A 54,487-nucleotide genomic window follows, 5' to 3' on the forward strand; every position below is an offset into this window, starting at 1 on the left:
AACGTAGATACCGCAGGCAAAGCACGATCTTCTCTGGCTCTCTTCACCCACTTGCGAACGAGATTGGCGTTGACGCCGTGCTCCAGAGCTAGACGCGAAACCGAAACGCCGGGCTCTAAACACGCTGCGACAAGCTGATCTCGGGAGGCAGGGTCATATCGACGGCGGCCGTCGCGACCAACAAGCCGCACCTGCAGTTTAGGAGCATCTTCATCCATGATTTGGTGTCCACCTATTTTGGTGGACACTCATGCCTCAGAGCGCTGCGTCTCAAAAGGCGCACCGAAATTCGCGCTTACGAAGATTGACGGCTACTGGCCCAATCGGGCGCTGTCGATAGTAGCTTGCGGCCCCGAGGGGCCAACCCGCTAGGATGGTCTCCACATCGGCCACCAAGCGTGTATATCGCACCTAACAGAAGCCATTGAGTTTCAGGATTTTATGAGCGTCAATCGTCGCACGAAGCGCCTCCTCTGACGCGCGGTCTCCATTGTTTGCGTCGGGATGGTGCATCTTGAGCTTCTGCTTGTAACGGCTTCTAATTTCATCCGGCGTAGCGTCCGGTGAGAGACCGAGCGTTTCGAATGCTTTTGCTTCCAGCACCTTAAGCTTGCGGGATTGAATGGCCGCTTTTGCCGCTCTGCCATGCGACGCGTTTTTTCGGGCATTGATCGTCTTCGCGGTCCCGGAGCGAATGGAGGAGGGGAGGGGCGTTTCAGAAGCGTGATTGACTCTAACGCCCCGGGTAGGGCGGCTGCCACTTGCCGCTTCGCGCTGATAGCGGGCCGTGACAGGGTTCGACAGTTTCGTCACGTAATTGTAGCCTTCGCTATACTCTTTCGCGTGGCTACGGCAAAACAGCAGGTACAGCCCCTCAGCATCCGCTCCCACGGGCGCGCGATGCGTGCCTTGTTTGTCGCATCCGTCCCATTGACATTTTGGGCCACTTGTTTCGCGATGGTCGGCCGGTTTCTTTCGCGTCGGTCTCAGGCCGACAAATATCTTTGAATCAGACGTCATGGCGCCTTATACGACCCTGCTGCCGGACACGACAAGACGGCTCACCACCCAAGATACCGGACCCGCTATATCAGCGCACTTCCCTCAACAGCCTGCGCTCAGGCGTACACCGCGGATACACTCCAACCTTGCCCGCTTCGGCGGGCTTTTTAGGTGACTTGCTCGACGCGAGCGGAATTCGCAAAGCACATCGTGAATGCGCTGGATGAGGTATTATTTGAAGCTGTTTTGGAGGTATTTAAACGGTCAATCCCTGTCCAGCGTCATGAATACGCCCCCACAGCCAATAGAGCTGCGCCGAGCGCGATAATGGCTAGGCCTGGCCAGTTTTTGGATATTCCGAGGTACCTGAGACCCTGGCGCCGTGGCTCTAGCGTGTTGCCGCCTTGCGGCGTTCGATGCGGATCACTGGGTCTTCGACCAAGTGCCGACGAAAAGAGAATAAGAAGTCCGCCGATTATGAGAGCGGCACCGATCAGAATTGCCCACATGGATGGCCTCCGCGTCTAGAATGTGGGTTAAACCAAATTCGAACTTGATCGTTCCGCCCTAGATCTGCTGGTGGGTCGATCTAGCGGGCACCAGAACGGCGCCTTGGTGCTTTACCGAAACTGCGTAAGTTGGGCTGCCATGATCGCAAGTTTTTCATTTCCGTGTTCGTGTGCGATTTTCTGCAAAGCCTCGCTCTTGACGACTGGTACCATGCTCCTGGGCGAGTTGGTAATGTCGACCATTGCAGTCAGTCCATGGCGCCGCCCGCATGTGCCCGCCGGTGATCGGCTAAAGCAAGGGACTGGGACACCCGCTCTCTTCGCATCGGTTCAACTCCGCCGCTATCTCAAGGGCGTCGATTTCTTGGAGGCCTACTAAATCTCTTCCATTCGTGGCAGCGGGCAACCCGGTCATCGTGTCCAATATTCGCCATGTCCCTTCGGGTTCCTGTCCAACGGCATAGCGGCTTGTTCCGTCGGAGCGGCCAGCTCGTGCTGGCACGCTAGAATACATCTGCGGACCCCGCTGCCATGACCATCGGCACCGCGATTGCGGGCGCGATCAACCATAATCTCGCCCTTACCCACGAATTGATAGAAGCGGCCGAAACGTGGCCTTGGTCGGACGCGGTCTTCCTGCAGTCGGCATCTACGGACCTGTCCATGTCACTTCCTCCTTGAAATCCGAAGACGCCGCTGGCCGCTCTTCGAAACGTCGCCTAGTTCTTCCTTGACGTGATCAACGCGGTTGTTTTCGAACGCGCGCCCATTTTGTGAGCACGCGTGACTTCACCAACGCTTATGCGGTGCCTCCAAGCACTCAACGGCCGCGCGGGAAGCTTTGATCCTGCTTCAGGCCATCCATTTCCTGGGATTGCCTCATCTCGCGATCGGCCCCGATGTCGCTGTCGGAGACGTCGCGCTGGTGTTCGGTTGGAAGGACGTCGTCCCGAAGGTCCTCGGGTAATTCGCTTGCGAGATCGTAGGACCGGATCCGCGGCGATGTCGCGCGGCTGCTCCGGCGGTAGGATCCAACGCCCGGATTTGCTGCCGGGTCCACGGCGAAGGCGTCGTCCCGGGAGGCGTCAGCCTGCTGCTCGCGTTCAGCGTCGCCGATGGAGCGCTGCTGGTTTCCCGAATCCGGGAAAGATACGTTCGCCTGTCGGGCGGTCCAGCCATCCGCCTTCCAGAGATCCGCGCGCTCGTCCATGTCGATCGCACCGTGATCATCCAGAATGTCGTGGGCTGTGTCGTAGGTTGCGTCGTCGACGGATGCCGACACCAGGAAGCCGCCGCGGCGCAGCCCCTCGGCGTAGACATCGCGATCTTCGTCCGGCAAAAACCAGTCCGCAAGCGCACCGAAGAAACCGCTTCGATCAGCGCTGCCGACATTGGCTTTATCACCATCGGCTTCGTATCCCGGCATAAGCCGGGCATCAGTGACGCCAGCTTCCTTCAGGCGCTCGACAGCCGACTCCGCGTCGGCGCGAGAATCGAAAAAGGCCGTGAGATTGCTTTTCACAGCGCCGCTCGAAAAGGCGGGAGCGCTTTCGTTGTAAATGCCTGCCATTGTTTCCTCCATCCGTTGGTCTGCTCAGCGAACGGCCATGAAGGATCAATGTTCCGCAGCCACGAATAAAGTCCTTGGGGCCGTGGCGGGACCGAACTCTGGATCCCAGTAGCTGGCGGGGATTTCCGCAATCGGAGATCGACTATTTCGTGAAGACGGAAACCGGCAACCTTTCTCGCAGTAAGGGAGCCTAACCCGGAGCCTCTCAGGCATCGACTTGTAGCGTCTAAACGCCTCGGGCCCACACCCAACGGCGGCAATGGCGGGAAGCATCTTCGTATCATGGTCAGCGTCGCTGCCCTTCGCGATGCGAAGACGTACCGGACTTTCCTGAGACGGTCGGGAAGCTGTTCATACGAGGCATACCCTGTTAGCTGCGGAGCATGTCTGCTTCCATCACGACTTCGGGTCCGATCTGTTCGGACCCCTTCTTGTGAGCCGACGTCCGCTGACAATATATACTGAACGGCTGTCAGGCGCTGCGAGCCTGGTCTGAATGCCGGCCTTCCGCGAACTCCTCGATAACCTTCGCGCAGAAGGCCGGGAGATCGCCTGGCTTGCGGCTGGTGACCAGCCCCTTATCGGTAACAACTTCCCGATCCGCCCATATGCCGCCTGCATTCTCGATGTCTCTGCGGATCGAGGCATACGAGGTGACCTTCCGACCCTTCAGGACGTCGGCCTCGACCAACAGCCATGGACCATGGCAGATCACTCCCACGGGCTTTGCCTGCTCGAAGAACGAGGCCACGAAGGACACGATTTCCGGATTCGCTCTGAGCTTGTCGGCTCCAACGGTTCCGCCGGGAATGACGAGGCCGTCGAAGTCAGTTGCGGACACGTCCTTTACAGCTTTGTCGACAATATAGGTGCTGCCTGGATCGAGATCGCTATTGTTTGTCTTCGCTTCGCCAGCCTCGATGCCGATGACGGTAACGGTTGCACCCGCAGCCTCCACAGCCTCCTTGGGCTGCTTGAATTCCGGGTCCTCGGTTCCGCGCGGTGCGATCAGGATGGCGATCTTCTTGCCTTCAAGGGTCATCGGGTCTTCCTTTTACGTTAGTTGCCAGGAGAAATTACATTTTCAAAACCTCCTGGCGAAGTTGAAGTTCCGACGCTGCGGCAAGCAACAAGCAAGAGAAGCTGGAAACGGCCGCGCTGGCCTCCCGCGACAGCGTCGCCCGGCGGATTTGGAACATTGCTTTCGTTAGCGGAATGAGTTTCCTTATGCTCATGAGCAGTGTTCCTTCATTCGTTTCTGAACTTGTGCGCGCGGCAAATGCGGTGGAGCTTCTGACCAGTCGCGAAATCGAAGGCCTGCTCTTCCGGGCAATCGCCACCATCCGCGATCTGAGGGGTATCACCGGGATACCGGTCGTCGGCACCGGGCACGATGCGGTCATAGGGTTGACCTCACTGGCATTGTCTGCCGGCAAAGCGTCACACCATGAGATCCGGGAAGGCCTGCTCGCCGCAGCGGATATGGTCCGAACCCTTTGGATCGTGGTCGACAGCGGAACGGAAATAAGTCTGACGTTTTCGGATGGCAAACCGGATGCGACGAGTTCGGGAGTGAAATGAGAATACGGACTGCATCCCCTGAAGACGCCGCGCGGATGAGCCAGATGCTTCAAAAGCTCATTGCGGCCGGAAAGAGATCCGCTAGGGCGGACGTCGAGTTCGTCCAGCACCATTATATGGGCCATCCATCAGGTGTGCGCTGTTCACTGGCAGAAGATGCCGACAGGAAATCTACCTGGCTTTCAGTCGGTGATCCGTGCGAGCGACGGGAATGCCTGCGGCACCCCGATCGGCTGGGGCATCATGCGGCACGCATGTCTCCCCGAATGCGGCCAGGACCGGTGTCGGTCGTCACTTGTTCGAGATTACGCGACAGGCGGCGATCGAGGCAGGCCTGACGAAATCGAGGCTTTCAAAGGCGTTTCTGGCTTTAGTGATGTCCGACTTGCGTGGAGCGCGCGCGAACGCACGTGACAAGAGCGTATTGAAATGTCGTATCGTTAGCCACCTTGGGCCAACGGCTCGACATCATCATGGCGATCATCTCCTCGACGGTCTCCCCAAGACCATTTGTTTCTGATCGGGGAAGGCGATCCCGTTGGAATGTTTTTCCGGCCACGATGCGATACTCCGCGAATCGAGTCGCCACTCAATTGTCCCGCTGCTCTATCCCTATCCGAAACAGCCGTTCGCAAGGTGTTTTGCAGACTGGCGTGAGCGTCCGCTAACAGACCAAGCCTCTGGCGAAGGGAACCACTTCTCTCGTCGCTCATTGCCACCCCGAGATCGTGGCCGTGTCAATCGGACGTGACGGAGATGGCGAACACGGGGATTTTTCCGATTTCTTCCTGTGGCCAACGAAGTGGCAGTCGAGCGCCCCACCCGTCCGGCGCGATCTCGACCCCGGGAAGTGTCCACGACACGTCACTGCCATGCTCGCGGGGTTCGGTTCGCATCGAGGTGCACAAGGTCGAGGGATTTCGAAACGCGTGGGGTAATTGAGATGGACGATCGGATACCGAAAGAACGACAGTCAAGTTCGCAGCGGGCGCGGATAGAGGCTCGGGAGCAGACGACGCGAGTTGCCATGCAGATGCTCGAGGAGGAACGACGGCTGCGCGCACTGAAAACCGAGAGGCTTCGTCAGGCGAGACTTGAGGTGCAGATGAAGGGAAATTCTCCTAGCTAAAGCGAAACCGAGACGGATTCATCCGTCGAAGGCACGAGACGCCAAATCCCGCGAGCGACGAAAGTCCGTTGCCGGGCGAACCGGGGACGCGGTTCGCCCACAGCTCCTGAGTGACGCAGCTTCTCCAGGCCGTCTTCGGGAAGCGACCTTCGAGGTCCGCCGGCCGCTTCCCGGCTCCGAGCGTTCCGCCGCCTAGCGCTCAAGGAGTTCGACACGATACGCCGCATCGGGACATCGCGATATCGAGTGAATGAAACTCGGAGGACGAGTTGCAGTATGGCCGCACAAGAACGTTCGTGCGATCGGGTAAAAGCCGAGATAGTGCGGACGGTTAGGTTGTGGGCGGGCTGTGGATATCCTGTGTAGAAAGATTGATCATTTGAACCGGTGTTCCACTTCCGTTCATGCCGCGCCTGTCTCGCCGCCCCGACTCGGTCGACATTTGCATCAACCACTCTCCGGCCTGCGCCGCAAACGTCGCCGGGATGGTTCGGGCGCTCCCCGATGGGTCGGGGGCCCTTTTTCTTTTCGAACCTTACGTTCCGAAGGCGGAGCGCATCGACCACCAGCGCGAAGGCTAGGACACGCCGTCGTCGCAGTGGCGACCGGGCGCGCAAGGTCTCACGCAGCCCGGCATTCAACGTGTCCGCAAGCAATTTCTTATAGTCCTCCTCCTCGGACGAATTGAGGAACAAGGGAAAGAATGACGCGGCGAGACGTCCCAGTCGTTCATGGGGAACCCAAACTTTGCTGTTGTCTCGAAGAGTTGCGAAAAGCTCGCCCGTTGTCCCGTATTTCGACAAGAGCCAGAGCCTCGAATAGGGATTGGTATCATTGGTTTTTTTCGCGCAGCCGGAGAAACCGGAGCGGGCGATCCTCGCCAATCCGAAGGCGTCGCATTCGACGCTATCGCCCGATCGTATGGGCACAGCCGCATATGACGACCCGCTGGGCGTGATCCATAGTCCAGATCCAATTCATTGCATGATCGAGGACGACCGCGCTAGTATTCGCATTGATCACGAGCAGGACAGCGCCGACCGTGAAGTTGGCAGGAGGGTGACATGCCCGATGCTGTGCCTTTGGTCGACGCAAGATGATCTCAAGAAGATCTACGGCGATCCGGTGCCTATATGGCGCAACTGGGCGACGGACGGGAGCGGATTCGGCATTGATAGCGGCCATCATGTTGCCGAGGACAACCCGGAGGCGCTCGCAGCGGGGATCTCGGCGTTCCTGTAGCGCTGTTCAGTCGATCGGTACGATCGCCAGAAGCTTGCCGCTGTCGTCCATGATCTCGAAGAGTTTCCGGCCGGGTCCACTGACGTGCGAAGGTGTCCGTTGCATCTGGGCGCAGAGGAGGGCCTCGGCGATCGCGTCGCCGACGTCGGGCAGCACTATTCCGTCCCGATCCAGAAGAAGCTCCTCGCCCCTGCGGACGTTGAAATGGAAGCGCTGCGAGCCCGAAAGCGCGGGACTTTTCAGCATCGCCTAGCGACCGGTCCTGCGGAACGTCGCCGCCTTCAGTTCGACGGTCTCGTGTCGCACCTCCCTCAAAGTCGTTGCGACCAATCCTACGAACATGGATGCGATGAGGACTGTCAGGACGGTCAGAAGGGCGAACATATGATCTCTCCAGGTGCATCAGATGAATGAGCGCGTGAAGGAAAAGTTCCGTGAGCAGCGATAAGGAGCGCGGGGCTAGCCCTTGAGAAAGACCGCCAGCTCCCGTGACACCGCTTCCGAATCCTCCCGCTGCGGGAAATGCCCGACGTTCTGGAGGAGGATGCGCTCGAACGGACCGGTGAATTTCTCGTGGACGTTTTCCGACATCGCCGCAGGAGTGACTCCGTCCTCCTTGCCCTGGATGAAGATCGCCGGCAGCGACAAGGTCTTCGTCTCCTTTACCTTGTGCTCGAGCCAGACGCTGCGCGGATCGGGTTCGGCCTCTTCCCAGCGGACGCGGTAGCTGTGCAGGCTGACGGCCAACCAATCTGGGTTCTCGAAGGATTTCGCGACCGCCTCGAAGGTGGCCTCGTCGAACCAGCCGTCGGGCGCCCAGTTCTCCCACTGGATGCGGGCAAATCCTTTTCGGTCCTTGGCGATCGCCTCTGCGCCGCGTTTCGTCGCCATAAACCACTGGTACCAGTAGAGTTGCGACTGCCGGAATGACGGCGTTCGAAGGCCGCCCATGCGAGGCATTGACGAAAGCTGGACAATCCGCTCGACGCGGTCGGGCCAGCCGATCGCCAGGCATTCGGCGATGTGAGATCCCCAGTCGTGACCGACGACCGAGAACCGGTCGATGCCGAGCCCGTCCATCAAGGCGATCGCATCCATGGCGAGAACGCCACCATTCGCCGTCCTTAAGGCGTTGTCGTTGCGAAAGGTTGTCGGCCCAAACCCGCGCAGATACGGGACGACGAACCTAAGATGGCGATCGTTCATACGCTCGGTGACCGCAGTCCAGGTCGTGGCGTCGTCGGGCCATCCATGGAGAAGAAGAACCGGTTTTCCGTGCCGCGCTCCTGTCTCCATGAAACTGATATCGAGGTCCTCGGTTTGGACATGCGGCATTGCCTCGCTCCTTGTACTAGCTGGAGGTCACGGTCGACTTCAACGGATCTAGGCCTCGACGGCGATCGATCCAGCGCATGACCGGGGTCACCGTCGCGCCGTGCATGACGACCGACAAGAGAATGATGAGGAACACTGTCGCCCAGACTGTCTCCACGTTGTCGAACTTCGCCTTGCCTGACGCGTAGGCGAGATAGTAGATCGAACCAAGGCCCCTTATGCCGAAGATCGAAACGATCACCTTCTCCGCCCGCGGCAGGCGGCAGCCGACCAGGCTCGCCCAGGCGGCAAGCGGCCTGACGACGGCGAGCACGAGAACAGCGACCGCCGCAATGCGCCAATCGGCGTTGGACAGAAGCGAGCCTTCCGCCAGGATCGATCCGAAGCAAACCAGCAGCACCATCATCAGCAAGCGCTCGATCTGCTCCCCGAAGTCATGCAGCTCGCCATGGAATTCGCTTTTGCGCTCGACGCTGCGAAGCGTAAGAGCGGAGACAAAGACGGCAACGAACCCGTAACCGTGTACGAGTTCCGTCGCGCCATAGGCGATGCAGGTGAAGCCCAATGCCGCGAGTCCGTCGCCCGTTCTGGCAATACGGCCTCGCTCCGGCATCCGGAAGGTCAGATAGCCGAGAAGCCTGCCGACCAGCCATCCCATCGCGACGCCGGCGGCGAGCTTCCAGATGACGTCGAAGGCGAACCAGTGCGGGAGCCATCCGAACCCGCCGCTGGCTCCCTGACCCGCAATGGCGATCGCGGCCAACACGAAGGGAAAGCTGAGGCCGTCGTTAAGGCCAGCCTCAGATGTCAGCGAGAAGCGGATGGAATCCTCCTCGCCAGTCTGGGGCGGCCCTACCTGTATATCGGAGGCGAGAACGGGATCGGTGGGGGCGAGGGCGGCGCCCAGCAGAAGCGAAGATGCCACGCCAAGGCCAAGAACGGTCCAGCCCAGAATTGCGATCGCGGCAATCGAAAGCGGCATTGCGATGCCGAGAAGCCGCCAGGTCGCCTCCCACCGAAGCAGGCCCAGCGGCCGGTCAATCTTGAGGCCTGCACCCATGAGGGCCACAATGAGCACGAATTCTGTGAGGTGCTCAGCCCATGCGATGTTCTCGAGCGGGTTCATCGCGGGGAGAGGGGTAAATGGCGACCAAGCAAGCAGCACGCCGATCGCGACGCAGCAGATGGGAAGAGACAGCGGCAGTCTGCGCAAGGCCATGGGAAGCCAGACCGTCAGAAGGACGACGGCGCCAAAAATCAGTAGGGTGACGACATAAGTGTTCAACCCAAGCTTCCTTTTCTTACGAGGGCTTTCGCCCACGCTCCTCAATCATCACCATGGGATACTGCCCAATTCACTCTGCTACGGCTTCGATTTTCGGAGAGCCGAAAGCGTCATCGCGCCCCGATACGATCCGGACGGGGATGGCCTTCGAGGCCGGGTCTTGGATAGCTCGTCGTGGTGATCGATCGCATCGAGCACCTTGCACTCGGGGTGATACGGAGCGATGGTTCCGATCGGCAGGTCGCGGGCCCGGACTTAGAAACCTGCCAGTTCCTGATATTTGTCGTCTCGATGACGTCGGACAGAGCGACCGTTACGAGGATAGTGCAGTCGCCGCCAGCGATCGAGACGCTTTCGCCTCGGCCTCGTCGACGACCGTCTCCCAGGCTTGCACCGGCCGGCCTCGCTCGTCGAGATCGAAGGCGAATATGTTGATGGAAGAGAACGTGCCCGGCATCAGGCGGTACCGAGCTTCTGCCGGGCGAGCTGCTTTGCCAAATCGTGAGCGTCGTCCTTGCGCTCCTCTGGGAGGCCGAGACCACTCTGGGCGATCGAAGCGTCCTTCAGGCGCGTTGAGGCCTTCGGTGAATTTCGTCATACAATCCTCCTACTCGGACGTCGCCGGTCGCGGCGGGAGGCGGGCGTCGTCCTCGACATCGCTTATCCGAGCATTTCCGCTCTGTCTCGGGCGATCGCGCTTGTCGCCATCGCTTGCCGGCTTCGGCGAAATTTCGTCGTCCGCCTGGAGCTCGTCCGTGTTCACGTACCTGTTGCGGTCGGTCATCGTCTCACTCCCGGTTGGCCGTCTGCGGAGCGGGAATGCGATCCTTGGCATCGGCGCGTCCGGTCTTCGGATCGGCCTCTGTCAAGTTCTCTCCGGCTGTCCGGCTGTTGCCCATGTTGACGGGCGGCGCGCGGCGGTCGTCTACGTTGGTTTCGGGGAGTTCGTCGTCCTGCGTGTCTTTGTTCAAGGGCTTGGGAGGAAGCTTGTCGGAACTGGGGATCGAATTAGTCGTCATTGCGGTTCTCCTTCAAGAGAAAGAACTCCGGTAGCAACACCAAGTTCCTCTTTGGGATGGGGGAACTGGCACGGCGACGCAGGTGTCGGAACCGGGAGCTTCGCATTGGTTCTATCGATGGAATGGAGGATGTCTGATCAAAATCGTTCTGCTCACAACTTCGGTCGCCGTGCTCGTGATGGCCGTCGTCGGCGCTAATCTGCGGCCATCCCGCCACGAGGCTTACTATCCAAAGCCGTACGACATCACGCAAGGATAGGAGATGATTTGCAACTGGTCGGCGCTCCGCGGTTCGTTGCTCCGGCGACGCCATTTTTCGGTCTTGGGCGGCGCCGGACCTCGGCTGATCATGGTCGTTTTCACCTTCTTCAGCCTGACGTGCGCGAGGCCGGGACGGGTTGAGTGCTCGACTGCCGTTTCGTTGGCCGCAGCAGGAAACCGGAAAAACCGCTGCGTTCGCCATCCCCGTCGCTTCCGGTTGATACGGTCCGCGCTCTTTACCGGAATGTCCACGCGGTCCAATAGTTCCTCCCGGCTTACCGATCTTGCCGAGGACGTCTGGTCGCCCATCTATTGGGACTGTGACCAGGGGGATTGGGATGACGGACTGGCTTGGAAATGTCGGTGTGCATATGGATCTGCTCCGAAACCTGGCCGTCCTTGTCGTCGCCTACGTCCTGGCGCTTCCGATCGCCTGGGACCGAGAACGCAATGAACGAAGCGCCGGCCTCAGGACATTTCCTCTCGTCGCGATCGCCGCATGCGGCTTCATTCAAGCCGCCGAGACGGTTACCCACGAGAGCGCCGAAGCGACCGCCCGGATCGTGGAAGGCATAATCAACGGCGTCGGCTTCATCGGAGGCGGTGCGATCCTTGTCGGAAAGGCGAGCATTCGCGGCACGGCGACGGCTGCAAGCCTGTGGGCTACGGGCGCGATCGGCGCGGCGGTAGGCCTTGGAGCTTACGAGACCGCGGTCGTCCTTTCGATCGCGACGTTCGCGACGCTCCGCCTCATGATTCCCTTCAAGGCAGAAGGGAAGGACGAGCGCGAGACGTCTGGAGCCAGGCCGAATGAGGCAACGGACAATCCACCTCGATGAATCGCTCGGCCACGAGTTCGGTGAAGCTTTCGTCCATCGAGAAACTCACGGAAGGTCAGACGCCAGTGGAACGGCGCGCAACAATCTGAAATTTCGCGCGTTTAAAAGTCTCTGGGCACGGCGGAGGATCTCATGGCGAAACATGAACTCCGCCGACAACCGACGACCCCTTGCGGACGAGGTATCAAATGGCCGCTGACACTCTCACGCCCGAACTCTTCGAGGCCGCCTGGGTTGCTGGCGTCGCCGCCGTCGACGATGAACGCATCGACGCCTTGAGGCACCTTCTCGCCATATCCGCACCGACGATCGAGCGGTATCGATCCACCAAGGGAGACTTGCGTCGGGAGATGGACCAGCTTCTCGAGATCGGGCTCTCGAAACTTCAAAGAAGCGGTGAAACTACTCCGGAGTAGTGCCATACGTCGCTTGGCGATGAATTATCCGCCATGCGTGCCGCGCGCGTCAGCCATGACTTGCTAATATACGCTACAGTCGCCACTTCACCCTCGTTGCCTGGATCAAACAGAACACGAGCCGCCGCGATCTTACGACCGCGCAGGAGAAGCATCATGCATGGCATTTCGAAGACCCTGACCGAAATGAACGTCGTCGAGCGGTCGAACCTGCTCGATACCGTCGCCGACGCGTTGGAGGCGAGCGCTTCCGAAGTTGAAGACGATGGCGACCCGCGTGACGTCGCCAATCTCGTGTGCGTGGCCCGCACCATTCGCGGAATGGCCGACGACATGTCGGCGAGAGATCTGCATGCGGCGGAACTGCTTTTGGAGCAGGGGATCACGATGATCTACCAGCGCGAGAACCGAAGAGCTTCGCTGGTTCATTAGGCCATGCCGCGAACAAGTTCGGGAGCCGAGCGTTTCCATCCCAGGCAATCCTCGGAGGACGACATGCCTGCTCTGGACGAAAGCTTCGACGAATTCCTCAAACGTCGCGAGAGTGTCTCCCTCGACTACATCAACGGCAGCCCGGAAACGCTGATCGCCATCTCGACGTCGTATGACCCGGCAACCTTCTTTCCACCGTCCGGGGACCGTATCTCCGGCGCCGCCCAGGTGAACGCGGCGAACGAGAAGGGCGCCGCCTCCTTCAAGGATGGAAGCATCGGACACTTCGACGTTCTTCAGTCTTCGGAAAGCGGAGACCTCGCGTTCTGGACCGGCACGCAGCACGCCGAGGTTCACTTACAGGGCAAGGACGAGTTGGTGCCAATGTCGCTGCGCGTGACGGAGGTCTTCCGACGCGAAGACGGCGAATGGAAGCTCGTCCATCGGCACGCCGACATGCCGAAATCCCACACATAGCCGCGCTTCTGAAGACTGGCCGGATCAAGCCTCGTAATTAAGCTTCGGGTACCAGTCCGTACCGCGGCCTGCAGGCGTCATGTCCAGAATGTTCCAGAGCGGCGCGATGTCGACCGCCCCTCTTGGATCCTGGCCGGGGTCAGCCGCTTCGGCAGGCATCTCGCCATTGTAAAAGACGCGGACGTCTTTCCCATCCTTCTGGTAGACCGTGAACGCCGGATTTTCAGATCCGTCGTCGTTGAGCAAGCCCAGGTCAAGGGCGTAGTCGTCGCCGACGATCTGAACGAAATCAAGGTCGCGCCATCCGCGTTCGAGAGCGAACGCACGTTGCCGCTCTACCGGGCTGCGACCAATGATCTTGAACGCGACCCGTTGCTTGACGTCGGCACCGTTGCCGTTCGCTCCGCCAAGGAAGTTCGTGCACATGGGGCAGGGCCGTTCGCGCTGCGGGCCGAACATCCAGAAGTACGTCACAAGCGTATCGTGGCGACCGAACAGGTCTGCAAGGCCTATATCGTTGCCGTTTTCGTCCTTGAAGCGATAATTCTTCTGGACGACTGGGCCGGCAGGCAGGCGCCGGCGTTGCTCCGCGAGCCTGGTAAGATGTCGCCGGACTTCGATCTCCTCCGCCAACAAGGCCATCCTTGCTTCGGCGTAATCCGGAGTTTCGTTTGTGAATCGGCTCACGCGTTTCGCGGCCAGTTCTTTCGCGGGTTTCAAGTCGCCCATGTCCATGTGATTTCTCCCTGGATTCATTCCGACCGTCTCGCAGTCCCCAGCCACTCGGTTCATCCCGTGCTTATTGTCGGAAGCTGGCGGGCGCGTTTGACGGTTCTCCGCGCCCTCTTGAACTAGACGTGCGAGGAGACCCCTACTCGACAAGGGCTGAATGTTTTTTTGGTCTCCGCTCCGGTGGCCAAAAAACGCAACCTCCAACCGGCCGAAGTCTTGCTCCCCACGCCGTTCCAATCTCAAAAGCGACCTCGATCCTGGAGCCTTCGAGATGGACGACAACGTGGGAGTGATCATCCCGAAAGTCTGTGAGAGACGAGCCAATGATCTGCCGCAAGAGCGTCTGATCAGCCGCTTCACGCTCCCGAGAATCAACCCGATGAAGACGCTGCGCCGTGGAAAAATCGGGCCAACGCCTCCGCCGTTTGTGTGGGATACTCTTCAGGAAAGAAATGGCCGCCCGGCAAAGCATAACCGACGACGTTGTCTGCCATTTGTCGCCATAATGCCAAGGGTCCGCCTTCGTCAGCATACCAAGTGGCCAATGCGCCAGTTCCACTCCAAAGGGCGATGAGGGGACAGCGAATCCTGTGTCCGGCGATATGGTCTTGCATGTCATGCTCGCGATCGATGCTTGCTGCAGCCCGATATTCCTCGCAAATCGCGTGAACATGGTCTGCGTTGCAGAGCGCCTCACAATAGGCCTGTCTGATCTCTGCTGGGAATGCGGCAGCGGAAGATCCCCAGCCGGCGAGCGCGTCATCGATGACGGCCTCCGGTGCACTAGTGATCAGTCTTTCCGGCAAAGGCTCGGCTTGCGCAAGCAAAACCCACGGCCAGAACGCCAAGGCAAATCGGTCGTCAGCCCGATCCCAGACGGTCGAGGTAGGCACGATATCGAGCACGGCAAGCTTTCTTATCGCCGCAGAATAATCGAGGGCCATGCGGTAAGCGACACGGGCGCCGCGATCATGACCGGCGATCATGAACTCACTAAAGCCGAACTTTTCCATAACTTCGACCATCTCGGCCGCCATCGCTCGCTTGGAATAGGGCAGGTGATCTGGGGCGGACGGGGGACAAGCGCTGGCGCCGTATCCGCGCAGGTCGGCACACACGACAGTGAACTCGCAGGCAAGCAGCGGAGCGACGTCGCGCCACATTAGATGGGTCTCGGGGAAACCGTGCAGCAATAGAACCGGCGGGCCGCTCCCGGCGATGGTGGTGAATATCGATCCACCCGATAAGGAAACTCTTTGTGCGCGGCTCTTCTTCGACACGTTGCTTCTCCTTGCAAGGCGCTCGGGGCGCGCCGTGCAGCTCACCTGAAAGGGACCATTTGTCCGATGCGGCGATCTCGTTCATCTTGTCCACGCCAAACCATTATGCGGTGGCGACGAATTGGGCGGCGCCATCCGCTCCGCTGAAAATCATGCGAATACGCCGATCTACCTTGAGCTCGTCAAGCACTTCGCCGCCTTCTCGTACCGGGTGACAAGATATCAGCATACCAGATGGCTCCTTGGCGGTCGAAACCTGGTGGATCGGAAGCACTACCCAGATGCTCTGGTGGAGAAGGCGCCAATCAGCGACCACATCGAAAGCAGTCGAATGCTGCCCAGGGGTTCCGCGCTGGCTAAAATGCGACCATCGGCAGATAATGCCATGTCATCCGGGAATTGAAAGCGTCTGCCTGCTTTTCAATGCTGCCTTCCGGCGGAACCAGCAGAATTGACTGCCCATTGACAGATCCCGCCCGAAGATCACCGTATGTGCCAAAAAAATGCGATTTGGCCATTGTCGCGAAGCTCAAAAAGCTTGCTCGCGACGCAGTCGTCCCTCGTTACTGGCGTGAGTTTAAAGTGAAGGGGGAAGAGCCGTGCAAGCTGCACCGGTGAAAACGCAGCCTACTCATCGCCGTGCTGTTGTTCGGCTGCCGTTTTAAGCGCGGCCATCGGGATCCAGTCTTCCGATCCAGGGAAGCGGACATGCCAGTAGGCCCATCCGTTAAGATTTGGAGCTCTGCCTCTTCGATTCCGGGCCAGAGCACTTGCTGCCTGCGACAGAGTGTCGAACTGCCTGCCGTCTACCACAAGCTTTCCGTTCAAGAACCAGCCAAAGAAATTTTGTTGCCCCCTCATGTAGGACATTTTCGCGTCTGATCCGTGGGGGATGGTGACACCTTCGCCGGTCCAGGCCAATCCGTTTGCTTGAATTGCCTCACCGATCTGTATTTTTGTCATCGCAGCTGTCATCAATGTCCCTGTTTCTCGCAAGGCGGTGCGGAACTGAACCCGCGCATTCTTGGTGGCTGGTGCTGCGGGCAAGGAAAGTGCCGCACGCTCGGAAGTCCTAATTAGATCAAACCGGGGAATTTCCAAGGCAGTGGCAGAGGCCAGATCCATCGCGTCGATCGGACCCTTCGCCACCCCGTCGGAGCTGAGCGTGGGGCGCGGTGGATCAGGCGCGAGATTATATGGAGCTGCGGAGACACGAGTTCCGACAGTTTGCGAAACCCACGGGCAGCACGAAGGCAATTGCAATCATTGACCGGCTCTTGGGCTGCGGCATGCAAGGCGATTTAGGGTCTCTTGACTGTGCGGCGACCTGCTTAAACCTCTGCTCTAGGTAGGGAGCTGTCGCAATCGTCACCTGTGATCCTCATCAAGCCGCAATGCGAAGAGCAATTCGGAATGCGCAACCAACGCACGCTGGTTGTCACCCGGGATCAATCGCAGCACCAAGCGCATGATGATAGACAGTGATAATAGGCGAAGACGGAGTGACAGCTGGCTCAATAACTTTTTCCTACCGGCCCACCTAAGCCTTGGGCTTGGGAACTTCCCGTTGCTACCTGTGTCATGGATTGCGAGGCGCAAGGGGGCGAAGCCATCGGTCTGCATCCGGAATATTAGGTTGTCAACGCGCCGCCAGTGCACTCCCCGCCATCAAGCAAAAGGGAAGATCTTGATCGCGACAGCCGCCTAGGCTTGTCTTTCTCGCTGATGTTGAGAAGCTCGCCGTTCGCGGCAGACGAACGGGCCAAGGCAGCTCGAGCGCTGGGGCCCGCCTGTTACTCGATACAAAGGCGAGCCCCACCCGCTCGGTCCCCGACATGCATAAGGCGAGGCAAAATAAGCATGCCGCGGAAAAACTGTCGCGTGAAAAACGCGTGACATGGGCCAACCGTCATTGCGCCGCTGGCCTGGGTTCTGGATCATGTTGATGAAATCGTCTCCAAAAAGAAATCCGCCAAAACGGGTAGTTGAGGATGCAAAAGGCGGAGCGCTCGATGCCTGCTGGGGACCGGCGGGGTCTGCCTTGTCGTACCAACCCATCTGCCTAACATTGAAAGCTGGAGTTTGTTTCGACGTCCGCTGTGCTGCGACGCCACAAGAAGAGACCCGCTTGGGGAAACAAGCGGGTCTTATTAGGCTGGAGATGTCATTAAGCAGTATGATCGTATCATGGGAGAAGATCGCACGAAAGTCATTATGTGAGATATTTCTAAAATAGACGATTTGATGTCGAGCGCCCGAAATGCGCCTACCACCAATCATGAAGTTCTTTGAGCTTCACGTCGTGCTGCTCGGCCGCTTGGGATGCCTCCCGCGCGGATTTTGCCAGCCTTTCGTCGGCACTATCCGCTGCAGATCCAAGAGAGCAAGATGAAGTTTCAGCGATGAGGCCCCCTGTCGTGCAAGATCTTATCGCGTCGATTGACTCGGTACCTGGCCGCAGTCAGAAGCACCCGGTTGCGCCATCTTCAACGTATTCGCGAGGCGATGCTGTTTTGCGCGCCGCGAGCGCGATTTGAAGCTGGCTCGCCGCCTAAAGCGCCAGCCGCAGCTGCGGTTGCGTGAGAGCTGCTCGCCGTTCCAGTGAAGACAGCGACACGCCGAGCAGACGGATCCCTTTTTTCGGCGGGAAGATTGGCGCGAGAAGCAGGCTGACTACCTCCTCAAGATCGGCAATCCCCGGCAGCGCTGCCGGAACCGTCTTGCTGCGCGTGATCTGGGTGAAGTCGGCATATTTGACCTTGAGTGTCACGGTCTTCGCCCCGATTTCATTGGCTTCGCAGTAGCCCCAGACCTTTTCGATCAGGGACTGAAGCCCCTCGCGCGCAGGTTCGTAGGAATGGATGTCCTGCGAAAACGTGTCTTCCGCGCCGATGGATTTTCGCACCCGGTCAGGCTTTACCTGGCGATTGTCGATGCCACGGGCGATCCCATAGAAATACGGTCCCGATTTCCCGAAATGCCCCGTGAGAAGCTCGAGCGATTGCTGCTTGAGGTCGGCGCCGGTCTCGATTCCCAGTCGATGCATCTTTTCAGCGGTTGCCGGCCCGACACCGTGGAATTTTTTGACGGGGAGTTGCTCGACGAAGGCCGGACCGTTCTTCGGCGTGATGACGGCCTGGCCGTTCGGCTTGTTGAGGTCGCTTGCCATCTTGGCGAGGAACTTGTTGTAGGAAATCCCGGCAGAAGCATTGAGGCCGGTGAGCTGCTTGATCTTTGAGCGGATCTCCGACGCGATCTCGGTCGCAATTTCCATGCCTTTGAGATTGTCGGTGACATCGAGGTAGGCTTCGTCGAGTGAGAGCGGCTCGATGAGAGACGTATATTCGGCAAAGATCTCACGGATCTGCTGCGATACGGACTTATAAACGTCGAAGCGAGGCGGCACGAAAATCAGCTCCGGACACTTGCGCCTCGCCGTCACCGACGGCATGGCCGAGTGAACGCCGTAAATTCGGGCCTCGTAACTTGCCGCCGCCACAACGCCGCGAACCGCCGCATAGCCAACGGCAACCGGCTTGCCACGCAGTTCCGGATTATCGCGCTGCTCAACCGAGGCATAAAAGGCATCCATGTCAACATGGATGATTTTTCGGACTGGGGTCGAGCTCATATCGTTCATGGCGCCGTCGGCGATCGCAATGGGATCGGCGGCGCTCATCGAGAGTTCCATGCCGAAACAGAAGGGGAACATAGCAGGCTCCGTTCCCATATCAAGCATTTCATTGAACGGCTGCACGCATCATCAAGCGACTGGAAGCGGGCAGTCTATCTGATGGCGCTATCGGATGCGGCGGCAAAAACTTCTGGACGTGCGAAGATATACCGCCTGGGGCTTTCACGCGTGGAACGAATAACGGTTTCGGGGCTTTCGCTCCTGTCAAACGAAGGAGACTGTTATGGGAAGCACAGCAGACAAGATTAAGGGAACGACGAACGAGGTCGCCGGCAAGGCGCGGCAGGCCGTCGGTAAAGCCGTTGATAATCACGAGGAACAGGCAAAGGGTTCCCTGCAAGAAGCCAAGGGCAAGGCCCAGGTCGCCAAGGGCGACGCCAAGGATGCCGTGAAAAAGGTCGTCGACAGGGCATAGCCACATTCGAGCACACACATTCCCGCACCAAGCCCGCGCCGGTCGCGGGCTTTTTTCAGAAAGATGCATTTATGAAATATTCAACACTCGCCGTTACCGCCGTCCTTGTCGTCCTTCTTGCGGAAAACGCGTCTGCCCAGGCAGTTGAGGATCCCGCAGTCAATGCCTGCAAGAACACAGGCCTTCTCGCTCTTCGGGAGCGCTCGCCGGAGATCACTGATCTTGTCATGGATATGGAGAGCCTCGCCATCAGCAAGTCTGATACCAAAGTCGAGGATGTGGCCGTGAAAACCGTCATTCTTGGAGAGGCCTACATTGCCCGGAAGGAAAAGACGGGAAAGCCGGACAGGTTCGTGTGCTTGCTCGGCGATAAGGGTAAGGTCCTGCTGACGTTCTTCACCGCCCAGTAGTGAATCTGCGACCCCGGAGCTCAGAAACCGACGGCGGCAAGGGGTCGTCATGTGATCGGACCGTCTCGGGCGGGATAGAACCGCGAAATTGATCGACAGAGGCGCGTTCTCGAAACCTGATTGTAAAATCGACCGTTATGTCCCACGCTTCAGGCTGGCGGTATCTTCTCGAATTTCGGCACCGCAGCACGACGTGATTCCGGGCCTTTAACCTTATGGTCCAGGACAAAGGCCCCGGACTCTAGCGGCTTGGATTGCGAGGGATTTATGGCGTGACGATGAAGGCGTCGGACGTGCCGGGAAATCTCATAGATGGACGCGCCCGCGCAAGCCGCGTTGCTTGACGGTTCCTGCCTCACCGAGCAGGACCATGCTTCGAAAGAACCCACGCGAGCTAGCAGGTCGGAACATACAAAGAACACCATTGGCGTTCCGGCCGATTTTCGGCTATGGCTCGGCAGCAACAAAGTCGAGGCCCCAATGAGTCGGTTGAAGCTCCTCAGAGACCAGCGTCAGCTTGCGCTGTCAAAACTCGAAAGCCTGACAGAGAATCATCCGCTTCGACCACGATATTTGGAACGCGTGCGTGAACTGGACGATCAAATCGAAGCGATCAACTCAATCAACTAGATGGACAATAAGGGATTAACGATGTCGTTGGCCGAGAAATTCATTGTGGTTCCTTTCAAGCGCAATCGAGCTGGCTTGATCCCAGGAGAGATGCGACAGGCTTCGAATGGGACATCTGCGGAAAGGATCGCTTCTGCCATGTCGGCCAGATCCCTCGGTGTTGGAGCCTACTCCGTGATGGTCGACAGCGAAACGGGTGATATGAGCTCGCCAAGACTGCTGGCTGCCTTCGGTGAAGTTGGTGATTTGACCCAAGACTGAGGTACAGCGATCGCATTTCAGCGCTGCTTCATGGGCAGGCTGCCAACTCGACCTGTGGAGAGGGCGCGCCACATGCTGTTCGGCAAGGGCCGGACTTCTCCGAATAGAGCGCACGGGCCGCGGTGTTGAAGACGACCGTCTCCTGGCCGAGCAGAGCGGAGACCGCCTCTGAACTCTCATTGTTGTTTAAGCCCAAGACCTGCAGCACACCGGCGTTCGGCAGGAATGTGGGCGCTGGCACAGGCGGCGGCCAGCAGTCTGTGAATGTCCTGGGCGATCGGCCAGAGCGAGGGCCGGAAATCCGCAACGCGGCCTTGTCAGATCGCGATTGGTCGGCAATCCACCGATTGCTCGTTTCGCTGAAACCTCACCCTGTTTGACGACGGGCTGCTCAAATGCGGCCGCGTTTAGATGTCCGGAGGGGTAGTCTCGCTCGCCAGCGGTGATCATCGTCCCGATTCCCGTCCTGCCGTGACATCCTCAGCCGCTCGAGTTTGGTGACCAGATTGCCAGGATTTTTTGAGCAACTGAGCCGCCAAGATGGAGGCCAAACGATCGACCAGTTCGATGGTCAGGGTGTAAAACGCTCTGCTCCTATCGATCGATGTAGGTCGGTCGAGGTTCGCTTTCGGGCAAGTTCTTGAAGGGACCAGACCGTCAGCCGGTCGGAGCAGCCTAAATTTCGAGCGAACGCTTCGCTTATGTCGATAATCGAATTCCCCGCCTTTCAGCGCGTGAAAGCTCAGATACGCTTCCTTGGCTCTTCGATGGTCTGCTACTGCTGGCACTGACACGAACGGACGAGCCTCTCCGGTTCCGTTGCAAACACGTGTCGACCAAACCTCGCGTATTCAATCGGCCACCTACGTGGAGCCGATCCAGGACCTTAAGCCTGCCTTGCCTATTCAGACGGAGTTGTCAGGCCGTTTTCGCTCGTTTGGCTAGCAGGGATGCGGTCGCTGTTGCGCGATCCTGCAATTCCTTTGCAAGACGGGCTTCGCGAAGGCGTACAGTCTTTTCCTGCCGAGATCGAACGAGGGAGTCGAGCTCTTCGGCGGCGTTGTTGCGTGCGAAAAACTGTGATTGTGAGCGGTTGAAGGCTGTCTCAGCCTGTTGGCGAGACTTGCTATATGTTTGTGACATAACTACTTCCGGATGAGGGCCGCCGGGTTGGCGGCAATAAAAAAGGCCAGGCTATACGCCTGACCCTGATTGGTATCAGCTCTCAACAGTGCCAGTACATCCGTGGTCAACGAAAAGCAGATACCGGATGAGTTAGGCAGCCTGCAGATTGCAGGCGGACATCTTGCCCGACTTATTGTCGCGCTCCAGCTCGTAGCCGATCTTCTGACCTTCTACGATTTCGCGCATGCCGGCGCGCTCGACGGCCGAGATATGGACGAACGCATCGGCGCCGCCATTGTCAGGCTGAATGAAGCCGAAACCCTTGGTGGAATTAAACCATTTAACTGTGCCAGTGGTCATGATGAACCCTTTCATAGCAATTGAGGGGCCACAGCACCGGAGCGCTGCAGATGGTGATAGCGATTTTTGAAAGGAAGGTTCGTTCAGGGCGCGGTGCCAATCGCGCAGTAACCAAAGCTCAGCAAGCAAATATCGATAGTCGCTATATGGGCAAGTTGCAGCACAATGTCAACTTTTAGTTTTCATATTAGTGAGAAATCTTCATATGGTTGCAATTCGGACCTTTACATCCAGCGGCAATTTCGTTGCCCCGCGCCATGCTAGAACACTGCAGAGGGAATGGCCGGCACGCTTTCTAATAAGCGGAGCCTGCCGCGGACTAGGGAGTTGCTCCGCCGTTGAACCTATCTTGTGCAATTCTTTTGTATAGCTGGTAGGAAAAGAGGCCGTTCAGGGAACAAGGCAGACATGTCCATTCAGCGTACGAGCTTTTACGTCCTTCTGGCGGCTGTGACGATCGCGTTCATCTGGCTGCTTATCCCCTATTACTCCGCTGTCTTCTGGGCCGTCATCCTCGCGATCATCTTCTTTCCCGTTCACAAGCGACTGGAGCGTTTGTTAGGGGGCCGTCGCAGCATTGCCGCTCTGCTGACGGTGTTGATGTGCATATGCCTCGTTATCGTGCCGGCAATGATCATTCTCGGTTCTCTTATCCAGGAAGGAACCAGCCTGTATCAACGGATCAGCAGCAACGAAATCGATCTCAATGGTTATCTGGTCCGGATCCAGAATGCCTTGCCCGGCTTCATCGACAACTGGCTGACGTCACTGAAACTCGGTGGATTTTCGGAACTGCGCGCGAATATCTCCTCCGGCGTCGTGCAGGCAAGCCGGTCGGTCGGCGGCGGTCTGCTCAGTTTTGGTCAAAATACGCTGCAGTTCTTCATCAGCTTCGGCATCATGCTGTATCTGCTCTTCTTCCTGTTCAGGGATAGCGGGGACCTCAGGGGCAAGATCCGACATGCAATTCCGTTGAGCGATGACTATACGCGGCAGTTTCTCGACAAGTTTTCCGCTGTCGTTCGCGCCACCGTCAAGGGAAACATCATCATCGCGATCGTCCAGGGAACGATCGGCGGCGTGGCATTCTGGGCTCTGGGGATTGAGGCCGCCTTGCTGTGGGGTGTGACAATGACGTTCCTGTCGATGCTGCCCGCAATTGGCGCGGCGCTCGTATGGGTTCCAGCCGCCATCTGGCTACTCCTCACGGGGGCCTGGCTGAAAGCATCGATCCTGGTCCTCATCGGCATATTCGTTATCGGGCTGATCGACAATCTGCTGCGCCCGCCGTTAGTCGGCAAGGGAACGCGGCTTCCCGACTACGTCGTGCTGATCTCGACAGTCGGTGGCATCTCCCTGTTCGGCATCAATGGCTTCGTCATTGGCCCCTTGATCGCCGCCTTGTTTATCGCGGCATGGTCGCTTTTCGCCGAACAGCAGAGCGCTGAAAGAGCAAAGTCCAAGATTAAAGAGTGATTGTACCGTCAGCTCCCGGGACTTTGCAGCTTGCTCAGAATTCCATCTGTGAATCGAATATCTAGCAATTTGGAGGCGGCCGCGAGGGTTCCGATCCCTTTTAAGCGCTGAGGCTCAATGCCCCAGTCGAGAGAACTGAAAAACTCGAGTCTTGGGATCTCTGACTAGCTTCGCGGAGGGTTCAGTCTTGGCAGAGAATTCGCGTGAGCTGCCGCTTCGCCGGGGTAGGGGAAATCATCACCGATCTGCCGATCGCCATCGAAGACTTTGAACGTGGGTCCATCGACTTCAACAATCTTGTAGCCGTTCACGTATTCGATATTCCGTGTTTTCCAAGCCACTTGAGCTCTCCTTGAAGAATGACTATTCGCGACCCGGGAAAATGATGATCGACAGGCCATACTCGCCGATCTGTCGTAGCACATATTTGTCCAGGTAGGTTTTCCGCATTCGGCGCCATCATCCAAAGGCCCCGCTTTCACCCGGGCGTGTACACTGCAGGCCAATTCGCGGAGAGGAAGTGGTACGCCAGGATCATGACATGGGATGGTCGAGGTGCCGCCGGTGCAGGACTGCACCCCGAAGCATTCTAGCCGAGCGTCGAACATCATTGCGATCGTTCGGCTTCTGAGATCTGGAAGGAGCGCAGCGTGGCGCGGATCGTCAGTTGAATGAGCGCTGGGTGGCGCGCAGGTAGGTTTCGGCGAGCCGAACCCGTTCCTCGGCCACGGCGAGCAGCGTCCGCTCAAGGCGTTGGGCAAGGCGTCTCGACATCGACGGCTCGGGGCGCCACCGCGGCAAGCCCGGCCGTATCCGGATGCGGGGTCCAAGACCCGGCCGGTAATGTGCAAGCGTCATGCCTGCCTTGATAAGGAGGCTCTTGATAGGGGGGCGCCGTTCGGCCGCAATCACCATTGAGAAGGCCGGCACCAGGAGCGATTTGGGAACTGGCAATTCGATCTCGTCGATGATGTCGTTTCCGACGTCGTTTTCCTTGACGAAGACGAGGAATTCGTCGACCAATTGATGCGCCCTGTCGAGCTCGCTTTCCTCGGCATGCTCCCCCGAAACCGGGCCATGGTCGCTTTCTATGATCAGACGCATTGTGATCTCCTTTGGGCGGTAACGCGGCTGACGTTTTTTGGTTCGAAAGCGAAAGATAGGCATGAAATGCCGCGGGCTTTCCGGCCTGTGCCGGCATTATCGTTTGGGCTGGCTAGGCGGTGACCAGAGGCAATGCTGTCATGACAGTGGCCAGGCGTGTCCGGATATCTTCAGGCTGGCGCTTTGCTTCGGCACGAGGGGGATCGCGCCTTGAAGCGAGTTCAACAAGATCATCGATAGTCAGGTCGCAGCGTTCGGGAACTCCTGCTGCGCTTCTGTGTTGTTGGGCTGAACCTGTGTGGGCGTCGATGAGGCGCGCAGCTTGGCATTTATGCGCCAACCGAAAGTGCTTTACGCCAGAAAAAGGAGATCGAGATGATCAAGGATGAAAACGACAGCGAGCGCGTATGGGACCTAGCCGAAAAGATCGGCTTTTGCATGTTGGTAACGAAATCCGGTGACGATATTCGCGCCCGGCCGATGTCAGCTTATGTCGAGCGGCTTGAGAACAGCTTCTATTTTCTGACCGATGTCGACAGCCACAAGGACGACGAAATCGCCCGGCAGCCGGACGTATGCCTCGCCTTTGCCGACAGCAAGGGGCAGAAATATGTATCGGTAACCGGAAAGGCGGAAGTCTCGAGCGACCGCGAAAGGATCCGTGATCTCTGGGCTACGCCAGCGAAAGCCTGGTGGGACAACGCCGAGGATCCGTCGATTCGTGTGCTGAAGGTGACGCCGTCCTATGCCGAGTTCTGGGATAGTCCGGGGACCATCGTCTCTTACATCAAGATGGCGGCTGCCGCGATGAGCAGCGCTAAGCCGGACATGGGCGACAATGCAAAGGTCAGGATGTAACCCCGGGCGGTGAACGGCTTTGTCGGCTCACCTGCGCCACCAGCCGCAGGACGGCAGAGGATTGGAGGTCATGCGCGCCGGCCGGTCGACGACTCCGGGCCCGGCTTGCACCAATAGGTGACGAAAAGCCGATCGAGGCGCAAGAGCGAATAGCGGAACGGAAAGGTTCGCACGGAACGAAGATCTTCCGGACAGGCTGGGGCCTGCGCGTCCTGGCAATATTTATGTCCTCGCTAGTTATCCTGGTGGTTTGACTTGAGCGATCTTTCTGCCGTGGCTCGGTCAAAGCGGAGCCGGCGGCGATCTGCTTACCCACCGGTCAGAGATTATCGCCTCCGATAACGTCTTGGCCGCATTCCGAACCTCGCTCCGCACGCATTCGTCCTTCTCAAAGACTCGTGGTTCGTCGCATCCAGGCGTGGGCTCGGACCGCCTTTTCGGGGTTCAAAATCATAGGCGGACATGACATGGCCCCCCACCGAGATGAGATCCTTCATGAATGCCTTGAGAGAAATGCTCGGTCCGGATGCCGTGCTCCGCCGATTTCTAGATTTTCCCTCTTGCAGCGAAAACTAAGATCTTTAGCTGATCGAAGTTTCGGATACCCTGTCGGTAAAGTTCGATGATGATTGCGGCACTTCTCGACATTTCCTCGTCATTGTCACTAAGCTGGAATTCCGCTTTCACGGCCTCCAGGACTTGCGCGCAAAGAGCAAGGTCTTCCGATGTCATCGCCTGGTCACGGTCGGCGATTTTACGCTCATTCATCGTCTTCTCCATCCGCGAACATCGGCGTCATCATATCGTGAAGCCAATGATCTCCTGTGATCGGGAGAAGGATGCTCAGGTACGGGTTGAAAAACCCTTCTCCTTCTCACTTACAGCACCAGCGGAATCGAAATTAGGTTTCACCTTCCCGTCTTCAATCGGACTAAGGTCTTATCGGATGACCTCTGCCACTGCCAATGCCAATGCCGTAGCGATTTGCGGAGTTGTCATGTCATGTACGCAGCTGTGACACGCTTCCGGCATTCGACGATCGAAATTACGCCCGTCGCCGGCGCGCCGTTCGAAAATCCGCCGCTCCGCGACGGGAACCATCGCCGCGCTCAACAGTCCATGCCTTTCCTGGATCTGCAGCCACACGAGAGTGGGGTACCCCTGACATGCTACCCGACTGGTTGTCCGACTAGAATCTTCTTTGCCGGAAGGTCCGTCATGCGAAGCCACGCTGTCGACATTTAAATTTTATAATTCTACAGTAGAAGTCCCTAATAGAAAGGGAGCTGCTATGGAAGACCTGACGATGTCCGAAGTCTTGAAAGATCCGCTGATCCGCCAGGTGCTTCGTGCCGACCGAGTTACACTCGGAGACTTCGCCAAACTTTTGGAGGAAGCGGCGTCGAGGCGCAGCAGGAACTTCTGCGTCGCGCGAGCCCTGCCTGAACGCGACAAGGCTTCAGCCGGCACTCAGGGCTAGCCAACCATTTTCCAACCCCGTCGTGTGTGTCGTGGGCGACTTGGCCCGCCAAGCGCGGGCCTTTTTCGCGCTAGGTCAGCGCCCCGAGCGAGGATCATTCATGAGATTGGCTGATCGGTAGGTGGCATCATCGATGCCACCTACCGATTGGCAATGCGGTCGAGCCCCGAGGCAGGGCGCGGCCATCCCCTTGATTATGACGCTGGCGGCCGACGAGCATGACCGAAATGCGTCGACTGCGTTGCCCGCGACAGGGCCGAACAAGGCGCCGATGCTCAAGCATCGATCTGGCGGTCCCTTGCCATCTCCTCGACTTCGTCGGTCTCCCGTTGATCCGCACCGATCCTTTGATTTTTGGCGTTGTCGGTCGATCGAATGAGTTCGTCGGCCTTCGTGTGAAGCGCCCGCATGTCTCGGTTTTGAGAATGCTGCATCAGGAGCAGGAGAAATAGCGTGATCAGGGTTCCGAGCATGTTCGTCAGCAAGAACCACTCCTGAGGAAGCTGAAGGACCATGCCGAAAACGCACCAAGACGCCGTCAAAAGCGCCGCTCCTGCAAGCGCGCGGCGATGCCCGGCAAGCGTTACGGCTTTCTCTGATATCCGAAGAAATCTTGATCGTCCTGCCATTGCCGGAAAATGCGCCATCGTCGACCTGGTTCCGCCAGGAGCGGAGTACGGCGACGTCGCTCTCCGCCCCGGTCGGTGCGGCGCGCCTCATTCCCATGCCCTTCCCAACTCTCCGTGCAGGCTCGCGCCAGCGTCTAAAGGTATCTCGTCGTCATTTCGAGTGCGTCCGGGGGTGTTCGGGCAAGCCGATCTCGACATTTGGCACGCATCCCAAGCCGCCGTGGCGTTGCCGTCTTGTCCGCCGCGGGAAGCTCACTATCTCAAATATAACCTCGATCTGGAGGCCCGAGATGGACGACGATCTTAAGACAGAACTCCTTGCTTCTCACGAAGTCGAAATCCTTCCACCCGAACGCGATCAGCGCGTGGGTGATGGCCCTGGGGCCTGCCTCTGTTGCGGCCGTTTCCAATCGTTCATGGACGATGATGGCTGCGGGATCTGCGAGAAATGCCTTGCCGCATGGAGCGGACCGCAACCGCGGCGCGGGCTACATCCGCAGCTCGACCTTGATCGTGGCGGGGCCGCGGAGGTCTGGCAGGATGAGAACCTTTTTGGAAGTTGACTGCGCCGGCGAGCCGCGACCCACGCTCGAAACGCTGGCCGAGCTGTTTTCATAACCAAGTGCATCGACGACCGCGGTGAGCCGCGCGCGGTAGCCATGACTTGCTTCGCACGCGATGGATAGCCATCTATGCGCTACCGCTAGCAGACTTCACCATCAGCCGCGCCGCGTTTGTCGCCCGCGCGAGGAGATCAGCATGCACGTCACATCGAAGCCCCTGAAAGAAATGACGCTTGTCGAACGTTCCACCCTTCTCGAGACTGTCGCCGATGCATTGGAGGCGTCTGCCGAGGAAGCCGGGGGAGAGGGCGACGTCCGTTTCGTCGAAAACTCCATGTGCGTCGTGAACACTATCCGCGGCATGTCGCGCGATCTCGGGCGGCGCGACCTCGCCGCCGCCGAGCTACTGCTCCAGCAGGGCATCATGATGGTGTACCAGTTCACCAGCCGGACGCGTGCAAAGATAGCCCTCCACTGATCCCTGCCTTCCACCAAGTGACGGTCGGGGAGACGCGGATCGGTCCCGCGCTGCTGGTCAACTGGCGATCATGAAGTCTCCTCGGTGCCACGTCTCGTCGTCAGGATCGACGAGCTCATTCCAGTTCCGATCAGCGCGACGTCGAGTTCAATCATGTTGAAGAAAGGACGCTTGTCGAGGAGCAGCACGCGCGGGTCGCCGAAAATGAGTATCACCCGTGAATTGGATCATCTGTGATATCTCGCGCTTTGCATTCGAACGTCGACGCCGGAAATGCTTCGAAGAGACACGCTCGCTAGAGGACTTCGAGGGGAAGCAATGGTGGCATGGGAAATGCGATGGAAATGGCGTCGCCGGGAGCGCCGCCGCCCTTGAGCACGATCGTCATGATACCGCTCTTCCGGACGCGCTCGCCGTCCGGCCCCTGCCAAGGACAGCTTCTAGAAGGTCAGGTTGGAACTTGTCGGTCTGCGCACACGGATTGCGCAGCCCCGTGACCTGAAGTTCGACGTCCGTCCCTAGTTTCAGGACCGCCCCGCGCGGGAGCACCAGAAGGTCGACAATCCTCACTACAACCGATACGTTTTCCATACCTTCCTGTGCATCGCGGGAAGACCTAAGGCAGGATTCGGCCGGGTAGTCTGGATTCACGCGAAAGGCCAAGACCGGCTTCTCAGCCCCGAGACATCGTAGGACTTGGAAATCGATAAGAGGGCCAGGGCGAAACTTTAATTAGCCTCAATTCAAACCGCCTGATGGTCCAGGCAACCAGCACGGTTGAGTTCACCGAAGAAGGCCCTCGACGTCGAACTCCTCCCAGCCATGCAGTTTCGTCGCGGGATCATCGGGATGCCGTTCGGTTGTCTTCGAAGCCGTGCCAGCTTTTCTCAGGGATCGCGTCAGCTTCGCCTTGTATCGCGCCTTCCGACGATTTTCGGCAGCAGCGAGCGCATCCTCTTCTCGCCACTCGTCGACCACACCCCTGTCAAGAATGTCCTCGACGAACCTCGGATCGAAGACATGGAAAGTGATCCTCCTTGCGCGCCCGTTTAGCCTCACGGTACGCGTTCCCGCACTTGCCAAGCGGCCGTCTGCAAGCCAACGGTGTCGTTCGCTCGCCTTGATCGTGAGGATATCCTGGATCTCACGCGGAATGACAGGCAGGCTTTCAATGTCTTCCAGCGCACTAGCGACAATGGATGCCGCGGCATGGAATTCTGCCTTGGCACTTGCAGGCATCGATAGCGTGAGTTCTCCTCCATCGACATCGAGCGACTTCTTCGAAACGAGCGGGAGTCGTGCACGTAGTTCGAGGAGGATTCCCTTTGCGCGGATGGAAGACCCTAAGGTCGCTGCTGGCGGCAGCACCCAGGTCCTAACCAGCTCGACATCGTTCTTTTCGTGTTTCGGCATGGCGCCTAAATGGGATCGCCAGGGCTCCAAGTCAACGACAACATGCTAAGGAGAATGAGCCCAGGCGCGACCGGGGAGTGCCACCTTCGGTCCTGCACCCGGAAGCAGCGACTCGAGGGCATGCGGCGTGACCATGCCGGTTGCTCCGGGAGGCGTGATCGCCAATATGGGATTTCGATGACACGATATTCCGACAAGCGGGTTGCGGGTTGCGGGTTGCGGGTTGCGGGTTGCGAATATGTCTTCTCGCTACAACGGTTCATCTCCGTTGAAATCCGGCTCGCGCATGCTTACCGGCGTGCTTGCTTTAGCTAAGGGGCGCCGTTTCTGATAAGACAGTCGCCCAGGAGATCGACTAGTTGGTCATCTGGCTACTACGGGGATATCCGCTTTGGCGGGCAGCTGCGCGCCGTTGCGAAAGCTTCACCCTGACGATCGATCCTGTCTAACCGGCGAGCATCGCGTGGCGACCTGAGGAAGCGGGAAGACGATCGACTCAGTGAGGATCGCTGATGCTAGACCGGGATCGACGGATCTGCCTAACGCCGACATGTTGGCGGACAACAGTCCGTTCTGACAGTTGCGATCGTCATCCCATCCGGGATGGTTGACGATCGGATAGAGACATATCCCCTCCAGTGGAACGCCGACCTGCATGGCGGCCTTCGCCTCGGCGGCTACGTAGCGAAACCACGACGCGCGCCGGTCGCCCTCAATACCGGTCTCGGCGATCACGATCGGCTTACCGTAGCGCGCGTAGGTTTCAAAAAGAATTCGGCCGAGAGGCTTGTAGAGCGGGTGGCCGATATCGATTGGCGGTCCAGCGTGTATCCACTGATTGTTGAAGTAGTAGTTGACGCCGACGATATCGAGATAACGTTCGTTTCCACCGATCTGAGGCCATAACCGCCCGGAAATCAGGTCCCAGCCCTGGAACTGCGATTGTCGGTGGCCTTCGGCAACGCCGGCGTCCCACGGCCGTGACGGGTCCATGACGACATTGATGACCGGATCGCAATGAACGAAACGGGCGCGGGGGTCCACGCAGAGGATCGCCTCCATGGCAGCGATTGCGGCACGGGCCAGTTGAACTTTGAGCTCGAACCCTCGGCCATTGGCGAAGGGGTTGAGATATCCGGCATCACCACCACCCCACGAGAAGAACGATATCTCGTTGACCGGGCAGTAGAGGGGGATTTCGTCAGAGCGCTCGCGCACGATCCTTGCACAGGCGCTGGCAAAGGCCGCAAAGCGATCGACGAAACGCGCAGTCCAGATATCGACATCATCCGGCCAGCCGTAATGCAGCAGGTCCCAGATGACCTGTGTCCCGGTTTGGCGGGCCGCGTCGAGCATCGGAAGGATGCTCGACCACTCGTAGCTCCCGGCTTTGTCGATCAAGTGCCAGCGGAAGCCATCGCGCACCGTGCGAATGCCGAAACCGCGAAGCTGGCGGTAGTCCTGCGCGGTCCAGCGGTCGTGCCCGATCGCGGCAATCATGTCGAGGCGGCGGCCCAAATGGTCTTCGTCACGCCGGCGCAGCCGATGGGTTGAGGATTCGAAGCCGCCCATCAAGAACGATTGGAAAATACCGGTTGGGCCCGCCGACCTTCGCTCGGCAAGAACCTCGGCAAACAATCGCTGCCATTGCGGCAGGACCGCTTCGACGCAATAGCTGGTTTCGACTTTGCGGCGCAGGGCAAGACCAAGCATGCGCCGAAGATCCTCGTTGTCGATCAGCTGACGGATCTTTCCGGCCACGTCCATCGCATCGTTAAAGGGGACAAAAATGCCGGATATCCCGTCTTCGATCTGTTCACAGGCGCCATTGTCCGCCGTCGCGATCACGGGCAGGGCGGCGGCACCGGCTTCCGCGATGACGTGCGGCATGCCCTCGCCGCGCGACAGCCAGACGAAGATGTCGAGTGACGATAGAAGGTCGGGAATATCCTTGCGGTCGCCCAAGAACTGCAGCTTGTTTTCAAGGCGCAGCCGGCGCGAGAGGTCCTTCAGTCGCTGAGCATATTGCGGCATGAAGGCGTCAGGGCCGCCGATCACGAGGAAGCGGGCGCGCTCGTTTTGTTCAGCCACGAGGGCGGCTGCTTCAATGAAATCCTCAACATTCTTCTTCGGATCCAGACGGCCGACCCAACCGATCAAGATGTTGTCGGCAGTCATACCAAGCCGAGCCCTCGTTGCGGTACGGATTTGCGGGTCGAACGTCGCCAGGTCGACCATGGACGGTATTTCCAAGGCGTGGTCCTCGCGGCCAGGCATACGAGAGGCGGCCGCCTCGCGGATCGAGCGGCACACGCCGACGTAGCGGCTGGTCAGGTGCTTCGGTCCTACCAGTGCCTCCGCAACCAAGCCGCCATGCTCGATGAGCGGCGGGCGCAGATGCAATCGCTCGAGCGCCGGATAGACGTCGGCGACGTTTTGGCAGGATATCACGATGTCATAGCCAGCAATCTTGCCAGCCAAATAGTCGACGGTGTCTTCGAATGAAAGCGCGTAAGGCTTCGTATCGACATCAACGCCGAGCGCACGAAGTTGCTCATGCGTCTGCTCGGGCATTCCGGCCTTGTGAAAACAGGCAACGACATCGATCCGGTAGACGCGGGGATCGAGGTGTTCGGCCAGGAGCCGCACTTCTGTCTCTTCGCCGCCGACCACCAGCCAGGCGAAGACGAACAGGATACGGATAGGTGCAGGCTCTGATATCATTCGCCCACCTTGAATACGACCTGCAGGAATTCCGGGCGGTTTTCGACCAGGTCGATCAGGAATGCGGGTGCATCCTCAATCGGCACGACATGGGTGATCATGTGCTTTCGGATCGTGTCGCCATGAGACCGCAGGAGTTCTATAGTAGCGAGCGCTAGCCTGCTTCGGTTCCAGAGATGTCCCAGGCCGCGCGGTACCCGATTGATCTGTGCACAGCGAATATTGAGGCCGTTATGGTGAAACTCCTCGCCGAGCCGCAGCTCGTCGGCGCCGCCTTGATAGAAGGCGAGGTCGATGACGGTCCCTTGCGGCCTTAGCGCTTTCAGCGCCGTATGCAGGCTGCCGGAATGGGCGCGGGTCTGAAACGCGAGATCAGCCCCTCGTCCCATACCGCCGACATGCCAGCGGGCCTTGGCGTGCTGCCAGGCCCGGTCCTCGGTCATGGCGGTGAGGCCCATCGCCTCGGCTTTGCCGCGGCGGAACTCCGATGGGTCGGAGATGATAATCTCGGAAGCGCCGAGCGATCTGGCAAAAAGCGCCGTCATCAGGCCGACAGTACCGGCGCCGATCACCACGACTGGCCGATCTTTCACGCCGGCGCCCAGGAAAGGAACATGAGAGCCGAAGAATTCGGCATCGGCATGGAGGATGCCGTTGGCGGCAATCGGTCCCATCTGGGCAACAAGGACGCCGAGCAGCGGGTCGATGGCGGCCGGAAGGGGTACGAGAAGATCGTGGAACGGGTCCGCGGTGTGTCCCGACTTGTGAGCATAGGTGGTGGCGACGATGTCGCCTTGTCTAAAACCGTTGGCACGCGATTCCGATACGCGGGCGACTTCCATATAGCCGAGGAACGGCACTGGATAATGCAGGTCCGGTTCGTTCTCGACGAAGACACCGCGCTCCCCGTCGAAGCGCGAGCGAAAATAGGGATTGGTGTTTTTCAAGAACGTGAGTTCCGTTCCTGCCGAAAAACCGGTGTAGAGCGTATCGAGCCGAACCTGTCTGTCTCCGGGAGGGCCTTCCTCATATTCAAGGAAATAGGGTAGGCCGGGCGCCTCAACGCCCAGCGAGCGAATGATGCGATGGCCGGGCGCCAGTCCCGGCGGCGGTGCTTCCGGGCGCGGCTGAAGCCGAAGCGGTGCCGGCTCCGGCTGCCGGCTTTGCGGCGGTTTGAGGCGCACCGGCTCACCCGCTTGCGCCGAAGACATGACTGCAAGCGCGAGCCGGTGCGTCGCCAGCGCTTCACCGTAGGGGCAGCGAATACGATTCTCGCCGCCGCGAACCGCATCGATGAAGTCGCGATCCTCTCGCCAGACCGGATCGCCGTCGGCTCCGCGCATCGGGCGTCCGCGTCCGACATCCACCATAATTTCGCGATCAGTCAGTTCGATCGCGAGCCGATCGGCAAAGATGTGAAGTCCGACCCGGTGGTTCCAGCCAAGAAGGCATGTGGATGCAATATTTGCGACGACGCCGGATTCAAAGGTCAGGCTGGCGGTTGTCACCGTCGGCACATCGAGACCGGGAAATTCAGGTCTCGCCTTGTGGCCCGCGCGCCCATAGACTTCCGTAACCTCACCGACCAGGAACCGGACGAGATCGAGGAGGTGGGTTGTCTGTTCGACCATCTGACCGCCGGATTTGTCTTTTCTCCACCACCATTGTGGCGGCGGTGTCGAATCGAGCCAGTAGCCGGACAGTAGCTGTGCAGGGTTGTCTTTGAGAAGGCTACGTGCCTCATCGACGATATCGAGGTAACGCCAATGATAGCCAACGCTGGTGACGAGGCCCTTGGCCGTCGCGGCTGCGGAAATTTCCTCTGCAGTCTTAAGTTCAAGCGATACCGGTTTTTCGACGAAGAAGGGAATGCTCCGCTCGATGAGATCGCGCTCCGGCTCGCCATGGGCGAAGGGCGGCACGCAGATATAGACAGCATCCGGCCTGACGGCATCCAGCATCTCACGGTGATTGGCAAACGACCTCGCTCCGAAGCGCGTTGCCGCCTGGTCGGCGCGACTAAGGTCAGGATCCGCAAAACCGACAAGCTCCACGTCATCGAAGGCGGAGATGATGTCGAGGTGGCGCTGCGCTATACCCCCAACGCCGATAAAGCCAAGGCGCGTCTTTTGCATGGATGAATCCTTTTGCTGATGCGTGGCGGGTCGAGAGATGAAGCGGTCGTAGACCGCCATCGTTTCTGCGGCCATTCGATGGGCGGAAAAGTCAGTCTCGAACCGGTTGCGCGCGGACCTTGCGACACGCGCCAGCATCTCCCGATCGGAGAGGGCATCGACGATGGTGGCGGCAAGTGAGGCGGGGTTTTGAGGCTCCGCAAAAAACGGGTGGTCTTCGCCCAGTGCCTCCACGGTACCGCCGATCCGGGTTGCAGCCACGGGCAGACCCAGCGACATCGCCTCTAGAACGGCAAGCGGCAGGCCCTCGAACAATGACGGCAGGACGAAGAGATCGCTTGCGGCAAGGATATCGGCGACATCAGCACGCTGGCCCAAGAAACGGACATGACCTGAAACATCAAGCTCGCCTGCAAGCTCCTCCATGGCCAAGCGTTCCTCACCGGACCCGACAAGCAGTAGGCGCAGGCGAGGATGGACCCGGATTATTTCAGGCATGGCCCGCAGCAGCGTGGCATGATCCTTCTGCGCGGCAAACCGACCCACCATCACGAGGACTATCTTGCCCTGAAGATCCAGGTCTTGCCGCAGCGTGCCCACTGTCGCGACAGGTACCGATGCGAAGACGCCGTTGCGCACCAGGGTTAACCGATGGGAGGGAACGTGCTCGCTAAAGCTTAGTCGCGAGGCTTCGGAAACCACAATATGGTGGGCGATCGTCTGCGTGTGCAGCCTATACTGCTCCTGCTGCTCGCTATCCGTAAGAAGGTAGGGGAGATGTTCGGTCCGAATGGCCGGGACACCGGCCCGCGCTGCAGCTTCTCCCAGTTGATGTCCTTCCCAACCGATTCCCGCATGCACGTGCAGGAGGTCGATGTTGCCCTTGCTGAGCCAACTTGAAAACTCTTGACCGTCGGCCGCAAGCTTGACGCCAAGGCCTAGACGTGCGGCACGAGGAAGCAGATGTGAACGGTCTTCAGACAGAAGCGCCAGAACGACGTCAACTTCCTGGGAAAGTGCGCGGCCGAGCGCGAGCATGTGTTCGCCCATCCCGGAGGGATCAAGACTGTCGGTCGCCAGTACGATGCGGGGTTTCCTAGTCAAGCTTGGTATTTACCATGAGGTCGGTCAGCCCATGCAGTTTCTGCAGACGTCGATGGGTCGCGAGCGCCTGGCCGACGACCTGGTCCATATTGTAGTATTTATAGGTGCCGAGTCTGCCGACGAAGGTCACATCGCCTCGCGCGCGTGCGAGGGCTTCGTACTGCCTGTAGAGAGCCTGGTTTTCGGGGCGAGGGATCGGATAATAGGGGTCGCCGTCTGCACAGGCGTATTCATAGCTGATACTGGTTTTGGGGTGGACCTGCCCGGTCAGATGTTTATATTCAGTCACGCGGGTGTAGGGCACGTCTTCCGAAGGGAAGTTGATCACGCCAGCCGGCAGCATGCGCCGCATGTCATGCGTTTCGTGCCGGAACTTCAGGCTCCGATAGGGCAGCTGCCCGAGACGAAAGTCGAAATATTCGTCGATCGGCCCGGTGAAGATCACATGGTTCGCAACACTTTGCCGGCGCAATTCCTTGAAATCCGTATCGACCATGACGGTGATGTTTTCGTGGTCCAGCATCCGTTCGAACATCCGGGTGTAGCCGTCGAGCGGCATGGCCTGGAACCTGTCAAGGAAATAGCGATCATCCTCATTCGTGCGGGTCGGAATACGCGCGGTGACGGAGCGATCAAGCTCGGAGGGATCAAGGCCCCACTGCTTGCGCGTATAACCTTCAAAAAAGATACGGTAGAGTTCGAGGCCGACCTGCGACACCACAACGTCCTTCGAGGTGGTTACTTTTGCGCAGCGTTCGGCGCGCGTTGACAGGAAGCGTTCGGCTTCGACGTCGTTTGAGAGATTGAGGCCGTAAAGGGCATTGAGCGTGGTGCGGTTAATCGGAATTGGGAGCCTGAGGTCGCCGAGCTGGGCGAGTACGCGGTGCTCGTAGGGCCGCCAGCCAGTGAAGCGCGATAGGTAGGCGAAGACATCCTCGCTGTTGGTATGGAATATGTGGGGTCCGTATTTGTGGACCCGGATCCCGGCCTCGTCGCAATGGTCGTAGGCATTGCCGCCGATATGGGAGCGTCGGTCGCAGACAAGGACCCTGCGGCCGTCGACAGCCAGCCGCTCCGCCAACACCGATCCGGCAAAACCAGCACCAACGACCAGATAATCGTAAGGCTTGCGAAGCGACATGCTGCCGCTACGCCGATAGGATTTTTCCTTGGCAGACAGAGGGACGCCCACAGCCTGATCAACGATACGCGCCATGTGGTCGAACGTTGCATCCCAGGACGAGCGCGCCAGCCGGGCATCCACGTCTTCAAGCCATGGCTTTCTCGAACCTGCCAGTCCAAGCGCGGCATCGCAGCAACGCGCGAAATCGTCGCTGTCGTCTGCGAAGAACACGCCCGGCGCATTGCCGTAGGTGCGCACGACATCCGCAATTCGGGTGCTGACGACGGGCCGCCCGGCTGCGAGATATTCGGGTGTCTTGGTGGGGCTGATGAAGCGGGTCGCCTCGTTTAGTGCGAATGGCATGAGGGCTGCTTCCCAGCCCGAAAGGTATGAGGGCAGGTCGGCGTAATTCTTCTGCCCGAGGTAATGGATATTGGCCGCCTTTGGCAGATCGGAGGGGGAAATCTTTGCGATCGGCCCAAGGAAAACGAAGGAATAGTTCGGCCGGACCGCAGCTGCTGTCCGGATCAGGTCGAGGTCGAGGCGCTCGTCGATGACGCCGTAATAGCCAAGGCGTGGATGCGAAATTCCGGCTTGGTCGGCTGGATCTGCAAGCGCGGTGCGGGCTGTCTGGAAGTGGTTGGTATCGACGCTGGAGGGGAAGGCATGGATATTGTCGTGCCGATCCTTTTTCGCTTCGTAGAGGCTGATGCCGCCCGTGAAAACGGCGTCGGCTCGCGCCATCAGCGCCGTTTCCATTTCCTTCAGATGTGGCGGCGCGAAGCGGAAATTCGCAAGCTCGTCCATGCAATCATAGACCACCGCAGCGGCATCGACGTGTTGGGCAAAGGCAAACATCATCGGCGTGTAGAACCAGAGAATCGGCCGCTTTGCGCCATGCAGCGCGATGAGGTCGTCGAGCAGCCGCCCGAGGGCCTTTTGCCGTTCGCCATCACTCCACCAGTGCGGAATGCGTGGCCGGACCGCCTTGACCGACGTCCCTTCGAAAGGATGAATTTCCAGATAGGCCAGATGATGATCGGTCGGAATGAATTCCTCGAAAAAGAATACTTGCCGATCCCGGGAGAAGCGCTGCATCAGATGCTGAGGTCTTTGCAGCACGAAGTCCCACCGAAGATGAGAAAAGCAGATCAGAGGGGAACCCGGCGGTAGCGATGTGGCGGACGCTTGCGGGAAGGAGTTCAGCACGTTCATCGAAAACCTCGCGACAGTGAAATCCTCAACAACGGTGAACTGCCAAAGTTCCTAAGACACGGATTAATTCGGTCAGGGGTCCATGATCAGCTGGCGAAGCCGTCTAATGCTGTGCGGCCAGGTCCAGTTCGCGAGCACGACCGCGCGTGGGCGAAACATGTCGGCCCGTTTCAACAAGTCGCAAATTCCCTCGTGGAAATCATCCGCCGAAGCTGTTCGGCCGGTCTGCGGCGTGATGTATTGCAGGCCACAGCTGAGGGCGCTGTTGGCAAGCACGGGGATGCCGGCCAGCATGTATTCGGTGAGGATGGCAGGTGCACCGTCGTCTTCGCCGCAGACGACCCCGATCCGCGATTGGTTCATCAGCCGGTTGACATCATGAAACGGCACGCCCGGCGGCCCGACGAAATCGACGGTGATACCGAGCCGGTCAACACGGCTGCGCAGGCCATCGACAAGCTCCCCGTAGCCGCAGACGCACAAGGCGCGGAGCGAACGCGGTAATTTGGCGAGTGCGTCGAACAGGATATCGTGACGTTTATAAGCCTGAGCTGCCGCGACGTAGATCACGTCGTAGATCTTGGGCAGGTTCAGTTGGTGGAAGGTCAGCTCGGATGCGAATTCGGGGCCGATCGGCATGACGACAATACGCATACCGGGATGCCTGGATCGCACGACCTCTGATTGCCACTGCGCGCCCGTAATGACGAGATCGAAATGGCGGCTGACCTCAACGGGCACTCGAAGAGCGGGGGCGTCAATGGAATTGTAGATTTTGAAACTGTCGCGACAGGCGAGCAGGATCTCCTCGCTCACGCCCAGCCCCCACACGCAAAGGATGTCGGGAGGGCCAAAAGCCTCGATATGTCCGAGCATGTCGTTAGACGCGAAGGGAGCCTCCGGGCCGTTCATACGAAACGCGCGGCGCAGCAGAGACGGAGTATCGTCGATCCATTCCCAAGGCGGATCGAGGCCCCGCCAATGCGTCCAAATCTCAGCGCAGTCTGCGAGTCCGCCCTTTAGGGCAGCGAGTGGGAGCCGCTCGAGATAGCCGCCGTCAACTTCGACGTCGTCAATATTGAGGATGGGTGAAGGCGAGACCCCACGCCCGCCCTCGATCCATTTCGCTCGAAATTCCTGGACAGACGGGAGGGCCCCGTTACCCCAGCTCCCGCCTTGAAAGTCGCTGATGACGACGATACGGCGCATGTGCTCATACACTCCAGGCGCGAGTATAGGCGATTGTCTCAACTCGAAAAACGGCTCGGTGGACAGACCGGCCGCGAATGGCGTGATGGCGGGCTAAGGCTTGCGGTCGAACTTCGGTCGCTTGACCACGTCGGAGGAAAATTGAATCCGGCCCCCGATTGTTTTTGCCGCTTGGGAGCCGAACCATCGCCGAAACAGTGCAGCGCATCAGTGGAGCGCATGGGGGAGCCGGGGAAGCAACTGCACACATAGCCGCTGGCCAAGCAGGCGATAACTCCGGTGGACACGAACCAGACCGACCGCCGATGGAAAATGCGGGACAGATGACCGTGCCGATGCGGGGGCCGAGCAGCTTAAGGAGACGCTGCACGACGATCGCAGAGACGGGCTGTGGCACGGGCGTTTCCTTTCTGACGCGATGAGTTGGCTCATGATTTTGTGAGCGACAGCCCAACCTCCCGCCCGGCCGATTGTTCCGGGGGAGTTTGCCTCTGTTTGGCGGATGTCTGGTCAGGGCACTCTGAGATACCGCGGCACGTCGCAACCTGACGCTGGGTCGCCTTTACGAGCCCGCCGCGGGCGCGATGGGACCTAAGTCCGTCTGTCAGGCTCTGACGGCCTTCATCATATTAGCACAGAGTTAAACACGATGTTCCTTTGAGGGGAGGAACAGGGAGGAAACATGAAATTTGGTTCTGACAGCTTCAGCCACGAAGAGTGCTGCTCGCAAGGGCATAGTTCCGCGTCGACCATCGCCACGATCCAGTGTGCGCTCTCAGTTGACCCAGACATCGACAGTAGCGCCATCACAATCCACATGCTCGGACCGGTCGCCGTCCTAGAGGGCTATATCTCGAATGCTGCTGACCGGAACAAAGTGATTTCGATAGCTGCAATGATTATCGGCTTCCACAATGTCCAAGACCGGATGTTAAGCCGCATTCCGAACCAATAGATTGACCCTTCAGGCGATAAGACCAAAGTCCCAATCTACAGGGACTGAAGTCCCTGGCCTGGAACACACTCTTGCTTTTGCGGTTTTGCCCCGCAGCGGAACAGACCGCTGTAACGGAGGAAAACAAATGTATATCAAAGCAGTAGGTATTGCAGTCGCGCTTGTGATGGCGTCCGGCCCGGCCTTCGCACAATCTTCGACCGTAACGGGCGCTGCTGGCGGCGCCGCCACGGGCGCAATCGTCGGTGGTCCGGTCGGCGCCGCTGTCGGGGGTATTGTAGGCGGTGTGGCTGGCAGCGTCATTGATCCGCCGCCGCAGAAGGTCGTGACCTATGTCCAGCAGGCACCCGCTCCCAAGACGAGCGTCGTCGTTAAGGAGAAGGTGGTTGTTGGCCAGCCGCTCCCAGAGACCGTTGTCGTAACGCCGATCCCGGATGAACCCAAATACTCCTATGCGATCGTCAACGATGAGCGCGTGATCGTCGAGCCTTCTTCGAGGAAGGTGATTCAGGTCATCCAGTGATATCCAAGTCACCAACCTGACCCTCAGGCGGCGCCTGCCGTCCATTCTTGAAAAACAAGGGCGCGCATGGACTTCGCAAGAACGCGGAGACGGTATGTTGTGCCCATCAGGGAGATCAATCATGAGAGACAATCATCTCACCATTATCGTAGCCGCATTGTCACTTAGCGTGTCGCCACTGGCCACCCTGCCTGTCGCGGCACAAGGCAGCGATACAGCACCGTCTCAATCGCAGACTGAAACGCAATCGGGTTCTGGTTCGCAGGCCGACACCAAGTCAAGTTCGCAGTCCGGCTCGCAGACTGAACAGTCGAAGGCCGGTGCAACTGTCTCGGGTGGTGGCGACTGTACTCCCAACGCCGCCGGTGCGTGCCCGAATGGCGAGGGCCAGCCGTCGCAACACAAGGCGGGGGACGTCTCCGATACGCAGAAATCGTCAACACCAACGAAATCAAAATCCAGTTCGCAGGACGCTTCCGAAGGCAGTACCGCCGGACAGAAGTCCGATACCAATGCAGGAGCAACCAATAGCAGCGGTTCTGGGCCGGCAGGCTCACAAAGCGGCGCGCAGGGCTCCAATTCGTCCGGCACCATGACGAAGAGCGGTGACGCGTCGAAGCCGTCGACCGACCAGAACACGTCGACGCCCAATAACAAATCCACGGAAACGAACGTCAACAACAATAGCTCCACGAACAACACCAAAACCAACGTCAACGTCACAGTCGAACAGCAGACCGAAATTAGAGAGGTGGTGAAGGAAGTTCGGGTCGAGCCTGTTAAGGAAGTCGACTTCACGGTATCTATCGGAACCAAGATTCCCAAGAGGGTCCATCTGGAACGGCTGCCGCCGCGTATTGTGAAGATCGCCCCAGCTTACGAAGGCTACCGCTTCTTCCTCCTTGCAGACGGCCGGATCGTTATCGTCGATCCCGATGCTCTCACGATCGTCTACATAATTTCGGCCTAGCAGGCAGCACCCGGCGGTGTATGCCGCCGCCGGGTGCTGCATGAGGATTTTCAGGATTTGAACAGATACAACCTTCCCGTTCCAACTTACGTTCACATCCTCTCAAGGGATTGATAGTCCGTCAGACTGGGTCCGTCAGCATTGATCAGATCGTCCTCAGGATGGGGTAGGCCACAGCATGGACTCGCGGCGTGCTCTTGCTTTTGACGACCTCATCTTCAAGTGCGACGCCGGAGCTTTTGCACTTCCACGCGACGAGCATCACTACGAGCCTGCATCAGGATCATCGGCGTTTTAACGCCGCGTAGAAAAGCCCGCGCGGCAGCGCGGGCTATGGGGACTTCCGGTAAAGCCCTAACTATTCTTACGGCTTTGCTGACCAGCCTTTCCATGCTGTTCATGCGAACCGCCTTGAGTGCCACGTGAATTGTCTTGCCGGCCTTCCGAACCAGAAGATGCGGATTTCGCACCCTGATTCTTATGGCTTTGCTGACCGGCTTTAACGTGCTGTTCGTGGCTTCCACCTTGGTTGGCCATTTGACTCCTCCTTGGTTTGTGATCTCGAGGTCACCACAGACCTCGCGGGACTAACAACCGCGTCGCAAGGATGTTCCAGCCGCTTTCAAGATTTGGAATGGGTCCCAAATTCAGGAGATTGGGCAAACACCCATGTCTCCTCATTGTGGCACTTGGTGACTAATTTCGAGCTCCACCTTTCTGATCGGCACGACCAAATGATCAAACCGACCGCGATGGCGCGTCAGCCGTTTTCGTTTCAGCCGGCCGACGAGGAACCCTTCATCTATACGTGCGTGTTCGCGGCACTTTTCGCAGACGTCGATCAACCGTTATGCTCCCGGCACGTTAACGCTGTTTTAACTATGAAATACAACCACGGCATCATGGGTGTATCAATCCATTCTCAATGGAACGGGTGAAGGCATGACGACGAATAGATATTCGGCCTTTGCGCCGATTGGTCTCAATTTCCAAAACAACAAGCCGCGAACATTCATCCGTAGTCTCACCGATGCCGCGCGCGTTCTCATCCAGGATTGGCCGCTCGACGATGAGGGGACTTTGCGAGATGAGAGAATCGAGCCACGTCAGTCTCTGCGGGGCCAGTGAGGATCGCTTCGTGATGTTGATGTTTGCTCGGTATACGGCGAGCGTTTCTACGAGTGTCGCTTAACGGATCGGACACCATGACACGCCCGTCTGCGTACAATGGCGAGGTACAGAGCCTGATCTACGCCAGCACCGAAACGCGGTTGCGCTGTCGCTACGCCGGCAATCCGGCGCGCCTCAGTCCAACGCGGAGCCGCAAAACGTCCCGATCCTCACTGAGATAGGAAACATCGACAAGCCAATTCACATAGTCAGCCGGGCCTGCCGCCCTATCCCCGCACCACCGCGCGGTGACGGCATTGAGAAAGACCTCTGCGCATCTTTCGGCATCCTCGATCCGATCCAGATGAGCGTAGGAGGCGGCGCGCCATGCCATGTCCCGCGGCTCTCTATCAGGTGTGTCGAACGTTCTCTGTTCCAGGAGAAGTGCGGCTTCACTGTACCTCGCCGAAAGGAACAGGAGGCGCGACTTGTAATAGTTGTACCAACTCGGATAAAGAGGGTTCAGTCGGTAGGCGATCTCAGCACCAGCCAGACCCCGTTCCGCCCGGCCGAGCGCTCCTTGCATCCAGGCCCAGAGGATCAAAATTGTGGCATCATTCGAATTCATGGACTTCGCCAGATTGAGGTGGTGCTCTGCTCTTTTGAAGTCTCTCCAGGTCAGGCATATATAGCCTAGCGTGCACTGCACTCGCGGATCACTCGGATCAAGAGAAAAAGCTGTTTCGGCCGAGCGCAAAGCCTCAATCCGGTTCTCGTCGCGCTCCCTGGGGACGCCTATGCTGTCCGAGGCTCGATTGAGGGAGATGTAAGCGAGGCCCGTATGGGCTCTTGCAAAGCTCGGGTCGGTCCTGGCGGCGCGTTCGAACAGTGCCTGTGCGCGCTCCTGTGCCCCAGGCCTGAAGTCGTCGGAGAGGCGGTTGCCTTGCAGGAAGAGGTCGTAGGCCTGCACGTCTTCCGGTCGGCGTCTTCGCGATGTCAACTCGTTATTGTCGATGACACGTTGTGCCACCATCGCAACTATGTTCCGTGCAATCTCTTCCTGCGTGGCGAAGATATCCTCGATGGACCGGTCGTAGCGATCGGCCCACAGATGCGTCCCACCGATTGTCTCAACGAGCTGTACGGTGATCCGCACCCGGTTGCCCGCCCGCCTGACACTGCCCTCGACAGCGTAGCCGGCGCCGAGGAGCCGCCCGATCTCGCGCAGGTCCACCGCCCGACCGCGAAGTGCAAAAGACGACGTTCGTGCAATCACCATCAGTTCGGTGAAGCGGGCGAGTTCTGTGATGATGTCTTCCGTGATTCCATCGCTGAAATAGACCTGTTCGGGATCGCCGGACATGTTCTCGAACGGAAGAACGGCGATCGCCTGTCCGGTCAAGGTCGAAACCTTGGGTGAAACGAACGCAGATCCGCTGAGCGGCAGATGATAGGTTCTGATTGGCCTCGAGAGATTCTTGAGCTGCTGCTCTCCAGCATATTCGATCGTCGCGTCGATCTTTCCGGCGAGATGTTCGTATGCGCTACCGGAGATCAATATATCGCCCGGCGGGCAGAGTTGCTCCAGCCTCGCTGCGACGTTCACTCCGTCCCCTAGAAGATCCTCGCCTTCGACAACGACATCGCCAAGATTGATACCGATGCGAAAGACGATGTTGCTGGAGGTATCGGATGGATTATTTTGAGCCGCCACTGCGTTCTGAATCGTGATCGCACAGGATACCGCCTCGACGATCGAGGCGAATTCCGCAATCAAGCCGTCGCCCATCAGTTTCACGACGCGCCCGTCATGTCTGGCGATCAGCGGCTGGAGCACTGTGGCCTGCAACCGGCTCAACGTCGAAAGCGTCCTGCCTTCGTCCTTCTCGACGAGCCGTGAATAGCCGACCACATCGGCAACGATGATAGCTGCCAGCCGTCGCTGCAAGGCGCGATCCTCCGCTCATGGTAAAAATCGTGCGCGAACCACTTGAAGGTGCCAGCATAATCTGTGACCGGTGGAAGAAGCGAGGAAAAATCTCGGCCAGAGACGGCATACTCGGGAAGCGGAGGTCGTTGCTCTGTTGCGCACCGTTCGCGCTCAGTTTCGGATGATGCCTGGCGGGATCGGGTTGGCCGCAGACCGCGGAATGCACAGCCTTCCCGTCTCGCGAGCACGATGCCGGTGAAGCGCTCGTCATGCCGGGCCCCGCCGATCTGCGAACGTTCGCAAGATCTAATCGGCTGAGCTAGTGCGGGCGGGCAACGCTTGCGGATGCTTGCGACGGTTCTGACGCGCAGGTCCTTTCGCAAACGAGGGCCAATCCCGGCGTCACCGGCGGAGTGAGCCTGGTCTCTGCATCGGCGCAGATCGTGAAAGAGGTCTGATGGAAGGCTGGACATCGGCAGAAGCCTTTCAGGTTTCGGAAGCCTGGTTCGATTGATCCGACCGAGGAATGGATGACCCGCCAGGGAACCGCGCCGGCGTGAAGGTTGATTTCCAAAAAATGTCGCTAGTTCTCGGACAAGGCCCATCTTGTGGCGAAACCGAACCGGAAATTTACATGCGCATCCTTATCGTCGAAGACGAATTCCTCATCGCAATAAACCTCGAAGGAATGCTTGCCGACCTCGGGCACGAGGTCGTGGGACCCGCGCGCACCAAGACCGAGGCGCTTGAGGCAGCAGATGACGCCGCAGTGGCGCTCGTCGATGTACGGCTGGCAGACGGCATCACCGGGCCTGAGATCGCCGAGGCCCTGCGGGCGAGGGACATCACCGTCGTGTTCACGACCGCCAACCCGGAAGCCGTTCTCGACAGCAGCGCCGGCGTCGCTGTGATCTCCAAGCCGTACGACGAGCACGTCATTGGCCAGGCTGTCGCCTATGCACAAGCTGTCCGAGAGGGCAGGGAGATGCCTGTTCCTCCGAGGCTGACGCGCATTCCGGTCGCCATGTAATGACTTGGAATAAATATCCGCAAACGCGCCCCGAGGCATGCCACCGCTACTCTACGTTCAGCTTTCGTAGGTCGCCGACTCGGTCTCCGGCACTCCCGACATTGCAAGATAGGCGCCGCTCAGCATCACGACGATGCCGATCACATCCATGACGGTGATCTGCTCAGCGAAGACAGCAGCGCCAAGACCAACAGCGATCACCGGCGAAACGAAAGCGTAGCTGCCGGCACGGGATGCGCCGATGTCCCGCAAAAGGCGCATGAAGGTCGTGTAGCCGATCAGCGAGCCGAAGATCACCAGAAAGAACCAGCCGAGCCAAGCGGTGGTTCCCCAATTGCCGGAGAGAGCAGATAACGCCCCCGGTTCGAAAGCCAAGGCTGAAATCAGGAGCGCGATGCCTCCGACCAAGGTCGTCATGCCTGCAACGAACAAGGCTGGATAGGTTCGCAGCAGTGGGCGGGCGAGCACCGAACCATAGCCGTAGGTGAAGGCAGCGGCCGCAACCGCCAACCCGCCCCATAGGCTGGCGCCTGGGAAGGGATCAGGGGATGGGGACGTTTCATGCGAAGAGGCGGGCCAGAACAGAACGATAAGCCCTGAGACCCCAAGAGCGATCGCAAGGATCCGGCGGCTGTCCAACCTTTCTTCGTTTAGCAGGAGAGCGAATACCAGGAGCGCAATCGGGGTGAGCGACATCTCCAAAACAGCGGCCGTTCCGGAATTGATATATTGCATGCCCCAAAATAGCGGGCCATAGCAGAGCGTGATCATCAGAATGCTGACGGCTGTGAAGCGAAATCCATCTTGCATCTTCAGGCTGGCCTTTTCGCCCTTTGTCCACGCGTATAAGAGGAGCAATATGCCGGCAGCGGTGAAACGCGTGCCGGCAAAAAGGAGTGGCGGGACGACGTCAATGCCGGCCTTGGTTCCAATCCAGGTGCTTCCCCAAATTGCGCAAAGCATCAGGAAGCGTAGTTGGTTTTTGCTGACGCCGGTGACCATGACGGCTCCGATCTGTGTAACGGGTAAAAATTAATTACACCGTTACAACTCGCTCTTGTCCAGATCGTTCCGCGCAACGATATTCACGGTATGAGCATGCAGAAGACGATCCGTAACATCAGCCTTCTTGGCGGCCATCCGGCGCTCGACTTCGTGAATACAGTCGATAGTCGTGGTGACAGTTGGGGTCCCGAATTCCTGAACACCTACGACGACCTGGTGGTTTGGGCCCGTCGCGCTGATCTGATCGACGACAAGGAACGCGATGTCTTGCTCGCCAAAGCCCGCAAGCCGGGCTCCCACACTGAAATTGCGCTTGAGCAAGCGAAGGAATTGCGCGAGGCCCTCTGCCGCCTGTTTCTATCGGAATCCAATGTAATCTCTATCAGCCAGAACGATCTGGAGCTTGTTGACGGCATGGCCCGCCGGGCACTGGCGCAGCAATCACTCGGTTGCGCTGGAAGCAAAATAGTGTGGCATCGCGCGGACGCCAAGGATCTGGCAGCCATCAGCAACCGTATCGCTCAGATAGCGACTGACCTGTTGACCTCGCGAGAGGGACGGCGTCCTATACGCGCGTGCGAGGGCCCAAATTGCGGGTGGCTCTTCCTGGATCAATCTCGTGGCGGTCACCGGCGATGGTGCTCGGACAAAACCTGCGGATCGCACGCAAGGGTGCGCAAATTTCGGGCTGCCCGGGCCGACTGATCAAGCAGAGCAGATGCCTTTTCCGCTGCACAACCACAAAGTCGCCAGATCATTTGCCGATGTCGAAGACCGCGGTTATCCTGATCCTCCCGCAAGCCTTTATAGGATGCGTGGCGCAAAATCCCGTCGCCGGTCCAGCCGCGCAACTCGATCTCGGCAATGAGCGTCAGCTGCGCGAAGACCAGGTCCTTGCCTTTGAGCGGCAGGACCGGGGTTTTTGTCCTGAGTTTGTCGAGGGTCGCCTGAGATATGCCGAATCCTTTTCTTTGAACCCAGTTCCGACGGAGCCGACGGAGACCCAAGCGGAACCGCCGCGGCCGGCAAGGAGCAGGCTTCCGATGCCGCTGCGCGCCAATTTGCATTGCTCGCAACCGATGACCATGAAGCTCTCACTTTGCACGCACTTAACTTCAGGCAATCGCCGTTGCGGCCCGAGCGGTAGGTACTGTCGCGGCGCTTGGCGATGATACCTTCCACCCCGATTGCGCACGCATTCTCCAGCAGCGTGGTTCCATCGCCCGCAACTTCCACCGACGGCTGGATCGCGCCACCGGCGCCGTCGGGCGCGAGCGACAACTGCCCGCGCCAACCCAAAAGTGGCGGCCAAGAGAGCGCCGAGGATTCAGGGGCGCGCCGCTTTCTCGAAAAGGCGCCCGAGACGTTCGGCAAAGGCACGAGGATCTGTCGGCTTATCGCCATCGAGAATGCGAGCCTGGTCGAGCAGCAGCTGCGCCGCGTCGCCTTTCAGCGGCGAATGATCCTCCAGGTCCGCGATTGCCTTGATCATCGCGTGGTTCGGGTTGATTTCCAGGATCGGCTTGGCGGTGTCCTGGAGGCGACCGGCGCTCTGCAGGATCTTCTCCATCTGCCGGTCGTAACCTTCGTCGGAGGCGACGAGGCAGACCGCGCTTTCCGTCAGGCGAATTGACGCCCTGACATCGGCAACCTGGTCGGCAATCTTGTCCTTGACAAAGGCAATGAAGGTCTGGGCACCGGCGGCCGTCTCCGGTGGTGGGGCCTTTTCGTCGTCGAGCGCGGGAAATTGCGACAGATCCGCGGCACCCTGCGTAATCGACTTGAACGTCTTTCCTTCGAATTCCGGCGCGTTCATGACCCAGAAACTGTCGATCGAGTCCGTCAGCAGTAGCACTTCGACGCCTCGCGCGCGGAAACCCTCCAGCTGCGGCGATGCCTTCAACTGTTCCAGGCTGACGCCGGCAAGATAATAAATGGCGCTCTGTCCATCCTTGGCGTCCCGCACATAATCGGCAAGTGAGCGATATCCATCCGAGGAAGCAGTGGTGCGGAAGCGTGACAAGGCCAGAAGCTGGGCACGCCGCTCGAAATCTTCGTAGATGCCCTCCTTCAATACGGCGCCGAAATTCTCCCAAAGCGTGAGGAAGGTATCCCCTTGGCTTTCGGCAAGTTTTTCGATCGCCGTGATGACCCTGTTAGCGACACCCTTTTTTATCGAGGACAGGACAGGGCTCTCTTGGATCATCTCGCGCGAGACGTTGAGGGGTAGGTCGGATGTGTCGACAAGGCCGCGCACGAAACGAAGGTAGCGGGGCAGGAGTTCGGCATCGTCGGTAATGAACACGCGCTTGACGTAGAGTTTCATTCGGCCCTTGCGGTCAGGATCGAACATGTCGAAGGGCTGCGAGCCGGGAACGAAAGCAAGAGCGGAATATTCATGTCGGCCTTCTGCACGGAAGTGCACGGTCAGCGCCGGATCGTCATATTGGCCGGAGATTCCGCGATAAAAATCACGATACTCATCCTGACTGACGTCGTTTTTCGATTTCGTCCAGAGTGCGCTGCCATCGGTGACCCGTTGCGCTTCGCCGCCGGGCTTGTCGACAATGCTGATTGCGACTGGCACGTGGCCCGACTGCTCCTTGACAATCTGCTCGATGGTCCGCCGGGATGTATATTTCTTCGCCTCCTCCATCAGATGAAGAAGAATACGAGTGCCGCGTGCGGGCGCCTGCGCAACATCGACGGGGCTGACACTGTAGTTGCCTTTACCGTCGGAAGACCACAGCCAGGCCTCGTTCGAGCCGGCCCGACGCGAGACGACGTCGACGCGCTCGGCTACCATAAAACAGGAATAGAAGCCAACGCCGAACTGGCCGATCAATTGAGCCCCTTCGGCCACTTTGCCGGCTTCAAGCTGTTCCATGAAGGCCCGCGTACCCGACCGGGCGATGGTTCCGAGCGCTTCAACCAGCTCTTCCCGGCTCATCCCGATCCCGTTGTCCTCCACGCACAGCTGTCGATGCTCCTCATCGAGCGACAGAACAATGCGGCTCTCGGGATCGGATCCGGAAAGCGACGGTGTTTCGATCGACTCGTATCGCAACTTTTCGCAGGCGTCGGCGGCGTTCGAAATCAGCTCGCGCAGGAAGACGTTCTTGTCCGAATAGACCGAGTGCACCATCATATGCAGAAGGCGGGCGACGTCGGCCTCAAAGACATGGCTCTCAGCAGGCGTTTCTGCGGCGGTCGGCATGTGTGCGGCTACTCCTTCATATTGAAAACGGCGTCGATGAGTTGGCAAAGTCATGCGCGAATTTCAAGGGGAGGATCGGCGATCAGCCCCACATGCGCGCCGGCGACACCATTGCCCGCAAAACGATCTCCCGTCCGCGCTTTGTCGTGGTCGCATATTTTGCTCGCCCGACGAGAATGCGATACCGCGAGGTCGGAGATCTAGAGGCTGATCTCATCCGTTATCGAATGTATGGTCGGAGCGCGCCTTTTTGCCGACATCAACAGGTCCAAATCGATAGAAGACGGCCCGAATTTGGCAAACAAGTACTTGGCCTCCGGGCAAGCAAGCTCGTATTTCTGCTGAAATTCAGCAAGCGTGTAGGCGTGTCCGCGCAACTTTTTGCGCCGCTCGAATGGTCGATCGGTGTGCATCTGGTGCTCCTGGCTCTTTAGGCGAATTAATGGGCCGCGAGCACGATTGTTCCGATCGCAAAGCTTGCGTTTTCCTGGATCGGTCGGCGTCCATTTTTCTTCGAAAAGACATGGCTCTCACCCCTCGGGCGGCCAGGCAGTCTGCGACCGATCGTCTGTGCTTGGAAAAGGCCGGCATCACGTTTTCCAGGATGTGGCGACACCGGCTCACTGAAAAAACAACACCAGAGACCCGAGCCTGACGCTCGTTCGGCCAGCCTCCGTGACACCTACTCCCCGCAAATGTATTTGACGACGAGGCTTGCCCCTAGGCGCTATCCCGGATGGCTTTGGCGCGGGTTGTTCATTGACGCAATGACCATCAACCTCAGACCTTGGTCCCTCTGGTCGAGGTGCGGGGCTTATCCATCTCCTCAAAGTACTATGTGGAGACGATATGTAATGACCCGCCAGGCGCATTGTTTTGAACTGACCGGAGAAATTCACGCCAGACGGCGGCTTTGCGAATTCATTGTCTCCGGTGGCCGGATAATGACGACTGACAATCTTCAGGGTGGCTGGTGCGATACGACGGCGGACACCATGCTGCGCGAACAGACACGTATCAAACACCTCGAGCGCTTGCGTGAAAGCCTCTATCCGGAGTTTGCCGCGTCGTTGGCAACTCCATTCCCCTGATCCGCGGCTTCACGGTCGCTATTCATGGCGCCGCCGATCTGGATTGTCGCGAAATCACGATACTGCGCCGTGGATGCCCTCGCCCGGAAGAGTGGAGCGCAACAGTGATTGGTGGACTGCGCCAGCTTCTCACTGCCTACTCGGAGCCCGACAATCATGTCGGGCTCATTTTTTCCGGCTTCGTGGATTGGCGGGCTTCATCCACTATTGCTGGCCGCTACCTGCTGGGCGCCGTCGGTGCGTTTGGGGCATTGCCCCCCGTCGGCGCAACCGGTGTCGCCGGGGCGGGGACGGCCGTCGGCTCTGCCTGATTGGTGGACGCGGTCGTTTGCGGATCAGTGCCCGGCGTCCCGTAGTTGTAATATGCAAATCCTGCGATGGCGATGAGCGCTAGCAAGATAATGAAAGCCCAGGGTCCGCTGCGGCGGCGGTCGATCGGGGTTGTTCGCAGGTCAGCATCCCGGTCGGGGCGGCCGAGGGGATCATTCGGTGTAAATACCATGGTGCATCCTCCATTTGTTGCAGAGAGAAAAGCATGTGGCGCTCTTTTTGTTCCAGCGATGGGACGACCGGTAGCTGAGTGCCGACGGCCTGCAGTTGCAGCTGTCGCCCAGGATGTTCTTCATCGATCCTAGGGACGAGGTCGTCGTGTTTCGCGGCATGAGGCGACGACGGGCATTTGGACGGTGACGGTCGGATGTCGACGCCGAAGCGATGACCAGATAACGTCGTAACGAGCAGGAGCGCAAACCGGTCAAATTGAGCCGTCACTCAGCCGGCGGGGTGGGATCGTCGCGATATCGTTAATGGATAAAATTCGCGAATTTGACGATGCTGCTCATCGTTGGCTTCGTGGTTGTCTGCCTTGTCGGCCCAGCCGAGCCGAGCGCCTCTGTTACCTCTTGAACGCTCGTAGACCCTTCACAATATCTTATCGTCAGGATCATTGGTGGCTTGTAAGGAGGACAAGATGCCGCTGAACGATGTTCCATGGAGTCGGCCGGTCAGGATCCGGCTTCAGTGTGGTTTGGACCGCACATTTGCAGGCACATACGATGCCTTGGATTTCCTAGAAAACGAATGGCCATTCCGTTACGGCCAGCGACACGACCGGGCTGTCAAGGTGTGCCGGGGAGCGCTGAGTGGCGCGATACCCGCTATGCTTGCTCGCGACGCATTCGTTGGCGCATGCCTTGAAGCCGGCATGCCCACCGTAGCGGCGGGACCGGACAGGAAATCCACGGTGTTTCCCCGGCGGCTTCCTCATCTGGCTTTTTCAAGCAGATAACGCCGGGGCGGATGCTGGCGGCCGCAACGATGCTTGGCGATTCGGGCTCGCGCGGCGACAGCGGGGATTTAGATGCGCGAGAGGCGCCTTCACGCGCCTCTTTCAAAGCCGAAGCTAATACGTCGACGTTGCCAGCTTCGATAAGCTAGGAATGGCCACCGCGGCAAGGTTCACGTCCAGCCGCTACGCCTTCGCCTTTTCCTGAGTGAAATTTGCCCGCAAACCAAGAACACCCCAATGACGGTGCGAGATCCTCAGGACGGTGCGTATCGTCGTCAAGACGAATGATCTGTCCCCCTGCCGACAGATCCATTTGGAGGACCTCTCCGCGGTATCGCCCCGGACGGATCACCGCGGGCATACAACCCGTCACCTCGCCCCGGAATACCCAGTTACGGCCTGTTGGCGAGAGACTGACGGCCAGCGCAGGCCAAGCCGCCAGGCCGTCTAGTTGGGTGGATCAGCCCGTGATAGCGATACGCTTGATCTGCGACTGCGCCTTCTCTTTTCGCCAAGGCGACCGGTTAGAACTCCGTTTTGAAACGGGCATCGACCTGTTCTTCGTTGAGCTCGAGCCTGAGCGGAATGCGCCGCTCGAACATTCCCCGAGATCCTGAGTTCGGCGCAGTGCTGCGCTGGCCGACCAAGGCGCCTCGTTAGGCCGAGTCCGCAACCTCGTGGTCAGAATCTCTCCATTCTACATCCAGAGGTGCGCTGATCAGGCAACGCAGGCCACTCTCGTCATATGCAAGTTCTGCGCGGCCGTTGAGCTGTCCGGACGACATTGCCTCGATCAAGCGCGACCCGAACCCACGCCGTGAGGGGGGTCTAACTGGAGGGCCACCGCTCTCACTCCATAGCAGTCTCAGCAAGGAGTCGGGTGAACCTTCCAACTTCCAGGAGACTGAAATTTTGCCAGACTCGGCCGATAAGGCGCCGTATTTGGCAGCATTGGTGGCCAACTCATGCACAATGAGCGCGATCGCGACCACTGCTTTGGGCGAGATACTGATATCCGGCCCAGTGATGTCGACGCGCTCCGTCGAGTATGCTGACAGCGCTTCCGCGACCACCCTCCGAAGGCTTGCGGCCCCCCAGTTGCCATGGGTGAGCAAATCATGGGCCCTCGCCAAGCTTTGCAGCCTTGCGTCGAAAGCCGCCCTTGCTGCCTCGATATCCCGCGCGCCCGCAAATGTCTGACGTGCGATGGCCGCAACCGTTGCCAGGATATTCTTGACCCGATGGTTCAACTCGGCGATGAGAACCTCCTGGACCCGCTCGGCTTGTTTGCGCGCGGTAATATCCCTGGCGATTTTCGAGGCGCCGACGATACTGCCATCCGCATCATAGATCGGAGATACCGTAAGGGAGACCTCCAAGAGTTTTCCGCTCTTATGGCGCCTGATCGTCTCGTGGGTCTCGATACGCTCGCCGGCCCTGATGCGGGCGATGATGCGAGCCTCCTCATCTACGCGATCGTCTGGAATAAGAACTGTCACCGGGCGACCGAGAATTTCGCTGGACGAATAGCCGTAGAGCTTCTCGGCGCCATCGTTCCAGTCGGTGATCATCATAGAGAGATCGATACCGAGAATTGCATCTTCAGAGGAAGCAATGATCGATGCGAGCCGTTTGAGCGTCGCCTCGTAGCCGACCCGGGCGGTCGTTTCGCTAACGACACAGAAGACCGCGAGAACCTTGCCGTTTTCATCGCGTACAGGGGAATAGGAGATATCGAAATAGACCGTTTCAGGCCTGTTATGCCTCTCGATATAAAAAGGCCTGTCCTTGGCAAAAACGGTCTCGCCAGTCTCCAAAACCTTGCGCAGCAGCGGCTCCAAATCATCCCAGAG

General features: G+C 58.8%; 57 protein-coding genes and 3 pseudogenes (1 of these 60 cut by a window edge). 24 read left to right on the forward strand and 36 right to left on the reverse strand.

The annotated features are described in order from the left end of the window. From AC1DTN_RS32255 to AC1DTN_RS32265, 3 genes are all read right to left on the reverse strand, one after another. Positions 1–218 (reverse strand): transposase (locus tag AC1DTN_RS32255; protein ID WP_477924216.1); only part of this gene is annotated, 218 nt, incomplete at its 3' end. Between the two features lie 193 nt (positions 219–411). Continuing rightward, positions 412–1,020 carry a J domain-containing protein gene (locus tag AC1DTN_RS32260; RefSeq protein WP_477924218.1) on the reverse strand — a complete coding sequence of 203 codons (609 nt, stop codon included), beginning with the start codon at positions 1,018–1,020 and terminating at the stop codon, positions 412–414. Between the two features lie 263 nt (positions 1,021–1,283). Continuing rightward, positions 1,284–1,511, reverse strand: coding sequence for a hypothetical protein (locus AC1DTN_RS32265; RefSeq protein ID WP_113186294.1), 228 nt, complete (start codon positions 1,509–1,511; stop codon positions 1,284–1,286). 531 nt (positions 1,512–2,042) lie between these two features. Here AC1DTN_RS32265 and AC1DTN_RS32270 point away from each other — a divergent pair. Then, the gene (locus tag AC1DTN_RS32270) at positions 2,043–2,192 is read left to right on the forward strand and encodes a hypothetical protein (protein WP_477924220.1); all 150 of its coding nucleotides are present in this window, start codon (positions 2,043–2,045) and stop codon (positions 2,190–2,192) included. A gap of 139 nt (positions 2,193–2,331) precedes the next feature. Here AC1DTN_RS32270 and AC1DTN_RS32275 read toward each other — a convergent pair whose 3' ends face one another. After that, complete coding sequence (locus AC1DTN_RS32275; RefSeq protein WP_477924222.1) at positions 2,332–3,081, reverse strand: hypothetical protein; 750 nt, start codon at positions 3,079–3,081, stop codon at positions 2,332–2,334. A gap of 472 nt (positions 3,082–3,553) precedes the next feature. Beyond that, entirely contained in the window at positions 3,554–4,123 is a 570-nt protein-coding gene (locus tag AC1DTN_RS32280) for a type 1 glutamine amidotransferase domain-containing protein (RefSeq protein ID WP_113322065.1), read from the reverse strand. A gap of 191 nt (positions 4,124–4,314) precedes the next feature. Here AC1DTN_RS32280 and AC1DTN_RS32285 point away from each other — a divergent pair, with 191 nt between their 5' ends. Beyond that, positions 4,315–4,662: a hypothetical protein gene (locus AC1DTN_RS32285; RefSeq protein WP_477924224.1), complete on the forward strand. Its 348-nt coding sequence runs from the start codon at positions 4,315–4,317 to the stop codon at positions 4,660–4,662. Positions 4,663–6,611: 1,949 nt separating this feature from the next. Next, a pseudogene (locus AC1DTN_RS32290) lies at positions 6,612–7,033 on the forward strand (alpha/beta fold hydrolase); the annotation flags it as partial. Between the two features lie 6 nt (positions 7,034–7,039). On the opposite strand, the gene AC1DTN_RS32295 reads toward AC1DTN_RS32290, so the two are convergent. From AC1DTN_RS32295 to AC1DTN_RS32325, 7 genes are all read right to left on the reverse strand, one after another. Beyond that, positions 7,040–7,279, reverse strand: a complete 240-nt coding sequence (locus tag AC1DTN_RS32295) for a DUF6894 family protein (protein ID WP_113322062.1) — start codon at positions 7,277–7,279, stop codon at positions 7,040–7,042. 3 nt (positions 7,280–7,282) lie between these two features. Further along, complete coding sequence (locus tag AC1DTN_RS32300; protein WP_310390470.1) at positions 7,283–7,417, reverse strand: hypothetical protein; 135 nt, start codon at positions 7,415–7,417, stop codon at positions 7,283–7,285. Between the two features lie 75 nt (positions 7,418–7,492). After that, positions 7,493–8,368, reverse strand: a complete 876-nt coding sequence (locus AC1DTN_RS32305) for an alpha/beta fold hydrolase (RefSeq protein ID WP_477924227.1) — start codon at positions 8,366–8,368, stop codon at positions 7,493–7,495. A 16-nt stretch (positions 8,369–8,384) separates the two neighbouring features. Then, positions 8,385–9,653, reverse strand: coding sequence for a cation:proton antiporter domain-containing protein (locus tag AC1DTN_RS32310; RefSeq protein ID WP_113322060.1), 1,269 nt, complete (start codon positions 9,651–9,653; stop codon positions 8,385–8,387). Positions 9,654–9,966: 313 nt separating this feature from the next. Beyond that, entirely contained in the window at positions 9,967–10,251 is a 285-nt protein-coding gene (locus tag AC1DTN_RS32315) for a hypothetical protein (protein ID WP_162747977.1), read from the reverse strand. Between the two features lie 9 nt (positions 10,252–10,260). After that, on the reverse strand, positions 10,261–10,437 hold the full coding sequence (locus AC1DTN_RS32320) for a hypothetical protein (protein ID WP_477924229.1): 177 nt from the start codon (positions 10,435–10,437) through the stop codon (positions 10,261–10,263). A gap of 4 nt (positions 10,438–10,441) precedes the next feature. Beyond that, positions 10,442–10,672 carry a hypothetical protein gene (locus AC1DTN_RS32325; protein WP_113322059.1) on the reverse strand — a complete coding sequence of 77 codons (231 nt, stop codon included), beginning with the start codon at positions 10,670–10,672 and terminating at the stop codon, positions 10,442–10,444. A 599-nt stretch (positions 10,673–11,271) separates the two neighbouring features. Between AC1DTN_RS32325 and AC1DTN_RS32330 the strand changes: the two genes are divergently transcribed. The 4 genes from AC1DTN_RS32330 (at position 11,272) to AC1DTN_RS32345 (ending at position 13,097) form a co-directional block, all read left to right on the forward strand. Further along, positions 11,272–11,772, forward strand: a complete 501-nt coding sequence (locus tag AC1DTN_RS32330; protein WP_113322057.1) for an MgtC/SapB family protein — start codon at positions 11,272–11,274, stop codon at positions 11,770–11,772. Between the two features lie 188 nt (positions 11,773–11,960). Continuing rightward, a complete protein-coding gene (locus AC1DTN_RS32335; RefSeq protein WP_477924231.1) occupies positions 11,961–12,188 on the forward strand; it encodes a hypothetical protein in 228 nt (75 codons plus the stop codon). 156 nt (positions 12,189–12,344) lie between these two features. Further along, positions 12,345–12,620 (forward strand): hypothetical protein, encoded by a 276-nt coding sequence (locus tag AC1DTN_RS32340; RefSeq protein ID WP_310390467.1) that lies wholly within the window; start codon positions 12,345–12,347, stop codon positions 12,618–12,620. A 63-nt stretch (positions 12,621–12,683) separates the two neighbouring features. Continuing rightward, positions 12,684–13,097, forward strand: coding sequence for a YybH family protein (locus tag AC1DTN_RS32345; RefSeq protein WP_477924232.1), 414 nt, complete (start codon positions 12,684–12,686; stop codon positions 13,095–13,097). A gap of 24 nt (positions 13,098–13,121) precedes the next feature. On the opposite strand, the gene AC1DTN_RS32350 is transcribed toward AC1DTN_RS32345, so the two are convergent. The 4 genes from AC1DTN_RS32350 to dinB all read right to left on the reverse strand — a co-directional run bounded on the left by AC1DTN_RS32350 (position 13,122) and on the right by dinB (position 18,749). Further along, entirely contained in the window at positions 13,122–13,832 is a 711-nt protein-coding gene (locus tag AC1DTN_RS32350; RefSeq protein WP_477924234.1) for a DUF899 family protein, read from the reverse strand. Between the two features lie 368 nt (positions 13,833–14,200). Then, complete coding sequence (locus tag AC1DTN_RS32355) at positions 14,201–15,109, reverse strand: alpha/beta fold hydrolase (RefSeq protein ID WP_477924236.1); 909 nt, start codon at positions 15,107–15,109, stop codon at positions 14,201–14,203. Positions 15,110–15,736: 627 nt separating this feature from the next. Further along, positions 15,737–16,234, reverse strand: a complete 498-nt coding sequence (locus AC1DTN_RS32360) for a hypothetical protein (protein WP_477924238.1) — start codon at positions 16,232–16,234, stop codon at positions 15,737–15,739. 1,426 nt (positions 16,235–17,660) lie between these two features. Beyond that, positions 17,661–18,749 (reverse strand): DNA polymerase IV, encoded by a 1,089-nt coding sequence (dinB, locus tag AC1DTN_RS32365; protein ID WP_113322073.1) that lies wholly within the window; start codon positions 18,747–18,749, stop codon positions 17,661–17,663. A gap of 277 nt (positions 18,750–19,026) precedes the next feature. Here dinB and AC1DTN_RS32370 point away from each other — a divergent pair, with 277 nt between their 5' ends. The 4 genes from AC1DTN_RS32370 to AC1DTN_RS32385 all read left to right on the forward strand — a co-directional run bounded on the left by AC1DTN_RS32370 (position 19,027) and on the right by AC1DTN_RS32385 (position 20,519). Further along, the gene (locus AC1DTN_RS32370; protein ID WP_113186274.1) at positions 19,027–19,218 is read left to right on the forward strand and encodes a CsbD family protein; all 192 of its coding nucleotides are present in this window, start codon (positions 19,027–19,029) and stop codon (positions 19,216–19,218) included. Positions 19,219–19,289: 71 nt separating this feature from the next. Beyond that, entirely contained in the window at positions 19,290–19,628 is a 339-nt protein-coding gene (locus AC1DTN_RS32375) for a hypothetical protein (protein ID WP_113322049.1), read from the forward strand. Between the two features lie 312 nt (positions 19,629–19,940). Further along, positions 19,941–20,258 carry a hypothetical protein gene (locus tag AC1DTN_RS32380; protein ID WP_477924241.1) on the forward strand — a complete coding sequence of 106 codons (318 nt, stop codon included), beginning with the start codon at positions 19,941–19,943 and terminating at the stop codon, positions 20,256–20,258. A 21-nt stretch (positions 20,259–20,279) separates the two neighbouring features. Then, a complete protein-coding gene (locus AC1DTN_RS32385) occupies positions 20,280–20,519 on the forward strand; it encodes a hypothetical protein (RefSeq protein WP_113322072.1) in 240 nt (79 codons plus the stop codon). A gap of 57 nt (positions 20,520–20,576) precedes the next feature. On the opposite strand, the pseudogene AC1DTN_RS32390 reads toward AC1DTN_RS32385, so the two are convergent. The 3 genes and pseudogenes from AC1DTN_RS32390 to AC1DTN_RS32400 form a co-directional block, all read right to left on the reverse strand. Continuing rightward, positions 20,577–20,833 (reverse strand): annotated as a pseudogene (locus tag AC1DTN_RS32390) (TraM recognition domain-containing protein); the annotation flags it as partial. Between the two features lie 604 nt (positions 20,834–21,437). Then, positions 21,438–21,662, reverse strand: a complete 225-nt coding sequence (locus tag AC1DTN_RS32395) for a hypothetical protein (RefSeq protein WP_113322047.1) — start codon at positions 21,660–21,662, stop codon at positions 21,438–21,440. Between the two features lie 132 nt (positions 21,663–21,794). Then, on the reverse strand, positions 21,795–22,004 hold the full coding sequence (locus AC1DTN_RS32400) for a cold-shock protein (RefSeq protein ID WP_037062590.1): 210 nt from the start codon (positions 22,002–22,004) through the stop codon (positions 21,795–21,797). A 408-nt stretch (positions 22,005–22,412) separates the two neighbouring features. Here AC1DTN_RS32400 and AC1DTN_RS32405 point away from each other — a divergent pair, with 408 nt between their 5' ends. Then, positions 22,413–23,480: an AI-2E family transporter gene (locus tag AC1DTN_RS32405; RefSeq protein ID WP_113322046.1), complete on the forward strand. Its 1,068-nt coding sequence runs from the start codon at positions 22,413–22,415 to the stop codon at positions 23,478–23,480. A 164-nt stretch (positions 23,481–23,644) separates the two neighbouring features. On the opposite strand, the gene AC1DTN_RS32410 is transcribed toward AC1DTN_RS32405, so the two are convergent. Continuing rightward, on the reverse strand, positions 23,645–23,821 hold the full coding sequence (locus AC1DTN_RS32410; RefSeq protein ID WP_310390460.1) for a hypothetical protein: 177 nt from the start codon (positions 23,819–23,821) through the stop codon (positions 23,645–23,647). A gap of 322 nt (positions 23,822–24,143) precedes the next feature. Further along, entirely contained in the window at positions 24,144–24,584 is a 441-nt protein-coding gene (locus tag AC1DTN_RS32415; protein WP_477924245.1) for a hypothetical protein, read from the reverse strand. 375 nt (positions 24,585–24,959) lie between these two features. On the opposite strand from AC1DTN_RS32415, the gene AC1DTN_RS32420 reads away from it, so the two are divergent. Continuing rightward, entirely contained in the window at positions 24,960–25,442 is a 483-nt protein-coding gene (locus AC1DTN_RS32420) for a pyridoxamine 5'-phosphate oxidase family protein (protein WP_477924247.1), read from the forward strand. Between the two features lie 546 nt (positions 25,443–25,988). On the opposite strand, the gene AC1DTN_RS32425 is transcribed toward AC1DTN_RS32420, so the two are convergent. Then, positions 25,989–26,210 (reverse strand): hypothetical protein, encoded by a 222-nt coding sequence (locus AC1DTN_RS32425; RefSeq protein ID WP_113186380.1) that lies wholly within the window; start codon positions 26,208–26,210, stop codon positions 25,989–25,991. 523 nt (positions 26,211–26,733) lie between these two features. Between AC1DTN_RS32425 and AC1DTN_RS32430 the strand changes: the two genes are divergently transcribed. Then, on the forward strand, positions 26,734–26,922 hold the full coding sequence (locus AC1DTN_RS32430) for a hypothetical protein (RefSeq protein WP_113322044.1): 189 nt from the start codon (positions 26,734–26,736) through the stop codon (positions 26,920–26,922). A 275-nt stretch (positions 26,923–27,197) separates the two neighbouring features. Here AC1DTN_RS32430 and AC1DTN_RS32435 read toward each other — a convergent pair whose 3' ends face one another. Continuing rightward, positions 27,198–27,569, reverse strand: a complete 372-nt coding sequence (locus tag AC1DTN_RS32435; RefSeq protein ID WP_477924249.1) for a low affinity iron permease family protein — start codon at positions 27,567–27,569, stop codon at positions 27,198–27,200. Positions 27,570–27,841: 272 nt separating this feature from the next. Here AC1DTN_RS32435 and AC1DTN_RS32440 point away from each other — a divergent pair, with 272 nt between their 5' ends. Beyond that, positions 27,842–28,114, forward strand: coding sequence for a hypothetical protein (locus AC1DTN_RS32440; RefSeq protein WP_477924251.1), 273 nt, complete (start codon positions 27,842–27,844; stop codon positions 28,112–28,114). A 196-nt stretch (positions 28,115–28,310) separates the two neighbouring features. Next, complete coding sequence (locus tag AC1DTN_RS32445; RefSeq protein ID WP_113186377.1) at positions 28,311–28,592, forward strand: hypothetical protein; 282 nt, start codon at positions 28,311–28,313, stop codon at positions 28,590–28,592. 68 nt (positions 28,593–28,660) lie between these two features. Here the strand turns inward: AC1DTN_RS32445 and AC1DTN_RS32450 are convergent, their stop codons facing one another. The 6 genes from AC1DTN_RS32450 to AC1DTN_RS32475 form a co-directional block, all read right to left on the reverse strand. Continuing rightward, the gene (locus tag AC1DTN_RS32450) at positions 28,661–28,807 is read right to left on the reverse strand and encodes a hypothetical protein (protein WP_477924275.1); all 147 of its coding nucleotides are present in this window, start codon (positions 28,805–28,807) and stop codon (positions 28,661–28,663) included. A gap of 568 nt (positions 28,808–29,375) precedes the next feature. Beyond that, positions 29,376–30,005 carry a hypothetical protein gene (locus AC1DTN_RS32455; RefSeq protein WP_477924252.1) on the reverse strand — a complete coding sequence of 210 codons (630 nt, stop codon included), beginning with the start codon at positions 30,003–30,005 and terminating at the stop codon, positions 29,376–29,378. 423 nt (positions 30,006–30,428) lie between these two features. Beyond that, complete coding sequence (locus AC1DTN_RS32460) at positions 30,429–32,729, reverse strand: glycosyltransferase family 4 protein (RefSeq protein WP_477924254.1); 2,301 nt, start codon at positions 32,727–32,729, stop codon at positions 30,429–30,431. Further along, positions 32,726–35,968 (reverse strand): glycosyltransferase, encoded by a 3,243-nt coding sequence (locus AC1DTN_RS32465; protein ID WP_477924255.1) that lies wholly within the window; start codon positions 35,966–35,968, stop codon positions 32,726–32,728. The genes AC1DTN_RS32460 and AC1DTN_RS32465 overlap by 4 nt, the downstream gene beginning before the upstream one ends. Then, positions 35,961–38,306: a UDP-galactopyranose mutase gene (gene glf, locus AC1DTN_RS32470; protein WP_477924257.1), complete on the reverse strand. Its 2,346-nt coding sequence runs from the start codon at positions 38,304–38,306 to the stop codon at positions 35,961–35,963. Before glf ends, AC1DTN_RS32465 begins: the two co-directional genes overlap by 8 nt. A 72-nt stretch (positions 38,307–38,378) precedes the next feature. Next, positions 38,379–39,515: a glycosyltransferase family 4 protein gene (locus AC1DTN_RS32475; protein WP_113322038.1), complete on the reverse strand. Its 1,137-nt coding sequence runs from the start codon at positions 39,513–39,515 to the stop codon at positions 38,379–38,381. Between the two features lie 682 nt (positions 39,516–40,197). Between AC1DTN_RS32475 and AC1DTN_RS32480 the strand changes: the two genes are divergently transcribed. The 3 genes from AC1DTN_RS32480 to AC1DTN_RS32490 all read left to right on the forward strand — a co-directional run bounded on the left by AC1DTN_RS32480 (position 40,198) and on the right by AC1DTN_RS32490 (position 41,963). Next, positions 40,198–40,470 carry a transport-associated protein gene (locus AC1DTN_RS32480; protein WP_113322037.1) on the forward strand — a complete coding sequence of 91 codons (273 nt, stop codon included), beginning with the start codon at positions 40,198–40,200 and terminating at the stop codon, positions 40,468–40,470. Between the two features lie 127 nt (positions 40,471–40,597). Next, positions 40,598–40,993, forward strand: coding sequence for a DUF1236 domain-containing protein (locus AC1DTN_RS32485; RefSeq protein WP_477924260.1), 396 nt, complete (start codon positions 40,598–40,600; stop codon positions 40,991–40,993). A 121-nt stretch (positions 40,994–41,114) separates the two neighbouring features. Continuing rightward, positions 41,115–41,963 carry a DUF1236 domain-containing protein gene (locus AC1DTN_RS32490; RefSeq protein ID WP_477924261.1) on the forward strand — a complete coding sequence of 283 codons (849 nt, stop codon included), beginning with the start codon at positions 41,115–41,117 and terminating at the stop codon, positions 41,961–41,963. Positions 41,964–42,317: 354 nt separating this feature from the next. On the opposite strand, the gene AC1DTN_RS32495 is transcribed toward AC1DTN_RS32490, so the two are convergent. Continuing rightward, positions 42,318–42,500, reverse strand: a complete 183-nt coding sequence (locus AC1DTN_RS32495) for a hypothetical protein (RefSeq protein ID WP_113186366.1) — start codon at positions 42,498–42,500, stop codon at positions 42,318–42,320. Positions 42,501–43,245: 745 nt separating this feature from the next. After that, positions 43,246–45,021, reverse strand: a complete 1,776-nt coding sequence (locus AC1DTN_RS32500) for an adenylate/guanylate cyclase domain-containing protein (protein ID WP_477924263.1) — start codon at positions 45,019–45,021, stop codon at positions 43,246–43,248. 616 nt (positions 45,022–45,637) lie between these two features. On the opposite strand from AC1DTN_RS32500, the gene AC1DTN_RS32505 reads away from it, so the two are divergent. After that, on the forward strand, positions 45,638–46,033 hold the full coding sequence (locus AC1DTN_RS32505; RefSeq protein WP_113322033.1) for a response regulator: 396 nt from the start codon (positions 45,638–45,640) through the stop codon (positions 46,031–46,033). Positions 46,034–46,090: 57 nt separating this feature from the next. Here the strand turns inward: AC1DTN_RS32505 and AC1DTN_RS32510 are convergent, their stop codons facing one another. Continuing rightward, the gene (locus tag AC1DTN_RS32510) at positions 46,091–47,035 is read right to left on the reverse strand and encodes a DMT family transporter (RefSeq protein ID WP_477924265.1); all 945 of its coding nucleotides are present in this window, start codon (positions 47,033–47,035) and stop codon (positions 46,091–46,093) included. 96 nt (positions 47,036–47,131) lie between these two features. On the opposite strand from AC1DTN_RS32510, the gene AC1DTN_RS32515 reads away from it, so the two are divergent. Beyond that, entirely contained in the window at positions 47,132–47,743 is a 612-nt protein-coding gene (locus AC1DTN_RS32515) for a CGNR zinc finger domain-containing protein (protein WP_477924267.1), read from the forward strand. Between the two features lie 74 nt (positions 47,744–47,817). Here the strand turns inward: AC1DTN_RS32515 and AC1DTN_RS32520 are convergent. The 3 genes and pseudogenes from AC1DTN_RS32520 to AC1DTN_RS32530 all read right to left on the reverse strand — a co-directional run. Continuing rightward, positions 47,818–48,304 (reverse strand): annotated as a pseudogene (locus AC1DTN_RS32520) (ATP dependent DNA ligase); the annotation flags it as partial. Between the two features lie 61 nt (positions 48,305–48,365). Beyond that, a complete protein-coding gene (gene htpG / locus AC1DTN_RS32525; RefSeq protein ID WP_477924269.1) occupies positions 48,366–50,255 on the reverse strand; it encodes a molecular chaperone HtpG in 1,890 nt (629 codons plus the stop codon). A 200-nt stretch (positions 50,256–50,455) separates the two neighbouring features. Continuing rightward, positions 50,456–50,668 (reverse strand): hypothetical protein, encoded by a 213-nt coding sequence (locus AC1DTN_RS32530; protein WP_113186358.1) that lies wholly within the window; start codon positions 50,666–50,668, stop codon positions 50,456–50,458. 441 nt (positions 50,669–51,109) lie between these two features. Here AC1DTN_RS32530 and AC1DTN_RS32535 point away from each other — a divergent pair, with 441 nt between their 5' ends. From AC1DTN_RS32535 to AC1DTN_RS32545, 3 genes are all read left to right on the forward strand, one after another. Then, a complete protein-coding gene (locus AC1DTN_RS32535) occupies positions 51,110–51,346 on the forward strand; it encodes a hypothetical protein (RefSeq protein ID WP_477924270.1) in 237 nt (78 codons plus the stop codon). Between the two features lie 104 nt (positions 51,347–51,450). After that, positions 51,451–51,657, forward strand: a complete 207-nt coding sequence (locus AC1DTN_RS32540) for a hypothetical protein (RefSeq protein ID WP_477924271.1) — start codon at positions 51,451–51,453, stop codon at positions 51,655–51,657. Positions 51,658–52,316: 659 nt separating this feature from the next. After that, positions 52,317–52,634: a DUF982 domain-containing protein gene (locus AC1DTN_RS32545; RefSeq protein ID WP_477924272.1), complete on the forward strand. Its 318-nt coding sequence runs from the start codon at positions 52,317–52,319 to the stop codon at positions 52,632–52,634. A gap of 656 nt (positions 52,635–53,290) precedes the next feature. Here the strand turns inward: AC1DTN_RS32545 and AC1DTN_RS32550 are convergent. Continuing rightward, on the reverse strand, positions 53,291–54,487 hold the 3' portion of the coding sequence (locus tag AC1DTN_RS32550; RefSeq protein WP_113322069.1) for a PAS domain S-box protein. Its footprint extends 270 nt past the window's final position; the window shows 1,197 of its 1,467 coding nt (coding positions 271–1,467); its start codon lies off the right edge, out of view — the gene reads right to left on this strand; the stop codon is at positions 53,291–53,293.

The organism is Rhizobium sp. 01T444 (assembly GCF_056398305.1).

What these genes read in the sequence shown, in the direction of transcription:
- AC1DTN_RS32380 (WP_477924241.1), top strand. Translation starts at nt 19,941, where the DNA reads ATGGACGCGCCCGCGCAAGCCGCGTTGCTTGACGGTTCCTGCCTCACC.
- AC1DTN_RS32535 (WP_477924270.1), top strand. Translation starts at nt 51,110, where the DNA reads ATGACCCGCCAGGCGCATTGTTTTGAACTGACCGGAGAAATTCACGCC.
- AC1DTN_RS32315 (WP_162747977.1), bottom strand. Translation starts at nt 10,251, where the DNA reads ATGACGAAATTCACCGAAGGCCTCAACGCGCCTGAAGGACGCTTCGAT.
- AC1DTN_RS32400 (WP_037062590.1), bottom strand. Translation starts at nt 22,004, where the DNA reads ATGACCACTGGCACAGTTAAATGGTTTAATTCCACCAAGGGTTTCGGC.
- AC1DTN_RS32295 (WP_113322062.1), bottom strand. Translation starts at nt 7,279, where the DNA reads ATGCTGAAAAGTCCCGCGCTTTCGGGCTCGCAGCGCTTCCATTTCAAC.
- glf (WP_477924257.1), bottom strand. Translation starts at nt 38,306, where the DNA reads ATGAACGTGCTGAACTCCTTCCCGCAAGCGTCCGCCACATCGCTACCG.
- AC1DTN_RS32265 (WP_113186294.1), bottom strand. Translation starts at nt 1,511, where the DNA reads ATGTGGGCAATTCTGATCGGTGCCGCTCTCATAATCGGCGGACTTCTT.
- AC1DTN_RS32275 (WP_477924222.1), bottom strand. Translation starts at nt 3,081, where the DNA reads ATGGCAGGCATTTACAACGAAAGCGCTCCCGCCTTTTCGAGCGGCGCT.
- AC1DTN_RS32395 (WP_113322047.1), bottom strand. Translation starts at nt 21,662, where the DNA reads ATGTCACAAACATATAGCAAGTCTCGCCAACAGGCTGAGACAGCCTTC.
- AC1DTN_RS32415 (WP_477924245.1), bottom strand. Translation starts at nt 24,584, where the DNA reads ATGCGTCTGATCATAGAAAGCGACCATGGCCCGGTTTCGGGGGAGCAT.
- AC1DTN_RS32280 (WP_113322065.1), bottom strand. Translation starts at nt 4,123, where the DNA reads ATGACCCTTGAAGGCAAGAAGATCGCCATCCTGATCGCACCGCGCGGA.
- AC1DTN_RS32420 (WP_477924247.1), top strand. Translation starts at nt 24,960, where the DNA reads ATGATCAAGGATGAAAACGACAGCGAGCGCGTATGGGACCTAGCCGAA.
- AC1DTN_RS32425 (WP_113186380.1), bottom strand. Translation starts at nt 26,210, where the DNA reads ATGAATGAGCGTAAAATCGCCGACCGTGACCAGGCGATGACATCGGAA.
- AC1DTN_RS32285 (WP_477924224.1), top strand. Translation starts at nt 4,315, where the DNA reads ATGAGCAGTGTTCCTTCATTCGTTTCTGAACTTGTGCGCGCGGCAAAT.
- AC1DTN_RS32435 (WP_477924249.1), bottom strand. Translation starts at nt 27,569, where the DNA reads ATGGCGCATTTTCCGGCAATGGCAGGACGATCAAGATTTCTTCGGATA.
- AC1DTN_RS32515 (WP_477924267.1), top strand. Translation starts at nt 47,132, where the DNA reads ATGCAGAAGACGATCCGTAACATCAGCCTTCTTGGCGGCCATCCGGCG.
- AC1DTN_RS32330 (WP_113322057.1), top strand. Translation starts at nt 11,272, where the DNA reads ATGACGGACTGGCTTGGAAATGTCGGTGTGCATATGGATCTGCTCCGA.
- htpG (WP_477924269.1), bottom strand. Translation starts at nt 50,255, where the DNA reads ATGCCGACCGCCGCAGAAACGCCTGCTGAGAGCCATGTCTTTGAGGCC.
- AC1DTN_RS32505 (WP_113322033.1), top strand. Translation starts at nt 45,638, where the DNA reads ATGCGCATCCTTATCGTCGAAGACGAATTCCTCATCGCAATAAACCTC.
- AC1DTN_RS32300 (WP_310390470.1), bottom strand. Translation starts at nt 7,417, where the DNA reads ATGTTCGCCCTTCTGACCGTCCTGACAGTCCTCATCGCATCCATGTTC.
- AC1DTN_RS32460 (WP_477924254.1), bottom strand. Translation starts at nt 32,729, where the DNA reads ATGATATCAGAGCCTGCACCTATCCGTATCCTGTTCGTCTTCGCCTGG.
- AC1DTN_RS32475 (WP_113322038.1), bottom strand. Translation starts at nt 39,515, where the DNA reads ATGCGCCGTATCGTCGTCATCAGCGACTTTCAAGGCGGGAGCTGGGGT.
- AC1DTN_RS32485 (WP_477924260.1), top strand. Translation starts at nt 40,598, where the DNA reads ATGTATATCAAAGCAGTAGGTATTGCAGTCGCGCTTGTGATGGCGTCC.
- AC1DTN_RS32405 (WP_113322046.1), top strand. Translation starts at nt 22,413, where the DNA reads ATGTCCATTCAGCGTACGAGCTTTTACGTCCTTCTGGCGGCTGTGACG.
- AC1DTN_RS32455 (WP_477924252.1), bottom strand. Translation starts at nt 30,005, where the DNA reads ATGCCGAAACACGAAAAGAACGATGTCGAGCTGGTTAGGACCTGGGTG.
- AC1DTN_RS32335 (WP_477924231.1), top strand. Translation starts at nt 11,961, where the DNA reads ATGGCCGCTGACACTCTCACGCCCGAACTCTTCGAGGCCGCCTGGGTT.
- AC1DTN_RS32545 (WP_477924272.1), top strand. Translation starts at nt 52,317, where the DNA reads ATGCCGCTGAACGATGTTCCATGGAGTCGGCCGGTCAGGATCCGGCTT.
- dinB (WP_113322073.1), bottom strand. Translation starts at nt 18,749, where the DNA reads ATGAACGATATGAGCTCGACCCCAGTCCGAAAAATCATCCATGTTGAC.
- AC1DTN_RS32375 (WP_113322049.1), top strand. Translation starts at nt 19,290, where the DNA reads ATGAAATATTCAACACTCGCCGTTACCGCCGTCCTTGTCGTCCTTCTT.
- AC1DTN_RS32360 (WP_477924238.1), bottom strand. Translation starts at nt 16,234, where the DNA reads ATGGATCTGGCCTCTGCCACTGCCTTGGAAATTCCCCGGTTTGATCTA.
- AC1DTN_RS32495 (WP_113186366.1), bottom strand. Translation starts at nt 42,500, where the DNA reads ATGGCCAACCAAGGTGGAAGCCACGAACAGCACGTTAAAGCCGGTCAG.
- AC1DTN_RS32260 (WP_477924218.1), bottom strand. Translation starts at nt 1,020, where the DNA reads ATGACGTCTGATTCAAAGATATTTGTCGGCCTGAGACCGACGCGAAAG.
- AC1DTN_RS32305 (WP_477924227.1), bottom strand. Translation starts at nt 8,368, where the DNA reads ATGCCGCATGTCCAAACCGAGGACCTCGATATCAGTTTCATGGAGACA.
- AC1DTN_RS32340 (WP_310390467.1), top strand. Translation starts at nt 12,345, where the DNA reads ATGCATGGCATTTCGAAGACCCTGACCGAAATGAACGTCGTCGAGCGG.
- AC1DTN_RS32490 (WP_477924261.1), top strand. Translation starts at nt 41,115, where the DNA reads ATGAGAGACAATCATCTCACCATTATCGTAGCCGCATTGTCACTTAGC.
- AC1DTN_RS32480 (WP_113322037.1), top strand. Translation starts at nt 40,198, where the DNA reads ATGAAATTTGGTTCTGACAGCTTCAGCCACGAAGAGTGCTGCTCGCAA.
- AC1DTN_RS32440 (WP_477924251.1), top strand. Translation starts at nt 27,842, where the DNA reads ATGGACGACGATCTTAAGACAGAACTCCTTGCTTCTCACGAAGTCGAA.
- AC1DTN_RS32320 (WP_477924229.1), bottom strand. Translation starts at nt 10,437, where the DNA reads ATGACCGACCGCAACAGGTACGTGAACACGGACGAGCTCCAGGCGGAC.
- AC1DTN_RS32350 (WP_477924234.1), bottom strand. Translation starts at nt 13,832, where the DNA reads ATGGACATGGGCGACTTGAAACCCGCGAAAGAACTGGCCGCGAAACGC.
- AC1DTN_RS32370 (WP_113186274.1), top strand. Translation starts at nt 19,027, where the DNA reads ATGGGAAGCACAGCAGACAAGATTAAGGGAACGACGAACGAGGTCGCC.
- AC1DTN_RS32445 (WP_113186377.1), top strand. Translation starts at nt 28,311, where the DNA reads ATGCACGTCACATCGAAGCCCCTGAAAGAAATGACGCTTGTCGAACGT.
- AC1DTN_RS32325 (WP_113322059.1), bottom strand. Translation starts at nt 10,672, where the DNA reads ATGACGACTAATTCGATCCCCAGTTCCGACAAGCTTCCTCCCAAGCCC.
- AC1DTN_RS32510 (WP_477924265.1), bottom strand. Translation starts at nt 47,035, where the DNA reads ATGGTCACCGGCGTCAGCAAAAACCAACTACGCTTCCTGATGCTTTGC.
- AC1DTN_RS32530 (WP_113186358.1), bottom strand. Translation starts at nt 50,668, where the DNA reads ATGCACACCGATCGACCATTCGAGCGGCGCAAAAAGTTGCGCGGACAC.
- AC1DTN_RS32345 (WP_477924232.1), top strand. Translation starts at nt 12,684, where the DNA reads ATGCCTGCTCTGGACGAAAGCTTCGACGAATTCCTCAAACGTCGCGAG.
- AC1DTN_RS32430 (WP_113322044.1), top strand. Translation starts at nt 26,734, where the DNA reads ATGGAAGACCTGACGATGTCCGAAGTCTTGAAAGATCCGCTGATCCGC.
- AC1DTN_RS32270 (WP_477924220.1), top strand. Translation starts at nt 2,043, where the DNA reads ATGACCATCGGCACCGCGATTGCGGGCGCGATCAACCATAATCTCGCC.
- AC1DTN_RS32385 (WP_113322072.1), top strand. Translation starts at nt 20,280, where the DNA reads ATGTCGTTGGCCGAGAAATTCATTGTGGTTCCTTTCAAGCGCAATCGA.